At 70.3% G+C, this 55593-nt stretch carries 58 protein-coding genes (2 of these 58 running past the window's edge); 26 read left to right on the top strand and 32 right to left on the bottom strand.

Going from position 1 to position 55593, the window contains the following annotated elements; genetic code table 11:
- Positions 1–169 carry the 5' portion of a hypothetical protein gene (locus CK500_RS02985; RefSeq protein WP_095635777.1) on the bottom strand. It extends 95 nt beyond the left edge of the window, so only the first 169 of its 264 coding nucleotides appear in the window; it begins with the start codon at positions 167–169; the stop codon falls past the left edge of the window.
- 144 nt (positions 170–313) lie between these two features.
- Here CK500_RS02985 and CK500_RS02990 point away from each other — a divergent pair, with 144 nt between their 5' ends.
- A complete protein-coding gene (locus tag CK500_RS02990) occupies positions 314–661 on the top strand; it encodes a 2Fe-2S iron-sulfur cluster-binding protein (RefSeq protein WP_095635778.1) in 348 nt (115 codons plus the stop codon).
- Positions 662–1242: 581 nt separating this feature from the next.
- Here CK500_RS02990 and CK500_RS03000 read toward each other — a convergent pair.
- The 4 genes from CK500_RS03000 to CK500_RS03015 all read right to left on the bottom strand — a co-directional run bounded on the left by CK500_RS03000 (position 1243) and on the right by CK500_RS03015 (position 6481).
- Positions 1243–2298, bottom strand: coding sequence for an ABC transporter permease (locus tag CK500_RS03000; RefSeq protein ID WP_095635779.1), 1056 nt, complete (start codon positions 2296–2298; stop codon positions 1243–1245).
- Positions 2291–4204 (bottom strand): ABC transporter permease family protein, encoded by a 1914-nt coding sequence (locus CK500_RS03005; protein ID WP_095635780.1) that lies wholly within the window; start codon positions 4202–4204, stop codon positions 2291–2293. Before CK500_RS03005 ends, CK500_RS03000 begins: the two co-directional genes overlap by 8 nt.
- Complete coding sequence (locus tag CK500_RS03010) at positions 4201–5253, bottom strand: ABC transporter ATP-binding protein (protein WP_095635781.1); 1053 nt, start codon at positions 5251–5253, stop codon at positions 4201–4203. The genes CK500_RS03005 and CK500_RS03010 overlap by 4 nt, the downstream gene beginning before the upstream one ends.
- A 151-nt stretch (positions 5254–5404) precedes the next feature.
- Entirely contained in the window at positions 5405–6481 is a 1077-nt protein-coding gene (locus tag CK500_RS03015; protein WP_095635782.1) for a succinylglutamate desuccinylase/aspartoacylase family protein, read from the bottom strand.
- A gap of 78 nt (positions 6482–6559) precedes the next feature.
- On the opposite strand from CK500_RS03015, the gene CK500_RS03020 reads away from it, so the two are divergent.
- Both CK500_RS03020 and CK500_RS03025 read left to right on the top strand, forming a co-directional pair.
- Positions 6560–7498 (top strand): hypothetical protein, encoded by a 939-nt coding sequence (locus tag CK500_RS03020; protein ID WP_095635783.1) that lies wholly within the window; start codon positions 6560–6562, stop codon positions 7496–7498.
- Positions 7499–7934: 436 nt separating this feature from the next.
- Entirely contained in the window at positions 7935–8387 is a 453-nt protein-coding gene (locus CK500_RS03025; RefSeq protein WP_095636233.1) for an SRPBCC family protein, read from the top strand.
- A gap of 25 nt (positions 8388–8412) precedes the next feature.
- Here the strand turns inward: CK500_RS03025 and CK500_RS03030 are convergent, their stop codons facing one another.
- Complete coding sequence (locus CK500_RS03030) at positions 8413–8895, bottom strand: VOC family protein (RefSeq protein ID WP_095635784.1); 483 nt, start codon at positions 8893–8895, stop codon at positions 8413–8415.
- 121 nt (positions 8896–9016) lie between these two features.
- On the bottom strand, positions 9017–9466 hold the full coding sequence (locus tag CK500_RS03035) for a DoxX family membrane protein (protein WP_095635785.1): 450 nt from the start codon (positions 9464–9466) through the stop codon (positions 9017–9019).
- Between the two features lie 69 nt (positions 9467–9535).
- Between CK500_RS03035 and CK500_RS03040 the strand changes: the two genes are divergently transcribed.
- A complete protein-coding gene (locus CK500_RS03040) occupies positions 9536–9961 on the top strand; it encodes a winged helix-turn-helix transcriptional regulator (RefSeq protein WP_095635786.1) in 426 nt (141 codons plus the stop codon).
- A 4-nt stretch (positions 9962–9965) separates the two neighbouring features.
- On the opposite strand, the gene CK500_RS03045 is transcribed toward CK500_RS03040, so the two are convergent.
- Positions 9966–10178 carry a hypothetical protein gene (locus tag CK500_RS03045; protein WP_095635787.1) on the bottom strand — a complete coding sequence of 71 codons (213 nt, stop codon included), beginning with the start codon at positions 10176–10178 and terminating at the stop codon, positions 9966–9968.
- A gap of 119 nt (positions 10179–10297) precedes the next feature.
- Between CK500_RS03045 and CK500_RS03050 the strand changes: the two genes are divergently transcribed.
- Complete coding sequence (locus CK500_RS03050) at positions 10298–10759, top strand: hypothetical protein (RefSeq protein WP_095636234.1); 462 nt, start codon at positions 10298–10300, stop codon at positions 10757–10759.
- 17 nt (positions 10760–10776) lie between these two features.
- Here CK500_RS03050 and CK500_RS03055 read toward each other — a convergent pair whose 3' ends face one another.
- Complete coding sequence (locus CK500_RS03055) at positions 10777–11055, bottom strand: acylphosphatase (RefSeq protein ID WP_095635788.1); 279 nt, start codon at positions 11053–11055, stop codon at positions 10777–10779.
- 115 nt (positions 11056–11170) lie between these two features.
- On the opposite strand from CK500_RS03055, the gene CK500_RS03060 reads away from it, so the two are divergent.
- The 5 genes from CK500_RS03060 (at position 11171) to CK500_RS03080 (ending at position 18062) form a co-directional block, all read left to right on the top strand.
- Positions 11171–12670 (top strand): phosphohexomutase domain-containing protein, encoded by a 1500-nt coding sequence (locus CK500_RS03060; protein WP_095635789.1) that lies wholly within the window; start codon positions 11171–11173, stop codon positions 12668–12670.
- 197 nt (positions 12671–12867) lie between these two features.
- Positions 12868–13941 (top strand): BMP family lipoprotein, encoded by a 1074-nt coding sequence (locus CK500_RS03065; protein WP_095635790.1) that lies wholly within the window; start codon positions 12868–12870, stop codon positions 13939–13941.
- A gap of 125 nt (positions 13942–14066) precedes the next feature.
- Positions 14067–15674: an ABC transporter ATP-binding protein gene (locus tag CK500_RS03070; protein ID WP_095635791.1), complete on the top strand. Its 1608-nt coding sequence runs from the start codon at positions 14067–14069 to the stop codon at positions 15672–15674.
- The gene (locus tag CK500_RS03075) at positions 15671–17017 is read left to right on the top strand and encodes an ABC transporter permease (protein WP_095635792.1); all 1347 of its coding nucleotides are present in this window, start codon (positions 15671–15673) and stop codon (positions 17015–17017) included. The genes CK500_RS03070 and CK500_RS03075 overlap by 4 nt, the downstream gene beginning before the upstream one ends.
- Complete coding sequence (locus CK500_RS03080) at positions 17010–18062, top strand: ABC transporter permease (protein WP_095635793.1); 1053 nt, start codon at positions 17010–17012, stop codon at positions 18060–18062. Before CK500_RS03075 ends, CK500_RS03080 begins: the two co-directional genes overlap by 8 nt.
- Positions 18063–18093: 31 nt before the next feature.
- On the opposite strand, the gene CK500_RS03085 is transcribed toward CK500_RS03080, so the two are convergent.
- Positions 18094–18411: a hypothetical protein gene (locus CK500_RS03085; protein WP_095635794.1), complete on the bottom strand. Its 318-nt coding sequence runs from the start codon at positions 18409–18411 to the stop codon at positions 18094–18096.
- A 152-nt stretch (positions 18412–18563) separates the two neighbouring features.
- On the opposite strand from CK500_RS03085, the gene CK500_RS03090 reads away from it, so the two are divergent.
- Both CK500_RS03090 and CK500_RS03095 read left to right on the top strand, forming a co-directional pair.
- On the top strand, positions 18564–19934 hold the full coding sequence (locus CK500_RS03090; protein WP_095635795.1) for a geranylgeranyl reductase family protein: 1371 nt from the start codon (positions 18564–18566) through the stop codon (positions 19932–19934).
- Positions 19935–20028: 94 nt separating this feature from the next.
- The gene (locus CK500_RS03095) at positions 20029–20217 is read left to right on the top strand and encodes a hypothetical protein (protein WP_095635796.1); all 189 of its coding nucleotides are present in this window, start codon (positions 20029–20031) and stop codon (positions 20215–20217) included.
- 65 nt (positions 20218–20282) lie between these two features.
- Here the strand turns inward: CK500_RS03095 and CK500_RS03100 are convergent, their stop codons facing one another.
- The 5 genes from CK500_RS03100 to CK500_RS03115 all read right to left on the bottom strand — a co-directional run bounded on the left by CK500_RS03100 (position 20283) and on the right by CK500_RS03115 (position 24416).
- Positions 20283–21560 carry an amidohydrolase gene (locus CK500_RS03100; protein WP_095635797.1) on the bottom strand — a complete coding sequence of 426 codons (1278 nt, stop codon included), beginning with the start codon at positions 21558–21560 and terminating at the stop codon, positions 20283–20285.
- A gap of 86 nt (positions 21561–21646) precedes the next feature.
- Positions 21647–21931: a DUF6360 family protein gene (locus CK500_RS03105; protein ID WP_095636235.1), complete on the bottom strand. Its 285-nt coding sequence runs from the start codon at positions 21929–21931 to the stop codon at positions 21647–21649.
- 82 nt (positions 21932–22013) lie between these two features.
- Positions 22014–22436, bottom strand: a complete 423-nt coding sequence (locus tag CK500_RS03110) for a universal stress protein (protein WP_095635798.1) — start codon at positions 22434–22436, stop codon at positions 22014–22016.
- A gap of 41 nt (positions 22437–22477) precedes the next feature.
- Positions 22478–22618: a hypothetical protein gene (locus tag CK500_RS17155; RefSeq protein WP_158224022.1), complete on the bottom strand. Its 141-nt coding sequence runs from the start codon at positions 22616–22618 to the stop codon at positions 22478–22480.
- Positions 22611–24416: a nitrite/sulfite reductase gene (locus CK500_RS03115; protein ID WP_095635799.1), complete on the bottom strand. Its 1806-nt coding sequence runs from the start codon at positions 24414–24416 to the stop codon at positions 22611–22613. The genes CK500_RS17155 and CK500_RS03115 overlap by 8 nt, the downstream gene beginning before the upstream one ends.
- 756 nt (positions 24417–25172) lie before the next feature.
- Here CK500_RS03115 and nasA (CK500_RS03120) point away from each other — a divergent pair.
- From nasA (CK500_RS03120) to CK500_RS03130, 3 genes are all read left to right on the top strand, one after another.
- A complete protein-coding gene (gene nasA, locus CK500_RS03120) occupies positions 25173–27287 on the top strand; it encodes an assimilatory nitrate reductase NasA (RefSeq protein ID WP_095636236.1) in 2115 nt (704 codons plus the stop codon).
- A gap of 219 nt (positions 27288–27506) precedes the next feature.
- Entirely contained in the window at positions 27507–29681 is a 2175-nt protein-coding gene (gene nasA, locus CK500_RS03125; protein WP_095635800.1) for an assimilatory nitrate reductase NasA, read from the top strand.
- A gap of 548 nt (positions 29682–30229) precedes the next feature.
- Complete coding sequence (locus tag CK500_RS03130; RefSeq protein ID WP_095635801.1) at positions 30230–31579, top strand: MFS transporter; 1350 nt, start codon at positions 30230–30232, stop codon at positions 31577–31579.
- A 27-nt stretch (positions 31580–31606) separates the two neighbouring features.
- On the opposite strand, the gene CK500_RS03135 is transcribed toward CK500_RS03130, so the two are convergent.
- Positions 31607–31939 carry an uS10/mL48 family ribosomal protein gene (locus CK500_RS03135; protein ID WP_095635802.1) on the bottom strand — a complete coding sequence of 111 codons (333 nt, stop codon included), beginning with the start codon at positions 31937–31939 and terminating at the stop codon, positions 31607–31609.
- Positions 31940–32142: 203 nt separating this feature from the next.
- Between CK500_RS03135 and CK500_RS03140 the strand changes: the two genes are divergently transcribed.
- Together CK500_RS03140 and CK500_RS03145 are read left to right on the top strand one after the other, a co-directional pair.
- Complete coding sequence (locus CK500_RS03140) at positions 32143–32589, top strand: bis(5'-nucleosyl)-tetraphosphatase (protein ID WP_095635803.1); 447 nt, start codon at positions 32143–32145, stop codon at positions 32587–32589.
- 54 nt (positions 32590–32643) lie between these two features.
- Positions 32644–33663 carry a DUF5787 family protein gene (locus CK500_RS03145; protein ID WP_095635804.1) on the top strand — a complete coding sequence of 340 codons (1020 nt, stop codon included), beginning with the start codon at positions 32644–32646 and terminating at the stop codon, positions 33661–33663.
- Positions 33664–33669: 6 nt separating this feature from the next.
- On the opposite strand, the gene CK500_RS03150 is transcribed toward CK500_RS03145, so the two are convergent.
- Positions 33670–36747: an FAD-binding and (Fe-S)-binding domain-containing protein gene (locus CK500_RS03150; protein WP_095635805.1), complete on the bottom strand. Its 3078-nt coding sequence runs from the start codon at positions 36745–36747 to the stop codon at positions 33670–33672.
- Between the two features lie 173 nt (positions 36748–36920).
- Between CK500_RS03150 and CK500_RS03155 the strand changes: the two genes are divergently transcribed.
- The 3 genes from CK500_RS03155 to CK500_RS03165 all read left to right on the top strand — a co-directional run bounded on the left by CK500_RS03155 (position 36921) and on the right by CK500_RS03165 (position 40167).
- Positions 36921–37514 (top strand): LUD domain-containing protein, encoded by a 594-nt coding sequence (locus CK500_RS03155; protein ID WP_095635806.1) that lies wholly within the window; start codon positions 36921–36923, stop codon positions 37512–37514.
- Positions 37507–39741 (top strand): LUD domain-containing protein, encoded by a 2235-nt coding sequence (locus CK500_RS03160; RefSeq protein WP_095635807.1) that lies wholly within the window; start codon positions 37507–37509, stop codon positions 39739–39741. The genes CK500_RS03155 and CK500_RS03160 overlap by 8 nt, the downstream gene beginning before the upstream one ends.
- 123 nt (positions 39742–39864) lie before the next feature.
- A complete protein-coding gene (locus tag CK500_RS03165) occupies positions 39865–40167 on the top strand; it encodes a PRC-barrel domain-containing protein (protein ID WP_095635808.1) in 303 nt (100 codons plus the stop codon).
- Between the two features lie 28 nt (positions 40168–40195).
- On the opposite strand, the gene CK500_RS03170 is transcribed toward CK500_RS03165, so the two are convergent.
- From CK500_RS03170 to CK500_RS03220, 11 genes are all read right to left on the bottom strand, one after another.
- Entirely contained in the window at positions 40196–40519 is a 324-nt protein-coding gene (locus CK500_RS03170) for a DUF5789 family protein (RefSeq protein WP_095635809.1), read from the bottom strand.
- 104 nt (positions 40520–40623) lie between these two features.
- Positions 40624–41040, bottom strand: a complete 417-nt coding sequence (locus CK500_RS03175; RefSeq protein WP_095635810.1) for an MPN domain-containing protein — start codon at positions 41038–41040, stop codon at positions 40624–40626.
- Positions 41041–41062: 22 nt separating this feature from the next.
- The gene (locus CK500_RS03180; protein WP_095636237.1) at positions 41063–41755 is read right to left on the bottom strand and encodes a hypothetical protein; all 693 of its coding nucleotides are present in this window, start codon (positions 41753–41755) and stop codon (positions 41063–41065) included.
- Positions 41756–41846: 91 nt separating this feature from the next.
- Entirely contained in the window at positions 41847–42443 is a 597-nt protein-coding gene (locus tag CK500_RS03185; RefSeq protein ID WP_095635811.1) for an amphi-Trp domain-containing protein, read from the bottom strand.
- A 57-nt stretch (positions 42444–42500) separates the two neighbouring features.
- Positions 42501–42953, bottom strand: a complete 453-nt coding sequence (locus CK500_RS03190; protein ID WP_015910125.1) for a DUF5804 family protein — start codon at positions 42951–42953, stop codon at positions 42501–42503.
- 73 nt (positions 42954–43026) lie between these two features.
- Positions 43027–43770 (bottom strand): HU family DNA-binding protein, encoded by a 744-nt coding sequence (locus tag CK500_RS17850; protein WP_233138693.1) that lies wholly within the window; start codon positions 43768–43770, stop codon positions 43027–43029.
- 112 nt (positions 43771–43882) lie between these two features.
- Positions 43883–45085: a methionine adenosyltransferase gene (locus tag CK500_RS03200; protein WP_095635812.1), complete on the bottom strand. Its 1203-nt coding sequence runs from the start codon at positions 45083–45085 to the stop codon at positions 43883–43885.
- Between the two features lie 93 nt (positions 45086–45178).
- Entirely contained in the window at positions 45179–46300 is a 1122-nt protein-coding gene (locus CK500_RS03205) for a pyridoxal phosphate-dependent aminotransferase (protein ID WP_095635813.1), read from the bottom strand.
- A 25-nt stretch (positions 46301–46325) separates the two neighbouring features.
- On the bottom strand, positions 46326–47492 hold the full coding sequence (locus CK500_RS03210) for a transcriptional regulator TbsP domain-containing protein (RefSeq protein ID WP_233138705.1): 1167 nt from the start codon (positions 47490–47492) through the stop codon (positions 46326–46328).
- Between the two features lie 45 nt (positions 47493–47537).
- Positions 47538–48278 carry a methyltransferase domain-containing protein gene (locus CK500_RS03215; RefSeq protein WP_095635814.1) on the bottom strand — a complete coding sequence of 247 codons (741 nt, stop codon included), beginning with the start codon at positions 48276–48278 and terminating at the stop codon, positions 47538–47540.
- Positions 48279–48288: 10 nt separating this feature from the next.
- A complete protein-coding gene (locus CK500_RS03220) occupies positions 48289–48699 on the bottom strand; it encodes a nascent polypeptide-associated complex protein (protein ID WP_095635815.1) in 411 nt (136 codons plus the stop codon).
- A gap of 149 nt (positions 48700–48848) precedes the next feature.
- On the opposite strand from CK500_RS03220, the gene CK500_RS03225 reads away from it, so the two are divergent.
- Positions 48849–49622 carry a creatininase family protein gene (locus CK500_RS03225; protein WP_095635816.1) on the top strand — a complete coding sequence of 258 codons (774 nt, stop codon included), beginning with the start codon at positions 48849–48851 and terminating at the stop codon, positions 49620–49622.
- A 21-nt stretch (positions 49623–49643) separates the two neighbouring features.
- Here CK500_RS03225 and CK500_RS03230 read toward each other — a convergent pair whose 3' ends face one another.
- On the bottom strand, positions 49644–50351 hold the full coding sequence (locus CK500_RS03230) for a 6-hydroxymethylpterin diphosphokinase MptE-like protein (protein ID WP_095635817.1): 708 nt from the start codon (positions 50349–50351) through the stop codon (positions 49644–49646).
- 174 nt (positions 50352–50525) lie between these two features.
- A complete protein-coding gene (gene folP, locus CK500_RS03235) occupies positions 50526–51752 on the bottom strand; it encodes a dihydropteroate synthase (protein WP_095635818.1) in 1227 nt (408 codons plus the stop codon).
- A gap of 173 nt (positions 51753–51925) precedes the next feature.
- Between folP and CK500_RS03240 the strand changes: the two genes are divergently transcribed.
- Positions 51926–52156: a hypothetical protein gene (locus tag CK500_RS03240; protein ID WP_095635819.1), complete on the top strand. Its 231-nt coding sequence runs from the start codon at positions 51926–51928 to the stop codon at positions 52154–52156.
- 6 nt (positions 52157–52162) lie between these two features.
- Here the strand turns inward: CK500_RS03240 and CK500_RS03245 are convergent, their stop codons facing one another.
- Positions 52163–52762, bottom strand: coding sequence for a DUF192 domain-containing protein (locus CK500_RS03245; RefSeq protein ID WP_095635820.1), 600 nt, complete (start codon positions 52760–52762; stop codon positions 52163–52165).
- A 96-nt stretch (positions 52763–52858) separates the two neighbouring features.
- Between CK500_RS03245 and CK500_RS03250 the strand changes: the two genes are divergently transcribed.
- From CK500_RS03250 to CK500_RS03265, 4 genes are all read left to right on the top strand, one after another.
- Positions 52859–53443: a hypothetical protein gene (locus CK500_RS03250; RefSeq protein WP_095635821.1), complete on the top strand. Its 585-nt coding sequence runs from the start codon at positions 52859–52861 to the stop codon at positions 53441–53443.
- The gene (locus CK500_RS03255) at positions 53440–54282 is read left to right on the top strand and encodes an RNA methyltransferase (RefSeq protein ID WP_095635822.1); all 843 of its coding nucleotides are present in this window, start codon (positions 53440–53442) and stop codon (positions 54280–54282) included. Before CK500_RS03250 ends, CK500_RS03255 begins: the two co-directional genes overlap by 4 nt.
- 107 nt (positions 54283–54389) lie before the next feature.
- Positions 54390–55031, top strand: a complete 642-nt coding sequence (locus tag CK500_RS03260) for an AzlC family ABC transporter permease (protein WP_233138850.1) — start codon at positions 54390–54392, stop codon at positions 55029–55031.
- Positions 55028–55381: an AzlD domain-containing protein gene (locus CK500_RS03265; protein ID WP_095635824.1), complete on the top strand. Its 354-nt coding sequence runs from the start codon at positions 55028–55030 to the stop codon at positions 55379–55381. The genes CK500_RS03260 and CK500_RS03265 overlap by 4 nt, the downstream gene beginning before the upstream one ends.
- 106 nt (positions 55382–55487) lie before the next feature.
- Here CK500_RS03265 and CK500_RS03270 read toward each other — a convergent pair whose 3' ends face one another.
- Positions 55488–55593, bottom strand: partial view of a hypothetical protein gene (locus CK500_RS03270; RefSeq protein WP_095635825.1) — the 3' end only. The gene runs 197 nt beyond the window's last position; the window shows 106 of its 303 coding nt (coding positions 198–303); its start codon lies beyond the right edge, outside the window — the gene reads right to left on this strand; it ends in the stop codon at positions 55488–55490.

The following is a 55593-nucleotide window of genomic DNA, read 5'->3' on the forward strand; positions in this document are numbered from 1 at the left end:
GCCACGCCCACTCGCTGCCTCGGTCCTTCGCGTCCTTATAAATCCACCTGCCGAGCGTCGCCCAGAGGACGATCAGCGCCGCCAGCAGGAACAGTTCGTCGCGGGCGACGGTGACGCCCGGAAGCGGTTGGTACGTCAGGAGCTGCGCGAGGGAGGGCGCGGGGAACATCGCGTGAGCCGATCGACACGCCGTTTGTAAAAACCCATATGTACCAGTCGCCCGTCCGCCGTCCGACCAATCGCGTATCCGTCCCCGCGACGGCGACGCGATCGAGGGGAACCCTTTTTGACGGGTCGGCGGGTACACCGCGCCATGACCGAGTACACCGTCGAGTTCGTCGGCACCGACGAGACGATCGAGGTGGCCGACACGGAGACGATCCTCCAGCCCTGCATCGAGGCAGGGATCGCGCAGGAGTACTCCTGCCGCGTCGGGATGTGTCTCGCCTGCTCCGCGGAGATCGTCGAGGGCGAGGTGACCCAGCCGGCGGCCCGCGGACTCACCGACGAGGAGGCCGAGGAGTACGCGCTCACCTGCATGGCGCGACCGCAGTCCGACCTGAAGCTCGACCGCGGGAAGTACCCGCCGAGCATCGAGGACGACGCGGCGACCGAGGCGGGCGATTCGGATTCGGACGGGATCGCGGCCGACGACGACTGATACGCGGGAGGCGAGTGGCCCGTTTCTCATACGCGAACTGTGGCTCGTCGCGGATCGGTTGATCGCTTATAAGTGGTTGACCGCGGATCGACGGCAACCACCGCCAAAGCCCCAGCCGTTCGCTTATAAATCACTGACTGCGGATCGATGGCGAACTCCTCCAAAGCCCTAGCCGCTCGCTTATAAGTTGTCGACCGCGGATCGACGACGAACTCCTCCAAAGCCCCAGCCGCTCGCTTATAAGTTGTCGACCGCGGATCGACGACGAACTCCTCCAAAGCCCCAGCCGTGCTCGGCTCCCACAGCTCGCTGCGCTCCTCAGTCGCTCGTTTCACTCACTCCTTGCGGTGCTTGCGTCGCTGGGGTTCGCCGAGCACGGCTGCCCCTTTGAATCCCACCCGTCCCGCACCGCCCCGCGCCTCACGCCTCCCCAGCCTCGTCGGTCGCCCTCCGCGTTGCTCCGGGCGACCGACTCCCTCGCACGCGCTCCTCGCGGCCGCCGATGGCGGCCGCTCGGAGGCGCGCGCCCACCGCCTCGTTCGTTTATAAGCAATCGCCGTTCGTTTATAAGTGATCGTCGCTCACGTCTCGAACCCGTTCTCCGCGACGATCGTCCGGACGCCGGCGTACGCGACCGCGGCGAGGCCGACGTACGCGACCACGAGGGCCGTCGTCGTCGCGTCGGCGCTGTCGATCGCGAGCCGCGCGACCGCGTTCGCGGGGCCGCCCGCCATCGCCGTGGCGCCGCCGAAGAGGACCAAGACGCCGATCGAGTAGAGGAACTGCGCCGCGCGCCGGTCGGGCGCGAGCGCCGAGATGGCGAGCGCCAGCGCGACGACAAGCGCGGTGAGCGCGGTCATCAGCACGAGGATCGACGGGACGTTCGCCACCGGCGTCCCGTTCGCGCGGAGCAGGAGCAGCCACAGCAGCGCCTGTCCGGGCGCGATCGCGACCGCCGCCAGCGCCTTCCCGTCGACGATCTCGCCGAGCGTGACGGGCGCGACGCGGAGCAGCTCGAAGGTCCCCTCGTCGAGCTCCTCGGTGATCGAGTCGACCACGAGCGACCCCGAGATGAAGACGGGGAGGAAGACGAGGACGGGGATCAACACGGTGTACGTGAACGTGAAGTACGGGCTGGTGCCGGTCCTGTCGGGCAGCGGCAGCGGGGATTCGCTCAGGTAGGCGGCCCGGTCCGCGCGCTCCTGACGCTCGTACGTCCGGAGCAGATCGCGGAGCTGAACGACGATCACGGTGGTCTCCACCGTCGCGTCCGGCGCGGTGACCACCACCGAGATCCCCCCGTCGTCGTTGCGGTTCGCGACCACCACCGCGTCGGCGGCGTTGCGGTCGAAGGCGAGCCGCGCCTCGCCGGCGTCCTCGTAGCGCGTCACCGAGGCCCCGTCGACCTCGCTCGCGGCGCGTTCGAGGTCGCTCACGGCGTCGCCCGCGCCAGCGACCTCCACCTCCGCGCCGCCGAGCGAGCCGGGGTCGTACATCGAGACGAGCCCGACGACGAGGAACGACGAGAACGCGGCGATGAACAGCTGGATCCCGATCGCGAGCAGGATCGTCTTCTCCGCGCGCAGCCCCGACAGCTCCCGGCCGGCGATCGTCAGGCGGCTGTCCCGGCTACGCATAGAGACGCACCACCCCGAAGTTGTACGCGGCGTGGATCAGCGTCGCTAGCGCCAGCGTCAGGACGTAGTACGTCCGGTTCCGGCTCGCGCCCACCGCGGCGAGCGTCGTCGCGAACCCGTGGAGGAGGAGGGGCGCGAAGAACAGCACCGCGACGGCGAGCGGTGAGAGCCCCTCCGCCCCGGCCACGCTCCCGAACGCGGCGCGGCCCACGTACAGCTCCGTGAGCCCGACCGCCTGCACGACTGCGGTGGCCTTCTCCGCGAGGAAGAAGCCGACCGCGGAGGCGACGCCGACCGCGACGGCGACCCGGTCTGTCCGGGCGAAGGCGTCGCGCTCGAACCCCGCGTAGAGGTGGACGCTCTTGGCGACCTCCTCGATGAACGCGATGGTCACGAGGAGGACCGGAATTGACACCGTGACCGGCAGCGCGAACAGCAGCGCGACGGCGAGCAGCTCCGCGACGAACACGAAGGGGATGGTGCAGGCCGTGAGGACGGCGACCGGGGCGAGCGCGCGGAGCCCGGACCGTGAACGGAGCGACCCGGTGCCCGCCTCCCCGACCGACCGGAGCCGCACCGCCAGCGCGTCGAGGAACTTCCGCCCGACAGGCTTCTGGGCGAACATGTCCTCCTCGCGGTAGACCCCGAGCCCGAGCCCGAACAGGAGCGCCGCCCCGACGGTCATCGGCCCGGTCGAGAAGAGGATCTCGCCGAGCCCGACCGCCTCCCCTTGCAGGTCGAAGACGACCAGCGTGAGCGGCGAGACGAGCGCCACGGGCGTGACGTTCGTGAAGATCGCCGGCACGAACGCGTACGTCGTGAGCAGGACGCTCACGCCGACCGTGACGAAGGTGAGCTCCTTGAACGACCGCGCGAACATCGCGCCGACGAAGGTGGCCCCGAGGAACGCCATCGCCACCGGGAGCACGGCCACGACCGAGAGCGCGCCGCCCCCGACCGCGGCCGCGATGAGCGCCGTGACGAGCGCCGCGACCGCGACGTACGGGAGGGTCTTCCCCGCGACGATGTCGACCGGGGACAGCGGCGTGACGAGCAGCGGCTCCCCGCGCCGGTTCGTCCGCTCGTCGAGGACCGACGAGCCGTACGCCTGGATGAGGAAGTTCATCGGCACGAGGAAGACGAAGGCCAAGAGGAGCGAGACGAACGGGAACGGAGGCGAGATCGCCCCCGGCGACCCGACCGTGTCGGCGCGGAACGCCCCGCCGCCGATCGAGGGGACCGCGAGCCCGCCGTCGCCGCCCTCCGCTGTGCCGTCTCCGCCGGTCTCGCCGGTCCCGTCGCTCCCGTCGGCGGAGTCGCCATCGCTCCCGTCGCCGTCGCCGCTCCCGTCCCCGCCCTCTCCGGAGCCGGCGTCGCTTCCGCCGTCGCCTCCCCCGAGGGTCGACCCCTCGTCGAGGCCGCTGGTCCGCCCGACGTACTGGAGGGCGACGGTGATCGGGAACGCGGCGGTCCGGTTCTCCTCGGCGGCCATCAGGCGCTCGTTGTGCGCCTCGACCGCCTCTCGGAACTCGGCCGCCGCGGCCTCCCCCTTCGGGGTGTCGCTGGCGCGGACCGTGACCGTCTCGACCGTCCCGCTCCGCGTGCCGTCGAACACGACGAGGTCGGCCGTGTCGCCGAGGACCGCGTCGTCGACGGGGACGCCCGTCAGCGCCGGCGCCTCCTCGACCGCGTCTGTGTAGGGTGAGTCACCGTCGACGGCGACGCGGTACACGTCGCGGTCGACGTCGAGCCCGACGACGCCGGCCGCGAGCCCCCCGCCGAGGACGCCGCCGGCGACGAGCAGGAGCGCGAGCGCCGCGAGCAGGGTCCGGCGGTCGACGCCGCCGCCCGCGCGGGCCGCCTCCCAGCGGGCGACCCGGAGGATCCGTTGGAGTCGGTCGATCACTCGGCCCCCTCCGGCGGCTCGGCCGGTCGCGTCTCGTCGCTCGCTCGCTCCCCGTCCCCGTCGTTGCCCCCGTCAGCAGCCTCCACGCCGCCGCCACCGGTGTACCGCCCGGGCATCGGCCGGCCGACGATGTCGAGAAACACGTCCTCCAGGCTCGGCTCTCGGGTGCGGATGTCGACGACCTCGCCGCCCGCCGCCGCCGCGGCCTCACGGACCGCCTCGACCGCGTCCATCGTCGGGACGGTGGTGCGGAAGCGGTCGCCGACCTCCTCGATCGCGGCGTCGAGGGCGTCGGGGCTGTCGAGATCGTCACGGTCGCCGAGAATCTCGACCAGCGCGTCGGTCCGAGCCGGGGAGACGTCGGTGAACACGCGGTAGGTCGTCTCGCCGTGTCGCTCGCGAATCCCGTCGACGCTTCCGCGGGCGACGATCCGCCCCTCGTTCATCACCGCGACGCGGTCGCAGACAGACTCGACGTGATAGAGGTTGTGAGCGGAGAAGACGACGGTCTTCCCGGTCTCGCGCAGCTCGTGGGTGAACTCCAGCACGGAGTTCGTCGTCACCGGGTCGAGCCCCGAGGCCGGCTCGTCGTACACGAGCACGTCGGGGTCGTTGACGAGCGACCGGGCGATGGCGACCTTGCGTTTCATCCCCTTCGACATGTCGCCGAGCCGGCGCTCGCGGTGGTCCAGTTCGAGCCGGTCGAGCGCCGCTTCGATCCGCTCGTTCGCGGCCTCGCGGGGCACGTCGTATAAGTCGGCGAAGAAGCGCAGGTACGACAGCGGCGTCATCTCCTCGTAGAGCGGCGACTCCTCCGGGAGGAAGCCGAGCTGCCGGCGCATCTCCGGGTCGTCAGAGGCGAAGCCGGCGACCTCGACCTCGCCGTCGGTGGGGTCGACGAGCCCGGCGAGCACCTTCAGCGTCGTCGTCTTCCCGGCGCCGTTCGGTCCGACGATGCCGAACACCTCGCCCTCTTCGACGGAGAAGGTGCTGTCGACGACGGCCGCGAAGTCGCCGTACGTCTTCCGCAGCCCCTCCACTTCGATCATGCGCTCGGGTCCGCCGTCGGGCGGGTTAAACCCACGCCCGCGGCTATCACCCGCGAGAACGCGGGGAAGGCGCGGAACGGTGGAAGATGCGTGGAGCGACGGGAGGTGCGCGGAACGGTGGGAGATGAACGGAACGGAGCGGTACGGCCCCTCAGTCGTCGCTCCAGGCGTCGCCGTGCGAGCGGTATCCGTCGAACTCGCCGACCTCGATCTCGCGTTCGATCTCGGCGCGCGTCTCGGCGTCGATCTGGACGATGTGACAGAGGGGGTGGCCCGGCGCGGCGACCGGGTTCTCCAGCGACCCGAGGATCAGCCCGTCGAAGGGCGCCTCGACCGCGTGTTCCTCCGTCTTGAAGTGGTTCGTGATCGTACAGATCGTCTCGCCCTCGTAGACCAACGGGTACGGGCCCCACTCCATCTCGACGAGCCCGCCGGTGTCGGCGCGGAGCCACCGCTTCGTACTGTCTGCGGCGGTCGACTGATACCACCCCGGCCAGTGGACGGCCTCGCCGGGCGTGATCTCGTACTCGGCGAGGACGCTCTCGACGCCCTGTAACGCCTTCTCGATGAGCACCGGTTGGAACCGGTGGGCGCGCCCCATCTCGACCGTGACTGTCGGGATCCCGTCCGCGGTCGCAGTCGACCGGAGCGACCCCTCGTCGCCGGTCCCGTACAGCACCACGTTCGTCGCGAACGCCCGCGCGAGCCGCCGGACGCCGGGATTGTCGAGGTCGGCCCGGGCGTGGTAGATCGTCGTCCGGTTCTGCGTCGACGTGTGGAAGTCGAGCCCCAGGTCGCACTGCGCGACGAACCGCCGGTAGATCCGGTTGGCCATCCGCTCGGTGGTGTTCGAGCGCTCCTTTCCGGGGAACGACCGGTTCATGTCTTGGTCGTAGATGGGCGTGTCGCGGCGCTGCGCCTCGTAGGCCGGAACGTTACACACGTGGAGACAGACCAAGGTCCCGTGGAGGTCGCCGGGCGAGTAGCGGTCGGCGACCTCCTGGACCACCTTGACCCCGTTGAGCTCGTCGCCGTGAATGCCGGCGCTCAAGAAGAGGTTCGGGCCGCCGCCCTCCCCGTTGACGATCGTCACCGGCATCTCGATCGGGTCGCCGAGGTACGTCTCGCCGACCTCGTACCGGATCCGCCGCTTCTCGCCGGGCTCGACCTCGGCGTCGTACCGGAACGGCTCCGGTTCGGATCGCGCTTTCGGGTGCGGATCGCTCATACGTCGCCGTCGCGCGTCGGGACCAAAACCGTTCGGCCGCCGGTAGCCTTACGGCGTCCCTTCGAGAACACTCTCCGCATGAGCGACCGACGGGGGAGTACTGAGGGGCGCGACGACGCGCCGGACGGGGCCGGCGGCGCCGCGGCGTCCGATCACCCGGGCGAGCGGGCCGAGGACGCCGCCACCGAGGGTCCGGCCGGAACTGTCGGGAACGCTCCCATCGATCCCGCGGTCGCTGCGACGACCCGCGAGGAGCTGCGCACCACGTTCGACTACCAGGTCGAGCGGCTCCGCGAGATCGACAACAAGGCGATCGAGATCCTGAAGGCGAACCTGCTGCTCATCGGGATCGTCGTCACCGGCGGCTCCATCGTCGTCCAGACGACGGTGGACCTGGCCGCCTTCTTGAACCCCTTCACCGTGGTCGGTGGGCTCCTCCTGCTCGCGTCGACCGGGCTGGCCGCGGTCACCTACACCGCGTCGGACCTCCGCGGCGGGCTGGACCTCAAGGCCGTCGACGCCGTGGTCACCGCCGAACGGAACGGGGGGTCGGACTCTTCCGACGCCCCGGAGTTCGACGAGCGGCTCCTCCGGAGCTACGCCGAGTGGATCGATTACAACGCCCGGGTCACCGCCGTCAACGACCTGCTGGCGACGGTGACGGTCCTGCTGATCTTCGTCGCCTTCGTCTACGTGATCGCGGGGGTCGTCGTGGGGGCGGCGGGGCTCACGCCGGTCGAGTCGTGGACCTCGTTCCTCGTTCTCACGGCCTTCTCGGTCGCGTTCACGTGGGTCTCCGCCCACATGGACCACCTCGGTCCCGAGACCACCCATCCGGCGGCGTCGTTCGCCGGGATCCCGCTCTCGAAGGGCGGAGACAGGCGGCAGGCGTGGTCGTCGCTGCGCGCCATGCTCGGTCGGGCCCCCACCGAGGAGGAGGAACTCGGAATCGCGCCGACCGAGACGGGTCTCGACGCGGATGGAGCGAGCCGCGACGACGCGGACTCGGAGCGGTAGTGAGAACCGGGGGGCGGACGGTGCGGGGACCGATCGACGGTCCCGAGAAAACGCGATACCGGTCGGTACGCGAGCCGGGAAAGCAGAGAGAAACCCGCGCTTACTCGCCGGGCGTTACTCCTCTTCTTCCTCTTCTTCGACGGGGCCTCGTCCTCGTTCCCAGACGGCTTTCGCCGATGTGCCGTTCGGTGCCGTGTGCGAGACGTCTTTCATGGTGTCGCGGTCGTTTGCCATCTTGGCGCAGGATAGCGAGGATCCCCGTATTAACCCTTCGTGGAAAGAGATAATGAGACCTGATACCATTTAAGGAATTAATATGTGTCGGCTTAACTGCGACGAGACCGTTGGACGGATCGTGACTTTCCCGCCTCGTCTCGGATGCGAATCGGACGGACGTTTCGATCTCGGCGCGTGCGACGAGGGGTCGCCGTCGACGGTGGTTCGCGAGGGCGCGACGCTCGCCGTGGGCCGCGACGTCGCGGTCGCCCCGGCGGTCGCCGCCGAGCGCCTCCGGGACACCCGCGCGTGGCCCGACTGGGGACCGGCGATAGACGCGGTGGAGAGCGACGACCGGTACGTGACTCGCGGGACGACGGGACGCGTTCGCGTCGCCGGCGGGTGGGTCCCGTTCCGCGTGACCGCGTGCAACGATCGCCGCTGGGACTGGCAGGTCGCCGGGATCCCGGCGACCGGTCACCGCGTCGACCGCTACGCCGGCGAGCCCGACCGCAGCCGCGTCGTCGTCGAGGTGCCGCTGGTCGCGGCGTGGTACGTCCCCGTCTGTCGGCGAGCGCTCGACCGGTTCGCGGCGCTGGTCGAGGAGCGGGGGAGCGAGGAGTCAGGCGAGGGGTCGGGCGGGCGCGCAGCCGGCACCGATGTCGACGGCTGACGGGGCGGTTCCGCCGCGACGCCGCTCAGCTCTCGTACCCCTCCGCGAACGGGTCGATCTCCTCGCTGCCGGGCTCCTCCTCGTCGCGGGTGAACCCCGGTCCCGCCGTCGCCAGCTCGAAGACGAGCCCGTCGGGGTCGCTGAAGTAGATGCTCTTGAAGTACGTGCGGTCCTTCACCTCGGAGACGCGCACGTCCTTCTCGCGAAGGTGCTCTTGCCACTCGCGGAGCGTCTCCTCGTCTTCGACGCCGAACGCGAAGTGGTGGCTCGCGCCCGGCCCCGGCGCCCCCTGCGAGTTTGGGTACTCGAAGTAGGTGACGTTGGTCCCCGGCTCGCCCGTCGGCGTGGGCGAGAAGTAGTAGTGGGGCGTCCCCGGGTCGTCGTAGTTCTGCGTCCGCTTGACCGTGTGCCACCCGAGCACGTCCTCGTAGAACGCGACGGTCTCGTCCATGTCGGTGCAGATGTTCGTCACGTGGTGCAGCCCGGTGGTGGGTGGCGCGTCAGTCATTGTCTGTGAGATTGGTTGTCGGGCGGAAAGTTAGTGGTACGGGTCCTCGGGGCGTCGACGTTCGAGACGACGAGTCGGTCCGAGTCGAGGATACGAGTCGAGGGTCGTCAGTCGCGCCGGCTCAGAACAGCCCGAGGCCGGCCGCGTAGGGCCACGCGGTGCCGCCGACGGCCAGCAGCGCGAGCGCGGCGCCGGCGCCGTAGACGTTCTTGAGGAAGCTCGTCATCTCGCTCTGCTTCTCCTCCGGGTCGTCGACCGACCAGAAGTCGTGCATCGTCACGGCCGAGACGAGCAGGAAGGCGGCGAGGGCGCCGGCGGCGAGGACGGGGAACGCGCCGGCGGCGACGCCGAGCCCGCCGAGCACTAAGACGAGCCCGGAGGCGATCACGGAGAAGCGCGGCGCCGGGAGCCCCTTGAACTCGGCGTAGCCGGCCATGGTCTCGAGGTCCATGAAGTGGTTCAGTCCCATGAACGCGAGCGTGGCGCCGAACAGCAGGCGACCGAGCAGGAAGAGTTCGCCCGCGAACGGGGCGTCGAACTGAAGCGGTATCGTTGCGATTTCAGCTAACATCGTGTAACCACATGTACGGACGTAACCTATTTATCGCTTCCCGGACAATAGGGTAAGCAGGTAACACCCATGTCATCGCAGGATCTCGCCGGGTCGCCCCCGGCGGAAACGGCCGACGCGGAGTCCGGCACGGACGCGTCCACCGCCTCCGACGCCGCTTCGACCACAGACGCCTCCTCGGCCCCCGAGACGCCGTGTCCCGTCGTCGACTCGATCGAACAGATCGGCTCGAAGTGGCGCCTCGTCGTCCTCCACGAGCTGTTGAGCGGCGAGTCGCGGTTCAACGAGCTGAAACGCGAGACCGACGCCAACGCCCGAACCCTCTCGCGCGTGCTCGACGACCTCCAGGAGACTGGCTTCGTCGACCGACGGCTGGAGGAGGACTCGCCGGTGGCGACCTACTACAGCCTGACGGCCAAAGGCGAGTCGCTCGCGCCCGTCTTCGAAGAGATCGACGACTGGGCCCACGAGTGGCTCGCCGAGTGTAACGCGTAGGCGGTCACTCCCCGTCCGGGAGCGCCCGTCTGAACGCCGGCCAGAACGGAACGAGAAGCGCTCCCGAGACGACCGCGAGCGCCGGCACCGCCCACTCGATCGGCAGCCACACGCTCACGAGCACGGCCGTGAGACCGAAGGCGGCGACGAGGTAGACGGCCACCAGCACCTCGACGGAGCGAAATCGGTGGGAGACGGGAGAGGGGATGGGAACCATGACTGAGAGGGCGATGCGTTTCGGATCGGGACCCTCGAGGATACGTTTTGTGCCTCCGGCGGGTCGACGAATCCGATCCCACCGAAACCGACACGGCCCTCCGACCCCTACGGATCCCCGTGTACGCCGGACTGAAGAACACCCCCTGTTGCCTGTGTGGCCGCGACGACACTCACACACGGATCGCGGTGCCGCCGCGGGCGCTCACCCTCATGAAGAACGGCGGCCCGATCTCGTGGCGCGACGTGGTGGGCACGGTGACGCTCCGCTTCTGCGCGGACGACTGGGAGCTCGTGAGCGACCTCGCGATCGAGATGGACGTGCACCCGCTCTCGCGGTGTAACGCGGCGCACGTCTCCTTGGACCTCCGCGAGGACCACGAGGCGCTGCTGTCGGCGGTGAAGGGCGAGACTGACCAGACGGAGCTGGAGGCGCGGCTCGAACGCGAGGCGGAGTCGACGCTCGACGCCGTCGACGACCCCTACACCGAGGAGCGCGACGTGGTCGAAGCGATCGTGGTGTTGCGGGCGCTGGAGGAACTGGGCGTGCGGGACCCGCCGGGCGATCCGGTCGCTCCCTGACCCCGCCGCGACCCCGGCTACCACCTGACCTCGAACCCGTCGAGCCCCTCCGGCGCCTCGTAGGTGGCGTCGACGTCGTCGACGTCGGCCGCCTTGCTCCCCGTCTCGCACCACGCGACCATCTCACGGACCGCCTCTTCCGGCCCCTCGAAGACGGCCTCGACGCGCCCGTCGTCGAGGTTGCGCACCCAGCCGTCGACGCCCGCCTCCCGAGCGGTGTCGCGCGTCGTCGCGCGGTAGTAGACGCCCTGCACGCGCCCCGAGACGTACACGTGTGCTCGCGTTCGGTCGGTCATCGGTGAGGGGTGCGGCCGCCGTCCTGTTAAGCGTCGCGGGGGATCGAGCCGCGACCGACCGTCCCGGCGACCCGCAACCGACGACTTCTAACGACCGCCGACCGACACCTGCGGTATGGACTTGTTCGGAACCGCGGGGATCCGCGGCAGCGCCGAGGGACGGGTCACGCCGGAGCTCGCGCTGTCCGTCGGGCGAGCCGTCGCGGCGGAGGTACGGTCGGCCGAGGAGGGAGCCGAGGGCGGGGCGGCGCCGACCGCCGAGGTCGTCCTCGCCCGCGACGGGCGCGTGACCGGCCCGGCGATCGCGGCCGCGATGGAGTCGGGGCTCGCCTCCGGCGGCGTCAGGGTGCTCCGCGCCGGGCGGCTCCCGACGCCGGCGCTCGCGCACGCCTCGCAGGGCCGGTACGGCGTGATGCTGACGGCCTCGCACAACCCGCCGGCCGACAACGGGATCAAGCTGTTCCGGGACGGGAGCGAGTTCGACCGGGAGGCCGAGCTGGCGGTCGAGGAGCGCGTCGCGGGCGAGGAGCGCCCCGCGGCGTGGGACGAGTGGACCGAGACGGAGCGCGTCGACACCCTCGGCGGCTACCTCGACGCGGTCCGCGCGTACGCGGAGGGGTTCGGCGACGACCTCGACGGCCTCCGGGTCGCGGTCGACTGTGGGAACGGGATGTCCGCGCCCGCGACGCCGACCGTCCTGCGGGAGCTGGGCGCCGAGGTCGTCACGCTCAACGGGAACGTCGACGGCCACTTCCCCGGCCGCGGGAGCAAGCCGACGCCCGAGACCCTCCGCGACCTCCGGGCGTTCGTCGCCGACGCCAACGAGGGCGTGGAGGAGCCGGGACGCCTCGACGCCGGCGGCGGGGCCGACGAGGGCGCCGGCGACGCCGAGGGGTTCGCCTTCGGGATCGGTCACGACGGCGACTCGGACCGCATCGTGATCGTCGACGCCGACGGCGACGTGGTCCACGAGGACACCGTCCTCGCGCTGCTCGCCGAGCGCTACACCCGCGAGAGCGACGCCGCCGACCCGGTGGTCGTGACGACGCCGAACGCCTCCGGCCGGATCGACGAGCGCGTCCGCGAGGCCGGCGGCCGGGTCGAGCGCGTCCGCCTCGGCGCGCTCCACGAGGGGATCGCGGCGGTGCGCGCGGAGGCGGCGGACGGCGACGACGGAATCGATTCCGACACCAGCGTCGTCTTCGCCGCGGAACCGTGGAAGCACATCCACGTCCGCTTCGGCGAGTGGATTGACGGGGTGGCGTCGGCCGCTGTGATCGCCCGGCTCGTCGCCGAGTCGGGCCTCGACGCGCTCCGCGAGCCGATCACGGAGCGCCCGTACCGCAAGGTCAGCGTCGACTGCCCGGACGCGGCCAAGCCCGGCGTGATGGACCGGCTGGGAACGACCCTGCCCGACGCCTTCCCGGACGCGACCGTCGACACCGACCACGGGGTCCGGCTGGAGTTCCCGGACGCCTCGTGGACGCTCGTCCGCCCCTCCGGGACGGAGCCGTACGTGCGGGTGTACGCCGAGAGCGACGAGGTCGACGAGCTGATCGCGGGCGTCGAGGCCGTCGTCGAGGACGCGGTGGCCGCGGTCGGCGGCGACGAGTAGCCCTCCGCTCAGCGGTGCGCGAAATCGGATCGCCCGCGATCCGCCTGATCGTTCCTGATACACCACGAACATGGGTACGATCTCCGGGCTATCGCGGCGAATAGGCGACGCGCTTTCCGCGGGATCGCGCGAACGTGCAACACTCAGGCGGGGAGAGCGACGAATTTATGCCGCGTAGCCGCCCCGTTGTAGGTGACATGGCATCCGACTTCGATCGGCGGCGGTTCCTCAAGGCGGCGAGCGCGGCGGGCCTCGTGGGCCTCGCCGGCTGTAGCGGCGGATCGAGCGACGACGGCGACGACGTGCCCGCGACGGTCGGCATCGTCTACTCCGACGGGGGCCTCGGCGACAACTCCTTCAACGACGCGGCACAGCAGGGGCTCCTCGACGCGGAAGAGGAGTTCGGCATCGCGTACGACGAGTCGCAGCCGTCCGACACGGGCGAGTTCGGTCAGTACCAGCAGCGGTACGCGAGCTCGACGGACCCGGACTACGACTTGGTCTCCTGTATCGGGTTCAACCAGACGGACGCGCTCGCGGAGAACGCGCCGGATTTCCCGGACGAGGACTTCATGCTCGTCGACTCCGTGGTCGAGGAGCCGAACGTGGCGAGCTACCTGTTCCGCGAGCACGAGGGGTCGTTCCTGATGGGCGTGCTCGCCGCGCGGCTGACCGAGATGGAGTTCTCGGCGGGCGCGGGGTCGACGGCCTCCGACTCGACGAACCTCGGGTTCGTCGGCGGCGTCGACAGCCCGGTCATCCGCCGGTTCCAGGCCGGCTTCGAGGCCGGCGTCGACTACGCCTCCGACGACGTCGACGTCATCACGAGCTACGTCGGCAGCTACGCCGACCCCTCGGGCGGTCAGGAGGCCGCGCTGTCGATGTACCAGAGCGGCGCCGACGTCGTGTACCACGCCTCGGGCGCCACGGGCGTCGGCGTCTTCCAGGCGGCACAGGAGGAGGGCCGGTTCGCGCTCGGCGTCGACCTCGACCAGTCGATCACCGAGCCCGAGTTCTCCGACGTGATCCTGGCGTCGATGGTGAAGCGCGTCGACACCGCCGTCTACGAGTCGATCTCGAACGTCATCGACGGCGAGCACCAGGGCGGCGAGACGGTCGCGCTCGGTCTGGAGTCGAACGGCGTCGAGTGCGTCTACGGCGACGAGATCGGCGGCGAGGTCCCGGACGAGGTCGTGACCGCGGTCTCCGACGCCCGCGACGCGATCATCGCCGGCGACATCGACGTGCCGGAGACCACCGACGGGAACTGAGCCGGCGCTCGGAGCCGCACCGCCGCGGTTCTCCGTGCTCTCGTCGTCCGGATTCGCCCGCCGATCGCCCGCGCCTCGCGGCAAAATCCGCGCTCTTTTAGGCTCCGACGCGGAGTTACGGGTGAATGAACCCGGCGGTCCACATGGACGGCATCACGAAGCGATTCCCCGGGGTCGTCGCGAACGACGACGTGGATCTCGCGGTGGAGCGGGGGAGCGTCCACGCCCTGCTCGGCGAGAACGGGGCCGGCAAGACCACGCTGATGAACGTGTTGTACGGTCTCTACGAGCCGACCGAGGGAACCGTGTTCCTCGACGGCGAGCCGCAGTCGTTCCGCTCGCCGCGGGACGCGATCGACGCGGGCGTCGGCATGATCCACCAGCACTTCATGCTCGTCGACCCGATGACGGTGTGGGAGAACGTCGTCCTTGGTAACGAGCCGAAGACGTGGGGCGGCCTCCGCGTCGACAGGGAGGCCGCCCGCGAGGCGGTCGTCGACCTGAGCGAGCGCTACGGCTTCGACGTGGACCCCGACGCGCGGATCGAGGACGTCTCGGTGGGCGTCCAACAGCGCGTCGAAATCCTGAAGGCGCTGTACCGCGGCGCCGACGTGCTCATCCTCGACGAGCCGACTGCGGTGTTGACGCCCCAGGAGGTCGAGGACCTCTACGGCGTCTTCGAGGAGCTCACCGATCAGGGAAAGACGATCATCTTCATCTCGCACAAGCTCGGCGAGGCGCTGTCGGCCGCCGACGAGATCACGGTCCTCCGCGACGGCGTCAACGTCGGCACGGTCGCGTCCGAGGACGTGACCCGCGAGGAGCTCGCGGAGATGATGGTCGGCCGCGAGGTACTGATGGAGCCGGCGACGACGCCGCAGGAGCCGGGCGAGCGCGTGCTGGAGGCGACGGACGTGCGCGCAGAGGACGACCGCGGCGTCGAGGCGGTGTCGGGGATCTCCTTCGAGGTCCGCGCGGGCGAGGTGTTCGGCATCGCGGGCGTCGACGGTAACGGCCAGTCGCAGCTCGTGGAGGCGATCACCGGGATGCGAGAGCCGACCGACGGGTCGATAACCTACCTCGGGGAGCCGATGGCCGGCGAGAGCCGCCGGGAGCACATCGACCGCGGGATGGCGTTCATCCCCGAGGACCGACAGGAACGGGGACTGGTGATGTCGTACGACCTGACCGAGAACGGCATCCTCGGGAGCCAGCACGACCCGCCGTTCGCCGAGGGCGGCCGGCTCGACTGGCGCGCCTCCCGCGACCACGCCGAGTCCGTGATCGAGCAGTACGACGTGCGACCGCCGAACGCCGACGCCGAGGCGGAGTCGCTCTCCGGCGGCAACCAACAGAAGTTCATCGTGGGACGGGAGTTCGAGCGCGACCCGGAGCTGGTCGTGGCGATGCATCCGACCCGGGGGGTCGACATCGGGTCCACGGAGTTCCTCCACGACCGCCTCCTCGAGCTGCGCGCCGAGGGGAAGGCGGTCCTCCTGGTCTCCTCGAAGCTGGACGAGGTACAGGGGCTCTCCGACCGGCTCGCCGTGATCCACGACGGGGAGTTCACCGGCGTCGTCGACCCCGCCACGGTGACCGAAGAGGAGATCGGGCTGCTGATGGCCGGCGAGACGCTCGACGGCGACTCCGTCGAGGGGGCCGCGGTCCACGACGCCGTGGGGGAAGCGGAGGCCGCCGGAACAGATGACGGCGACGCGGGGGTGGACGCGTGAGCCGATCCGACGCCGGGTCCGACGACGCGGGCGAGTCCGATCGGCTCCCCTCGATCGCCCGCCGCGTCGTCGCGCCGTTCGTCGACCGGACGGTCGCTGAGCGCCTCGTGATAAGCGTCGCTGCGATCCTGCTCTCGATCGTCGTCGGGTTCGCCATCGTGCTCGTCTCCGGCCGCGTCGCGCAGTGTGGCACCGCGGCGTGGACGATGCCGCTCACCGGGATCGGCTTCTGTTACGACCCGGTCGAGGTGTACCTCGTCCTGTTCAACGGCGCGCTGGGGTACCCCTTCGCGGTCGGCGAGCCGGGGCTGTTCAATCCCAACTGGACCCCGTTCAACCTCTCGCTCGGGCTGACGCTCTCGGAGACGACGCTTCTGATCTTCACCGGGCTCTCCGTCGCGGTCGCGTTCCGCGCCGGGCTGTTCAACATCGGGACGCAGGGGCAGCTCGTGGTCGGGGCGCTGGCGACCGCGCTGACAGTGCTCGCCGCGGCGCCGTTCCTCCCGGAGGGCCCCGTCGCGGGCGTGGCGCTGATCGTCGTCGGCACCCTCGCCGGCGCGGTCGGCGGCGGGTTCTGGGGCGCGATCCCCGGCGCGCTGAAGGCGTACGCCGACGCCAACGAGGTGATCACGACGATCATGCTCAACTTCATCGCGGCGAACATCGCGTACGTCCTCGTGCTGGAAGTGTTCCGCGCCGAGGGGTCGTCGGTCGTCGCCACCGAGTACGTCCCCGAGCACGCCCGGTTCCTCCCGTGGTTCTTCCCGGAGTCGAGCGACTTCGCGCTGCTGGCGCTGCTCGTCGGGTTCGGCTTCATCGGCGGGCTCTACTACCTCGTCGAGCACACCTCGTTCGGCTACGACCTGCGCACCAGCGGGGTGCAGGCGGCCGCCGCCGAGTACGGCGGCGTGAACGCGAAGGCGACGACCGTGCGGGCGATGACGCTCTCGGGCGCGATCGGGGGCGTCGGCGGCGCGGTGTGGGTGCTGATGTCCGAGGGCCGGTGGCTCGAGTCCGTCCCAGCGCTCGGCTTCGACGGGATCACCGTCTCCATCCTCGCCGGGAACAACCCACTCGGCGTGTTGCCGGCGGCGTTCCTCTTCGGACTGCTGAAGGGCGGCGCCTTGGAGATCGGCTTCCGGACCGACGTGCCGACGGAGCTCGTCGGCGTGTTGCGCGGGCTGATCATCCTGTTCGTGGCCATGCCGGAGTTCTTCCGGATGGCCGGCCGGTACGCCGGCCTCGGCTCTCGGGGTCCGAGGGGTCCCGACGCCGGCGGGTCCGGAGAGACGGAGCCGGCGGACGACGCGGCCGCGGTCGAAGGGGGTGAGGCCGATGCGTAATCCCCTCGCCGACGTCTCGATACCGGTCCTCGACGACCTGGTCGAGTCCGACTACGTGCGGTCGCTGATCGTGGGCACGGTCGGCGTGCTCGGCGCGCTACTGGTGTTGGGGACGCTGTTCCCCGACTCCGTCGCGGGCGACCTCTCGGGGATCGTCTTTTCGACGAGCACCGCGGCGTCGACGGCGCGGCTCGCCGCCCCGATCGTGCTCGCCGGCCTCGGCGGCATCTTCGCCGAGAAGTCCGGCGTCATCAACATCGGCCTGGAGGGGCTGTTGATCATCTCGGCGTTCGCCTCCGTCTACGTCGCCTCGGTCGTCGGGATCGGGAACGCGGTGCTCGGCGTGCCCGCCATCTGGGTCGGCTTCCTCGCCGGGATCGCGGCGTCGACGGCGCTCGCGGCCGTGTTCGGGATCGTCTGTATCGAGTTCAAGGCGGACCAGATCATCGCCGGGCTCGCGGTCTGGCTCATCGCCCTCGGGCTCGCGCCGTTCATGTCGACGGTGTTCTTCGGCGGGGTCAACACGCCGAACCTCGGGGCGCGCGTGAGCTGGCGGTACTCCGCGGTGATGGTCGTGGTCGCGACGCTCGCGTCGTGGTGGGCCCTGAACCGGACCGCGTTCGGGAAGCACCTGCGGGCGGCCGGCGAGAACCCGAAGGCCCTCGACACCGTGGGCGTCTCCGTCTCGAAGGTGCGCCACGCCGGCGTGCTCCTCTCGGGCGTGCTCTCCGGCGTCGGCGGGTCCGCGCTCGCGCTCTCGATCGGCCAGTTCGTCGGCTCCGGCGAGACGATGGTGCAGGGCAAGGGGTTCATCGCCATCGTGGCGTACCTGTTCGGCAACTACAACCCGCTCGGGACGCTGGGGGCCGGCGTGCTGTTCGCCGGGCTCGACGCGATCCAGATCCGGCTCCAGCAGCTCGGCTACGCGATCCCCGACACGCTGGTCCAGACGATCCCGTACGTGGTCGTCATCCTGGTGCTCGCGCTGGTCGGTCGCACGCGGCTCCCGGAGGCGGCGGGCGAGCACTACGAGACCGAGGACTGAGCCGACCGATCCGAGCGGTCGATCCGGACGGTCACTCGGCGTGCTCGCGGATCACGCTCGCCGCCTCCCCGACCGGTCGATCCGACAGCTCGGCGAACGAGACGTCGACCGCGTCCACGTCGACCCCTTCGAGCCGGGCGATCTCGGCGACGTGGTCGGGCGAGTCGACGGCGGCAATCGTCTCCTCGACCGACTCGGGCGACCGCCCGTACCAGGAGGCCAGCTCGCCCGCGCCGATCCCCTTGTCGTAGGCGACGGCGAGCATCAGCGCGGCCACGGTCTCTCCCCGGCGAACCTCAGAGAGCCACTCTCGGAGGCGGTCCGTGTCGACGTGGTCGAGCCCCGTCATACGGGGTCTCACGGCCTCGACCGAATTAAAACGGGCCCCGAACGGGGGCCGATGGGGCGTCGCCGATCGGCGGTCCGGGTCGCACGTGTCGGTCCGAAAGCGACCGAATCGGGAACAAAGAGTTTTGCCACAGGGGCGACCACGCACGTGGTATGAGCATCGACGAGTACGACGTCGTCGTGGCGGGCGCCGGGACCGCCGGCTGTTACGCGGCCGCGACGATCGCGAACGAGGGGCTCGACGTCGTCATCGTCGAGCGGAAGGACGCGGAGGAGGCCGGCCACATCGCCTGCGGGGACGCGCTGAAGGGCGCCGACGCCTTCCCGGAGGCCATCCCGAAAGACCGGCTGGAGCCGGCGTTCACGAACACGGGCGTCGACCACGGTCGCTTCGAGATCCCGCAGGAGGACACGGTCCTCGAAATTCCCGTTCCGGGCGAGCTCGCCGTCATCGACCGGTGGGAGTACGGGCGACAGATCATCTCGGGCGCCGAGGACGCCGGGGTCGACTTCCACTACGACACCGTGATCAACGACGTGATCCAGACCGACGGCGGTCGGGTCACGGGACTGCGCGCGAAGCGCAAGGGCGACCCGGTCACCTACGAGGCGGACATCGTCATCGACGGCGCCGGGGCGCTGTCGCTGTTACAGGACAAGGCGGACTTCGAGGGGACGACGTTCGACACCAACGTCCGGTACTCGCAGTTCTGCTCGGCGTACCGCGAGATCGTCGAGGTGCCGGAGCCGGTCGAGTGGGACGACGCCCTCGTGTTCAAGGCGACCGACCGCGCCGCGGGCTACCTCTGGTACTTCCCGCGGACGAGCACGGAGATCAACGTCGGGCTCGGGTTCCAGATGAACGAGGAGCCGATGCAGCTCGTCGAGGCGCTGAAACGCGACCTCCGGAACCGCGACGAGTTCGCGGGCGCCGAGGTCAAAGACAAGCTCGGGGCCGCGCTCCCCACCCGTCGCCCGTACGACTCGGCGGTCGCGCCGGGGTACATGGCGGTCGGCGACGCCGCGGGCCACGTCAACCCGACCACCGGCGGCGGCATCGCCGGCGCGGCGTACGCTGGCAAGTACGCGGGCGAGCAGGCGGTGAAGGCGGTCTCCGACGGCGACGTGAGCGAGGAGAACCTCTGGCGGTACAACACCCGCGTCATGGACCACTTCGGCGGGCGATACGCCGGCCTCGACGTGTACAACGTGCTCTCGACCGCGGTCGACGTCGACGACCTGATGGGGCTGCTCTCGGCGCTCCCGGGCGAGAAGCTCGCGGAGGCGCTGTACGAGGGGTCGACCTCGATGTCCTTCGGGCTGAAGGTGAAGGCCGCGATCAAGAGCTTCGGGTACTGGGGGACGATCCGGAACTTCTACCAGACGAAGACGCTCGCGGACGAGCTGCTCGGCCACTACGAGTCGTATCCGACCAGCCCCGCCGCGATGGCGAACTGGACCAGCGAGCGCGACGCGATCATGGACCGGATCTACGAGACGACCGGCGCCGACGCGAAGTACTGAGTCGCGCCTCTCGCCCGACTGACGAGTCGGACGCCTCTCGCCCGGCCGATCCGGCGAACGCTTTTGTCTCGCGGCTCCGTTGGTCGAAGGACCGATGGGACTGTTCACCGAACTCGGCCGGCAGGTGGAGACGTTCAAGCAGACCGCGAAGAACGCGGCCGAAAACGCCGAGACGTTCCGGTGCCCTGCCTGTGACGAGCGGTTCGACGACCCGCACGATCACTGCCCCGAGTGCGGCGAGGAGATGACGGAGTCGACGGAAGGGACGGAAGCGACGGAGTAGCCCCCTCCCCCCGCGCCGGTCATCGGGCCGCCTGTCGCGGCTCCGCGTCGCTCCCGCGCTCCGTCTCAGGGCCGCGTCTCGGCGACCCGGCGAATCGCGCCCGCGAGCACGTCGATCCCGACCGCGATGTCGCCCTCGACCACGTCGAACGTGCTCGTGTGGTGGCCGCCGGGGTGGTCGGTGCCGACGCCGACGTAGCAGGCGAGGCCGCCGCGCTTCTGGACCGACTGCATCAGGTACGTCGCGTCCTCGGACCCGCCCAAGTCGGCGCTGTCGACGATCTCCGTGACCCCCTCCACTCCGCTTGCGACCTCGCCGACGATCCCGGCGAGCGCGTCGTCGCTCGTCGCGCTGGGCGCCTCTCCCTTCGTGGAGACCGCGACCTCGCAGTCGTGCATCCCGGCGGCCGACTCTAAGACTCGGTCGGCGTGATCGGACATGTACTCGGCGAGCTCAGTCGTCGCGCCGCGGAGTTCGCCCTCGATGAGCGACTCCTCGGGGATGACGTTCGTCGCGGTCCCCCCGCCGACGATCCCGGCGTTCACCCGGGTCGGGCCGTCGGCGTGCCGGGGGATCGCGTAGAGGTTCTGGACCGCCGCGGCCATCGCCTGCACCGCGTTCCGGCCCTGCTCGGGACGCGCGCCCGCGTGGGCCGGCTCGCCGGTGAACTCCGCGAGGAAGTGGCGCACGGCGAGGAACCCGTCGACGCCGCAGACGACCTCGCCGGAGGGGTGATCTAAGCCGACGTGGACCGCATAGAGGTAGTCCACGTCGTCGAGGTGTCCCGACTCCGCCATCGGCTTGCCGCCCGCGACCTGCTCTTCGCCCGGCTGGAAGAACACCTTGAGCGTGCCGGAGAAGTCGGAGTCGAGCACCGCGTCGAGGGTCCCGAGCCCCATCGTCGCGTGCGCGTCGTGGCCGCACGCGTGCATGTACCCCTCGCGCTCCGACCGGAACCCCTCGGCGGCGGGGACGTGGTCGGCGTCCGCGGACTCGGTCACCGGGAGGGCGTCGATGTCGACGCGAAGCCCGATCACGGGACCGGGCCCGCGTTCGGCGACCGCGACGCAGCCGGTGTACCCTCCGGAGAGCCGGTCGACGATCTCGGGGTCCGCGCCCGCATCGAGTGCGCGCTGTTCCCATTCCGCGAGCTCCTCGTCGTCGGGGACGTTCATGCGGTCGTCGGTCGCCAGCGCGTCCGGGCCGACGTGTAGCTCCGTGAGGTCGCGCTCGCGGAGTTCCTCCACGATCCGGGCGGTGGTGTAGAACTCGCGCCACGCGGGCTCGGGGTGGCGGTGCAGGTCGCGGCGGAACGCGCGGTACGCGTCGTCGAGAGCGCTCATACCGGTGGGAGGCCGCGATCGGGCTTAAACGATCGCGTGACGGTGCGACTCGCTCGTTTCGCGCTCCCCGCTCCGAGGTCGGCCTCTCAGTCGTCCTCGCCCTCCTCCACCCGGTCTGCGTACCGCGTCAGCGCGGCCGCGACCGTCCGGGCCTGCTCGGGCGTGAGGTCGACCCTGTCGGCGTGGTTCGGAAGGCGATCGATATCGAGGCCGTCGAGTTCGAACTGCAGTTCGACGCGGTCGGAATCGCCGTCCGATGCGGTGACGTTCAACACGCCTGAGCCCTCCTCGGTCCAGTCGTAGCCGACGGCCGCCCCGTCGACGAGGTCCAGCGTGGTGTACGCGGTCACCGACGTGATCCGCTCGTTCATGCCCGGCCGGACGGCGGGAAGCGACATGGGCCTTCCGGCCGGCGTGAGAAACGGCGGCCCCGAACTACTCGGGCGTCCGGAACTACTCGGGCGTTCGCACCGTGAACACGGGCACGTCGGCGGTCCGGACGACCTTCTCGGCGACGCTGCCGAGCAGGTACTTCTCGATCCCGCTGCGTCCCCGGGTCCCCATGACGATCATGTCGGTCTCGCTGTCGGCGTACTCGGTGATCTTCGCGTGGGGGTCACCATCTTCGATCCGCGTGACCACCTCTACGTCCTCGTCGCTCAGCCGCCGTTCGAACTCCTCTATCACCTCCTCGCCCTCGGCGCGGAGGGAGTTGACGTTCTTGCTGCCGCCGGCGCCGACGCCGGCGTACGTCGTGTTCACGACGTAGAGGACGTGGACCCGCGCGTCGAAGGCCTCCGCCTGACTCACCGCGTGGGGGAACGTCCGCTTCGATGCCTCGCTGCCGTCGGTCGGGAACAGAATTTCGTCGTACATCTATTGAACAGAAGTGGATTTACGGTCGCGTCGTCCCCGAGTTACCAGCCGAACAGCTCCGGCGCGACGTCAGCCGACGCGTGTTGGGCGCGGTCCCCTGCGGGGTCCTCGGTACCGGTCGTCGGCTCCTCGGTTGCGGTCGCGGCGTCGTCCGTCCTCGGACCGATCGCGTGATCAGTCATCCGACGAGGCCACCCCCGGATTCGCGGCCGTCGTGCCGTCCTCGGCGAACGGGTACCAGGACTGCTTCGCGTCGGTGAGCGTCGGGTCCGCGTAGTCGGTCTCCTCGGGCTCGCACAGCGCCGCGAGCGTCTCGTTGTCGGTCGCGTCCGCCCACTCGCGGAACGTCTGTCCCGGCTCGCGGCGCTCCGCGAACGCCTCGATCAGGTTGCGGATCGCGCCGGGGGCCTCGTCGGCGGGCACCCGCTGTTGGACGTAGTCGACGAACGAGGGCTCCTCGCCCATGCCGCCGCCGACGCCGATGTCGACCGCCTCGACCATCTCGCCGTCCTTCCGCGCCCGCATGCCGAGCAGGCCGATGTCCGCCGTGTTTGCCTGGCCGCAGTCGGCGGTACAGCCGGAGAAGTGGATCTTCAGCTGGTCGACGTCCGCCGGCAGGTCGACGTTCTCCCGGAACCAGCGGAGCATCGTCGCCATCCGGGTCTTGGTCTCGACGAGCGCGATCGAGCAGAACTCGGTGCCGGTACAGGCCATCGCGCCGCGGACGAACGGGTTCGGCTCGGGGCGGTGCTTCGCGAGCAGCGGCTCCGCGAGGAGGTCGTCGACGTCGTCGGGCTCGACGTCGACGATGATGGGGTTCTGCCGGCGGGTGAGCCGGACTTCGCCCGACCCGTACTCGTCGGCGAGGTCGGCGAGCTCGATCGCCTCCTCGGCCGGCAGCCGACCGACGGGGACGCTCAGGCCCACGTACCGCCGCCCGTCGCCCTGCTCGTGGACGCCGGTGAAGTCCTTCTTCCCGTCGTCGTCGGTCGCTCCGGCGTTGTACGTGTACTCGTTGCGGATGTCCTCGCCGGCGGTCCGTAGGTCGGCGTCGACGTACTCCTCCTCGAGCAGGTCGCGGATCCACTCGGTGCCGTGCTCGTCGACGAAGAAGCGCGAGCGGTTCTTCGCGCGGACCTGCCGGTCGCCGTGGTCGTGGTACAGCTCGACGAAGCCGCGGACGACCTCGTACGCCTCGTCCGGGGTCACGAACACGTCGAGCGGGCGAGCGACCCGCGGCTCGCGACCGCCGAGCCCGCCGCCGACGCGCACGTTGAAGCCGAGCGTCTCCTCGCCGTCGCCGGACTCCGTCCGGCTGCCCGTCGAGGTTCCCTCGACGCTGTCGATCTCCTTTTCGGCGGGTTCGAGGCCGATGTCGTTGATCGCGTCCTGCGCGCCGCCCTCGGGGGTCCCGGAGATGCTGATATTGAACTTCCGGGGCATGTTGCTGAGGGCGTCGTCGCCGCGGATCTCCTCCTGGAACCGTTCGAGCAGCGGGAGCGTGTCGATCACCTCGTCGGCGTCCTTGCCGGCGACCGGGCTGCCGGAGATGTTCCGCATCGTGTCGCCGCCGGACGACCGGGTGGTCACGCCGACCGACTCCAGTTTCTCCCAGATCTCCGGGATGTCCTCGAGCTTGATCCAGTGAAGCTGGATCGACTGCCGCGTCGTCAGGTCGATCCACCCGTCGCCGAACTCGGGGTTCGACACCGGCCCCGACGCGTAGTCGCGGGCGACCTCGGCGATCGCGCGGAGCTGCCCGGGCTCTAAGATCCCGTTGGCGTTCGTCAGCCGCATCATGAAGTACCCCTCCTGGCCCGAGCGCTGGTGGAACACCCCCCAGAACTTGAACCGGGTGAACCACTTCTCGCGCTCGTCTTCCGGGATCGACTCGAACCCGGTCTCTGCGAACTCCAAGAGCTTCTCCCGCACTTCGTCGCCGTACATCTCGGATTTCCAGTCCTCCTTTTTGTTGGCCATCAGCGATCGACCTCCTCGTTGGTCCGGAACCGTTTCGCATCTATATTGGCCGAATGGTGGGTCATCTCGGTTAGAAATTTATAGGACACCATAAAATAGTTCGGCTTTTATAAAATCACAAAATAAGGCTGATAACGGAGCGATCGAAAAGACGGCCGCCAGAGCGAGATATATTTCCATCTCTAAGGAGAGAAATTATATATGCGGTAGCGAAGGCAGACAGAAATTCACGAATGCAAATCCGGCCGCGGATCGACTCGGATCGAGGTTGCCTCGGCCCGGTTCGGAGGTGCGGATCGGGCGAACTTGTCGAGGTCGGTGTCGATCTCGCGGGCCGCGTTCGCGGCGAGGGTCGTTCGTCGGGGACGGGCGCCCTTCGAGGTGGGAAGCTGTCCGGGGTGGGAGCCCGTTCGAGAGGAGTGCCTCGATCTCGATCGAGGCGGGGATCGATCGGGATAGCCCCGCCTCGCGTGTGCTGGCGCCTGGCACCGCGTGTGCGTCCGACACTCGCTCGCACGAGCGTGTGCGTGTTTATTTAGAAATAAACCGAATAACTAGCCGTTCTTTTTTGAAACACCGCTAATTTATCCATACCAAAACAGTTATACTGGTAATCAGGTATGTAGTATTCAGAAAGCAACTGATGCCACACTACGTGTGCGGGCCACCTATTTCGGACCGGTCACGGATCGGAACCGCCGGCGGATCGGCCGCTTCGGCGCGGCGCGGAATCACCACAGCGGAGTCGCACCGCCGATGAGCGAGTGGACGCCGACGACGTGTATGCGGTGTGCGGTCGGCTGCGGGCACCTCCAGCAGGGGTACACCAACAACTACGGGCTCGACACCGTCCGCGGCGACGCGTCGCATCCGGTCAACCGCGGCCTCGCCTGTCACCGCGGGGTCAGCGAGACCGCGGACCCCGACGGGGACTGGCTGACGCGACCGCTTATCAGGGAGGACGGCACCCTCGTCCCCACCAGCTGGGAGACGGCGATCGGCACCGTCGTCGAGCACATCGAGGACGCGCTCGCCGAATCGCGTGACGGCGTCGCGGTGTTGGGGAGCGGGCAGCAGACGAACGAGGCGGCGTACGCGCTGGGGAAGCTGGCGCGCGGCGGCTTCGGCACCCGCTACTACGACGCCAACACCACCCTCTGTATGGCGTCGGCCGTCACCGCCTACTACCAGGCGTTCGGGAGCGACGCGCCGCCGCCGACGTACGAGGACATCCCCGACGCCCGGACCCACGTGATCTGGGGCGCGAACCCCGCGGTGGCGCATCCGGTGATGTACCGGTGGATCGCCGACAGCGCGAGCGACGACGACAGCGAGCTGATCGTCGTCGACCCCGTCGAGAGCGAGACCGTCGACGACGCCGACCTGCACGCGCAGGTCGACCCCGGAACCGACCTGGCGTTCGCCCGGGCGGTGTTGGCGCAGGTCGTCGCCGACGGCGGCGTCGACCGCGAGTTCGTCGCCGAGGCGACGACCGGGTTCGAGGCGACGGTCGACTCGCTGCCGCCGGTGCGGGAGGCGGCCGAGGCCGCCGGCGTCACGGTCGAGACGGTCGAGCGCGTCGCCGACGCCCTCACGGACCCGACGCTGGTGTACTGGGGGATGGGCGTCAACCAGAGCGTGCAGGGGACCGCGACATCGCGGGCGCTCATCGACCTCTGTCTCGCGACGGGGAACCTCCGGCCCGGGAGCGGCCCCTTCTCGCTGACCGGACAGGCGAACTCGATGGGGACCCGCGTCTGCTCGTCGAAGGGGACGTGGCCCGGCCAGCGCGAGTTCACCGATCCGGAACAGCGGCGGTTCATCGCGGACGCGTGGGGAATCCCCCGGGAGCGACTCCCGGACGACCCGGGGCCGGGACCGGTCGGCATCGTCGACGCCGTCGCGGACGGGCCGCCCGAGGTGTGCTGGACGGTGGCGACGAATCCGGTCGCGGGGATGCCGGACGCGAGCGAGGTCGAGAGCGCCCTCGAGGACACCTTCCTCGTCGCGCAGGACGCCTTCCGGACCGAGACCGTCGAGCTGGCGGACGTGGTGTTGCCGGCGGCGACGTGGGGCGAGTCCGAGGGGACCGCCACCAACATGGAACGGCGGGTCTCGCGGGTCCGCGCCGCCACGGAGACCTCCCCAAAGATCAAACAGGACCTCGACATCATCGTCGCGATCGGCGCCGCGATCGACGGGGAGCTGTTCCCGCGGCACGCGGTCTCGCCGGAGTCGGTGTTCGACGAGCTGCGCGAGCTGACGGCGGGGACGGCCGCGGACCTGTCGGGGATCTCGTACGACCGGCTGGAGGCGGAGCTCGCGGTCCGGTGGCCCGCCCCGTCGCCGGACGAGGAGGGCGGCTACCGCTACGTCGAGGAGGACGGTTGGGAGTTTCCCACGCCGTCGGGTCGCGCGCGCTTCTCGACCGGGACCCACGACGGCCTCGCCGAGCCGACCGACGACGAGTTCCCGCTGACGCTGACGACCGGTCGCCAGGCCGACGCGTACAACACCGGCGTCCGGAGCCGCGGCGCCGAGACCGACGCGCCCCCGACGGCGCGGATCCATCCGGAGACGACGCTGGAGTACATCGAGGCGTTCGACCGGGGGACGACGGTCGTCTCGTCGCGGCGGGGGTCGGCGACGATCGCGGTCAACCCGGACGACGGCGTGCCGAAGGGGGTGGTGTGGCTGCCGATCCACCACCCGGCCGTGAACGCCCTCACGCTCCCGGTCGTCGATCCCGAGTCCGACGAGCCGAACCTCAAGCAGTGCGCGGTCGACGTGCGGGCGCCGCAGCGGTCGAACCCGTTGGTCCACGAGGGGCAGCCCACCGTGGACGGCGAACCCGCCGCGACGGACGACTGATGGCCGACCCGTCGCCATTCAGCCGGCGTTCGGTCGCCCCGTCGGGCCGGGTTACCGGGCCGGCGCCGAGCGCCCGGCGACAGTATACTACACGGTTGTTCATGCGAAAAAAGAATTATCCCGGATGAGGGGAAACGGAGAGCCAGACCGATCCGAGAACAGCACACGAATGTCCGTTAACACCTACTCGATCGAGACGATCACGCAGCGTACCCGCCAATGACTGATCGTAAGCCGACGACCTGTATGCGATGCGCGGTCGGCTGCGGCTACCGACAGCGCGCCGGCGACGGCGGGGATCTCGTCGAGGTTCGCGGCGACGACGACCACCCGACGAACGGGGGCGAGACCTGCAGCCGCGGGGTCCGCGAGACGGTCGATCCGAGCGGCGAACGACTGACCCAGCCGCTGATCCGGCGCGGCGGGACGCTCCGGCCGACCGACTGGGACACCGTTCTCGGAACCGTTTCGGTGCGGATCATCGAGGCGCTCAGGAACGGCAACGACAACGTCGCGGTGTTGGGGAGCGGGCAGCAGACGAACGAGGCGGCGTACGCGCTGGGGAAGCTGGCGCGCGGCGGCTTCGGCACCCGCCACTACGACGCCAACACCACCCTCTGTATGGCCTCGGCGGTGCAGGCGTACATGCAGGCGTTCGGGAGCGACGCGCCGCCGCCGACCTACGAGGACGTTCCCGACGCCGAGACCCACGTGATCTGGGGCGCGAACCCGAAAATCGCCCATCCCGTGCTGTATCGCCGGATCGCCGACAGCGCGAGCGACGACGGCGGCGAGCTGATCGTCGTCGACCCCGTCGAGAGCGAGACGGCGGCCGACGCCGACCTGCACGTCCGCCCTGAGCCGGGGACCGATCTGGCGCTGGCGCGGGCCGTGCTCGCGCGGGCCGTCGACGACGACCTCGTCGATCGGGAGTTCGTCGAGCGACACACCGAGGGGTTCGAGGCCGTGGTCGGATCGCTGCCCGACGTCGACGTCGCGGCCGAGACCGCCGGCGTCTCCGTCGATCGGATCTCCGAGCTGGCCGCGGCGTTCGACGCTCGGACCCTCGTCTACTGGGGGATGGGCGTCAACCAGAGCGTGCAGGGGACCGGAGCCGCCCGCTCGCTGATCGACCTCTGTCTGGCCACCGGAAACCTCGGGCCCGGCAGCGGCCCCTTCTCGCTGACCGGACAGGCGAACTCGATGGGGAACCGCGTCTGCGCGTCGAAGTCGTCGTGGCCGGGGTACAGACCGTTCGGCGACACGGCGCACCGCAAGGCGATCGCGAACGCCTGGGACGTTCCCCTGAGCCGGCTCCCCGACTCGTCCGGCCCGGGGTTCGTGCGGATCATCGACGAGCTGGCGCGCGACAACGTCGACGTCTGCTGGACGGTGGCGACGAACCCGGCCGCGGGGATGCCCGACGCCAACCACGTCGAGAGCGCGCTCGAGGACGCGTTCCTGATCGTCCAGGACGCGTTCCGCTCCGACACCGTCGAGCTGGCGGACGTGGTGTTGCCGGCGGCGACGTGGGGCGAGTCCGAGGGGACGGTGATGAACATGGAACGCCGGGTCTCGCGGGTCACGGCCGCCCGAGAGCCGCCGGACGGCGTTCGACAGGACGTAGACATCATCGGCGCCGTCGCCGACCGCATCGTCCCCGAGCTGTTCGAGTCGACGCGCCTCGATCCGGAGGCGCTGTTCGACGAGGTCGCCGCCCTGACGCGCGGCACGACGGCCGACCTCTCCGGGATCTCCTACGGGCGGCTCTCCGAGGACCTGGCCGTCCGGTGGCCGGCCTCGGACGAGACCGCCGAAGGCGGGTACCGGTACTACGCCGGGGGCTCCGAGGACGACGGCGACGCGGGGGGCGTCGGCGCCGCGGCCGCCGGCGTCCCCGACGGCGACGGCCCGTGGTCGTTCCCGACCGACTCGGGCCGAGCGCGGTTCTCGAACGCGTCCCACGGGGGGATCCCGGAGCCGATCGACGAGGCGTACCCCCTCACGCTCACCACCGGTCGGCGTCCGGACGCGTACAACACCGGGGTCCGGACCCGGCCCGACGGCGACGACGAGAGCGCGACGGCCGCGCGGATGCACCCCGAGACGATCGCCGACAACCTTCGGGCGTTCGACCGGGGCGAGACGGTGATCGAGTCCCGTCGCTCCGCGGTGACCGTCCGGGTCGCCCCCGACGCGGACGTGCCGCCGGGGCTCGTCTGGCTCCCGGTCCACAACCCGGCGACGAACCGGCTCACGCTGTCCGCCGCGGACCCCGACTCGGCCGAGCCGAACCTCAAGCAGTGCGCGGTCGCGCTGCGGGCCCCCGACCGCATGGCCACCGAGATCGTCGGCGGTTCGGGCCAGCCGAACGGGACCGGCTCCCACCCCTGACCGGGCTCGCCCGCCGCCGATCGCGTTTTGCTACCCGTTCGCGTCGTCTCTTACCTCCATGCCTGGCGCCGTCCGTGACGAGCCGAGTCGAAACGCTCGTCTGACGACCGGGCCTCCCACCGTCGACCGGCGTGTCCGTGGGTCGTGTTCACATGCAATCGCGATTAAAGAACTAAAACAGATCAGCGAGCGGTCCGAGGTAGATTCGTTCTTCCGAGAATATGTGAATAACGTTCGGATTTTTTTAATTTCATTTTCGTCTAAGAGAATAATTCTCTATAAGCGCGCTTCTTGGGAATGGTACAGCACGCAGTCCTAAAAATAATTATTTGTCAACCGATCCGTTTATTAATATCTGGTATGTGTTGTTGTCTTGTACGAAATACCATGTTCACCCAATTCAATCCGCAATTGGTGTGCGATCCGGGTTCCGTTTCGGTCGAACTCTCGGCGCGCGGTGTCCTCCGGGGCGAGAGCTCGGTCGATCGGGCGATCGTGTCCGGCGAGCGTGCCGGTTCCTTGGACCGTTCGACCGGAGGTGACTCGCGGTGAAAGCGACCGACCTGCTGTACGGGAAGTACCGGAACCTCATCCTCGCGACGGCAATGTTCAACCTCGGGTTCGTGATCTGGTTCTCGTTCGCGCCGTTCACCGGCGGCATCGCCGAGGAGTTCGGCCTCTCGGTCCAACAGCTCGGGATCGTGGCGAGCGCGGCGGTGATCGCTGTCCCGCTCGGTCGGATCGTCATCGGACCGCTGACCGACCGGTTCGGGGCGAACGTCACGGGCGGCGTCACGCTCGTGACCGTCGGGACGTTCGCGATCGTCAGCGCGTTCTCCCAGACGTACGAGGTGTTCATCGGGTCGCGGATCGTCGCGTCGCTGTCGGGGATCACGTTCGTCATCGGGATCCAGCACGTCGCCGAGTGGTTCGAGGAGGAGAACCTCGGCACCGCCGAGGGGATCTTCGCCGGGATCGGCAACGCCGGGGCGGGACTGGGGGCGTACTTCACGCTCCCGCGGATCTTCGGGGAGGCCTACGCGGACCCGATCTTCGGCTCCGCGTTCCTCGCCACCTCGTCGAACTGGCGGGCGGCGTTCTTCTACACGGGCGTGCTCGCCGTGCTGCTCGGGACCGTCTACTACGTCTTCGGGGCGGCCGCGAAGAGCGAGGCGAAGCGGGAGGCGACGAAGGCGGGCGTGAGCTGGGACCAGTGGCGGTTCATCGCCACCCGCTACGGCGCCGTCGTCCTCTCCGTGGCGTACGTGATGACGTTCGGGCTCGAACTCGCGATGAACGGCTGGCTCGGGACCTACTACCGCGAGGCGTTCGGCCAGGGCGACGTGGTCATCGCGGCGACGTTCGCCGCCTCCTTCTCGGTCGCCGCCGGGCTCTTACGCCCCATCGGCGGGTACGTCAGCGACCGCGTCGCGCGCAACGAGACGGAGCTGCTCCCCTTCTTCGAGGGGCAGTACCGCAACCAGTGGACGTTCGCCACGCTGTCGTTCGTCGTGCTGTCGATGTTCGGCATGACGCTCGCCGGCCTGACCGGGAACATCTACGTCGCCGTCGGCGCCGGCTTCCTCGTGGGGGTCGGCTGCGCGTTCTCCGAGGGCGCGATCTTCGCGCAGGTGCCGGCGATGTTCCCCGACAACTCCGGGTCGGTCGCAGGGATCGTCGGCGGGATCGGCACGGTCGGGGGCGTCGTCTACCCGCTCGCCTTCTCCGCCGCGTTCCTCCCGAACCTCCACGTCGGCTACGCGATCGTCGGCGCGTCGATGATCCCAATCTTGGCGCTCACGGCGTGGGTGTTCCAGCCGAAGGTCGCGGAGCGCGCGAACGACGACGGGTGGTTCGTCTCCGGCGAGCGGATCGTCGCGACCGGCGACGACGACTGAGTCGCCGGCTTCGCGGGGGGTCGAAGCTCAGTCGCGACGGTGCCCGAGCGGCTTCTTCTGGTCGACCTCAACCTCGACGTGGATCGAATCGGGGAAGTCGCGGGCGACGACCTCGCGGGCGATGTCGTCCGAGCCGTGGATCTCCATCGAGCGCTTGTACACGTCGTAGCTCCACGGCGAGAACTCGTCGCCGGCGCGGAGCCGCTTGTAGAGGGGGACGCGGACGGTCTCCGCCGGCGTGGCGTGCGGGCCCTTACACTCGGCGCCCTTGCGTTCGAGCGTCGATTTGAGCTCCTGGACGGTCTCGGCGAGCACGTCGCGGTCGCCGGACGCGAAGGAGAGTTTCGTGACGAAGGTCATGGCTGGGGGTCGTCCGGGTATGGTCGCCCGAGGAGTAAAAACGCACCTACCGAGCGCGGGCGCTACATCCACCGCCGAGGGGGCTGTATAAAAACCACGACGCCGGAGTCTAACGCCGCGCAGATCGGTCGAAGAGGGCCGTAACGCCCGGTGCGTTCGCGACTCCGACACCCTCTTTAGGGGTGGTTGCTTACCTGACGCTAATGACGGTCGAAGCGACAAGCGCTGGAGCCATCCTCTTCCGCGACACCCGCGGCGAACGGGAGTACTTGCTCCTGAAGAGCCGGCCGGGGGACTGGGAGTTCCCCAAAGGCGGGGTCGAGGGGGACGAGGAGCTCCAGCAGACGGCGATACGGGAGGTCGGCGAGGAGGCCGGGATCGAGGATTTCCGGCTGATCGACGGCTTCCGCAAGGAGTACGACTACGTGTTCGAGGCGAACGGCGAGACCATCCACAAGACGGTCCACCTGTTCATCGCGCGCTCGTTCGAGGCGAGCGCCGAGATCTCGAACGAGCACCGCGACCTGCAGTGGCGCGACTACGACCAAGCGCTCAACACGATCACGCAGAACGGCCCCCGGGAGATCCTCGAGGACGCCCACGAGTACCTCGACGAGCGGAAAGACGAGGAGACGGGCGAGTACGTCTGACTCCGAGGCGACCGTGACGATTCGCTTTTCATCCGGGCGTCGACGACTCCGGCCGTGACTCCGGACGCCGAGTTCGGCTACGAGCTCCTGGTCTGTCGGTACGCCGAGCTCGCGTGGCACCCGAGCGACGACCCCCGTCCCGCGATCGTCTCCCGCCAGCTCGGCACCGAGGATCGCCGGTGGGACACGGTCGTGATCGAGGTCGACCCGGCGGCGTTCGCGGCCCGGCGCGCGTTCGGCGACCGGACCATCGACTCAGACCTCCTCCACGTCGTGCGCCACGCCCCCGCCGAGTGGGCGTGGTACCGCGACGCGCTCCCGCACCCCGGCTACCCGTGGCGCTACGTCCGGCAGGCGGTCCACCGGGCCGCGGGGCGGGACCTGATCGAGAAGCGCCGTCGGAACAACCGGATCCAGCTCCGTCGGAAGCGACCGTACCCGGACTGGGTCGAGCGGATCGTCGCGGTCGAGAACAAGCCCGACTTGGACCGCTCCGCGGCCGACCGGCTCGCCGACCAGCTCGTCCACGACGTGGAGACCGGCCTCGCGGACGAGGCGTGGCTCGCCACCGAGACGACCGGCGAGTGCGTCGAGCCGGCCCTGCTCCGCGAGATGCCCGTCGAGGCCGGCATCCTCGCGACCGACTTCTCCGCGGGGGTCCACGCCGACGCGGCCGACGTGGCGTGGCACCCGAGCGATCTGGGTCCCGCGGGCGGCGAGCGCCGCGACCCCGAGACTGAGACGCTCCGGCTGGAGATCGCCGAGCGCGCCTACGGGAAGGGGTGGCGCTCCTTCGCCGACACGATGCGGCCGGACTGCCGGCACTTCGAGCTCCGGCGGGAGGACCGCGCGCTCGTCCCGTACTGCGCGGCCAAGGAGAAGGTGCCGACCGGGAGGGAGTGTTCGGGCTCCTGTCCGGAGTTCTCGCCCGAGCCGCCCCAGTGGCGCACGAAGGGGTGGCCGATCGAGGGCGGTCCCGGGAAGGGGGTCGAGCTGGTCTTAGACCGGCGGCGGGAGCGGGAGCGCGACCGGGTCGCCGACGGCGGCGGCGACAGCGACGGCGACGACGAGTAGGTCCGCCTACGCCAGCGCCGCCGCCAGCTTCTCGACCGGGTGCGGCGGCTCGTCGGCGGCGCCGTCGCGCTCCTTCAGCTGGCTCCGGCAGGAGGCGCCGGGGGCGACGACCTCGTCGCCGTCGCTCTCGTCGACCTGCCCGAAGAGCGTCTCGCCGATCGCCTTGCTCATCGAGTAGTGTTCGGCCTCGTAGCCGAACGAGCCCGCCATCCCGCAACAGGAGGAGTCGAGCGGGTCGACGCCGTACCCCGCGCGCCGGAGCACGCCGACCGCGTGGTGGTCCTTCTTCGTCGCCTTCTGGTGGCAGTGGCCGTGGTAGGTGAGCGACTCCGTGGGCGCGTCGAGGTCGATCCCCTCGTCGAGCCGGTGGGCGTCGACGTACTCCATGACCCCGTACGTGTTCCCGGACACCGTCGCCACGTCGGCGTCGGGCACGTCGCTGGCGTCGCCGTCGAGCAGGTCGTGGTAGTCGCTCTGGAGCATCACGGCGTCGGTGGGCTCGACGACGACGACCTCCCAGCCGTCCCTCACGTCCGGCGCGAGCGTCTCGACGGCGTCCCTCGCCGCCGCGCGCGACTTCTCCAACATTCCCTTCGAGTGGGGCGGGCGCCCGCTCCCGTCCACGTCCGGAATCTTGACGTGGCAGTTCGCGGCCTCCAACACCCGCACCGCGGCCTTCCCGGCGCCGGGGTTCGTGTAGGTGGTGTACACGTCGGGGAAGAGGAGGACGTCGCGGTCGGCCTCGGCGCGGGGGACGCCGGCGCCGCCGCGGGCCTCGAACCAGTCGGTCAGGCTCTCCGAGCGGAACGTGGGGAGGTCCCGCTCCTTCGCGATCCCGAGGACCTTCTCCGCGAGGAGCCCGGCGCCGGGGAGCTTGTTCGGGAGGTTCGAGAGGGGCGCGAGCGCCGAGCCCAGCGGCGCCAGCCGCTCGAAGTTCCCGAGCAGCCGCGTCCGGAGGTCGATCCCGTGCTCCTCGTGGTGGGCGTGCTCGACCTCGGCCTTGAGCTTCGCCATGTCGACGCCGCTCGGACAGTCGACCTTACAGCCCTTACAGCCGACGCAGAGGTCCATCACCTCGGTGACGAACTCGTCGTCGGTCGGGTCGTCCGGGAGCTCGCCGTTCATCGCCCCGCGGAGCATGTTCGCCCGGCCGCGGGTCGCCTGGATCTCCTCCTCGGAGGCGCGGTAGGTCGGGCACATCACGCCGCCGGTGGTCTCCTGCGGGCCGCGACACCCCCCGCAGCCGTGACAGAGCTCGACCATCCCCTGCATCCCGTTGTCGATCGCCCACTCCATCGCGGGGTCGAAGCCGGCGTCGTACTCGTACTCCGAGTCGAACCGGAGGTTCTCGCGCATGTCGAAGTCGCCGCAGACGTTCCCCGGGTTGAGGAGCCAGTCGGGGTCGAAGGCGGTCTTCAGCTCGCGGAACGACTCCCAGAGGTCGTCGCCGTACAGCTTCCGGTTCCACTGGGTCCGGGCGCGGCCGTCGCCGTGTTCGCCGGAGACCGACCCGCCGAGCCGGACCACGGCGTCGGTGACGCGGTCGGCGATGTCGACCATCGCGTCCACGTCGTCGACGTCCTTCGTGTTGATCAGCGGGCGGACGTGGAGCACGCCCGGCCCGGCGTGCGCGTAGAACGTCGCGAAGGTGTCGTTCTCCTCGAGGATCGACTGGAACTCGCGGGTGTACTCCGGGAGGTGCTCGGGCGGGATCGCGCAGTCCTCGATGAAGGAGATGTGCTTCTCGTCGGTGGTGCGCGACAGGAGGATCGGGAGCCCGGCCTTGCGCATCTTCCAGAACCGGTCGCGCTTCGCGGGATCGTGCGCCTCCATCGCGTCGACCGCGCGGCGGGGCTGGCTCGTCGTCTCGGCGGCGCCCTCCCGGGGGTCGGCCTCCGTCTCCGGGACGACCGCGTCCGCGTCGCCGCCCTCGCCCACCCGGTCCGCGACGAGGTCGGCGACCTTCCGTTTCCCCTCGGCGTCGCTGTCGGCGTAGAACTCGACGAGGAGAACGGAGTCGGTCCCCTCGGGCAGCATGCCGACGACCTCCTCGAACTCCGGCGTGTCGGCCGCGAGGCCCAAGAGCACGTCGTCCATCACCTCGACGGCGGCGGGGTCGTGTTCGAGGATCGGCGCCACGTCCTCCATCGCGTCCAGCAGATCGTCGTAGGTGAGCAGCGCGACCGCCTTTGTCTCCGGAATCTCGACGAGCGAGACGGTCGCCTCGGTCACCGTCGCGAGCGTCCCTTCGCTGCCGGCCATGAGCCGCCCGAGGTTGACCACGCCCTCCTGGCCGTACTCGCCGCGGTGCTCGGCGAGCAGCCGGTCGAGGTTGTAGCCGGAGACGTTCCGCTTCATCTCGGGGTAGCGCTCGTCGATCGCGTCCGCCTCGTCGTCGAGGATTCGGACGATCTCGGCGTGGATCCGCGGGAGGAGATCGTCCGCGTCGGGGTCGGCCGACTCGCGCAGGTCGTCGACGGCGACCTCGCCGAAGGTCGTCACCGTCCCGTCGGCGAGGACGACCTCGACCTCTTCCACGTAGTGGTCAGTCTTTCCGTACTTCAGCGAGTGCGACCCGGTGGAGTTGTTGCCGATCGCGCCGCCGATCGCGGACTTGTCGCGCCACGCCGGGTCGGGCGCGAACTTCAGCCCGTGGGGTTCGACCGCGGCGTTGAGGTCGCCGACGTACGCCCCCGCCTGCGCCCGGGCGGTCCCGGCGTCCGGGTCCGTCGACAGCACCTCGTCCATCGAGTCGGTGAGGTCGAGGACGACCGCCTCGTTGACGGTCTGGCCCGCGAGCGACGTGCCGCCCCCGCGGGGCAACACCGGGATCCCCTCCTCGTAGCAGTACTCGTGGACCGCCGCCACGTCCGCGGTCGACTCCGGCATCACGACCCCGATCGGCGTGACCTCGTACGCCGAGGCGTCGGTCGCGTACAGCCGCTTCGAGTAGTCGTCGAACCGCACGTCGCCGTCGACCCGGGACTCCAGCGCGTCCACCAGCTCCGGGCGCTCGGTGCCGCCCCCGGTGTAGTCGAAGTCTCCCCCCTCCCGCGGATCCGGGTCCGGCGTGTTGGTTGCCATGCGAGACCTTCACGGTCGAACTATGAAAAATCTCCTGACACCGCAGTGACCGCCGGAAGGCGACACCGGTCGAGAGGGCGTTCGCCGGCGGCGGCGAGAGATGAGAGAGACGACCTGTCCCGGCGCGCGAGAGCCGGCACAACACCCATATATATTCCGTTGAATGATGACGTATGTCAGTCGCCGACCGCTCGACGTTCAAGCGCCGTCTGGACGACCTCGGCGTGACCGTCACCGAGGGGGCCGCGAGCGAGTGCGCGGACCTGATCGACGAGGCCGCCGGCGACCCGGCGGTCGGCGTCGCGCTCGGTGACGGGGTAGCCGCCGACGGCGATGCGACGGACGCGACGGACGCGACCGTCGCGCTCCCCGACCGGATCGAGACCGATCCGACCACGGCCGAGCTCCGCGCGGCCCACACCGGCGTCACCGACGCGGAGCTCGGCGTCGCCGCGTACGGGAGCGTCGCCATCGAGGCCGACCGCGCCGGCACCGAACCGGTGAGCCTCTTCGTCGACCGCCACGTCGTCGTCCTCCGCGAGGTTGACCTCGTCCCGGACATGCCGGACGCGTTCGAGTGGCTCGGCCCGAGGGCGCGCGACGGCTCGGCCGACGTGGTGTTCGCCACCGGGCCGAGCGCGACCGCCGACATGGGCGGGCTCGTCCACGGAGCGCACGGCCCGAAGGAGGTCCACGTGGTACTGTTGCGGGAGGACAGCGAGGACGACGGGAAACCGGCGGACTCCGAGGTGACCGGCGATGAGTAGCGACGCCGCGAAGGCCGATCGCATCCGGGAGCTGATGGCGACCGAGGGCGACGCGGTCGCCGAGAACACCCGCGGGTTCAACGAGGGGCGCTACGAGTCGACCGGGCGGCTCGACGACTACGAGGCGCTGAAAGAGCAGGCCCGCGCGATCAAGGAGGACGCGATCGGCCGGCTCCCGGAGCTGATCGACGAGGTGACCGAGGCGGTCGAGGCCAACGGCGGGACCGTCTACGTCGCCGACGACGCGGCCGACGCGAACCGGTACATCACGGAGCTGACCGCCGAGGAGCGCGACGCAGACCGCCTCGTGAAATCGAAGTCGATGACCTCCGAGGAGCTCGAGGTGAACGAGGCGCTCGAAGCCGAGGGCGTCGAGGTGGTCGAGACCGACCTCGGCGAGTGGGTGCTCCAGCTCGCCGACGAGGCCCCCTCGCACATCGTCGCGCCGGCGATCCACAAGTCCCGCGAGGGCATCTCGGAGCTGTTCGCGGAGCGGTTCGACCTCGACGACCCGCCGGAGACCGCTGAGGAGCTCACCATGTTCGCCCGCGAGCGCCTCGGCGAGCTGGTCGAGGACGCCGACGTGGGGATGACGGGGGCGAACTTCATCGCCGCTGACTCCGGCACCATGCTGTTGGTCACCAGCGAGGGCAACGCCCGGAAGTCGGTGACCGCGACCGACACCCACGTCGCGGTCGCGGGCGTCGAGAAGCTGGTCCCGACCGTCGAGGACTTCTCGCCGTTCGTCGAGCTGATCGGGCGCTCGGGGACCGGCCAGGACGTGACCTCCTACATCTCGACGCTGACCCCGCCCGTCGACTCGCCGGTGCCGGACTTCCAGGACGACGGGGAGCCGCTCGCCGACGGCTCGGGCGACGACCGCGACTTCCACCTCGTGTTGATCGACAACGGGCGCATGGCGATGCGCGACGACGAGGAGCTGAAGGAGACGTTATACTGCATCCGGTGTTCCGCCTGCTCGAACGCGTGCGGCAACTTCCAGAGCGTCGGCGGCCACGCGTTCGGCGGCGAGACCTACTCCGGCGGCATCGCCACCGGCTGGGAGGCGGGCATCGAGGGGCTCGACGTGGCCGCCGAGTTCAACGACCTCTGTACCGGCTGCTCGCGCTGCGTCCCGGCGTGTCCCGTCGGGATCGACATCCCGTGGATCAACACGGTCGTCCGCGACCGGATCAACCGCGGCGAGGTCGACTCCCGCCAGACCGACTGGCTCTTCGAGGAGCTGGTCCCCGACGAGGAGCCCGCCGGGCTCGACCTGGGGACGCGGGTCGTCGGCAACTACGAGACGGTCGCGAAGCTGGGGAGCCTCACCGCGCCGATCGCGAACCGCCTCGCCGACGCCGGCCCCCTCCGCGCGCTCGCCGAGCGCGTGACCGGGATCGACCGCCGGCGCGACCTCCCGGAGTTCGCGAGCGAACCGCTCGTCGACTGGTTCGAGCGCCGGGGCGGCCCGGCGGTTCCGGCGGACGAGGCCGCCAGAGAGGCGGTCCTCTACCCCGACACCGCGACCAACTACGTCGACGTCGACCGCGGCAAGGCGGCGGTGCGCGCGCTGGAGGCGCTCGGCGTTCACGTCGAAGTCCCGGACCTCCCCGGAAGCGGGCGCCCGCCGCTCTCGCAGGGGATGGTCTCGACCGCGACGGCGGCGGCCGAGGACGCGTACGCCGGGCTCGCCCGCCACGTCGACGCCGGCCGCGACGTGGTCGTGATCGAGCCGAGCGACCTCGCGATGTTCCGGCGCGAGTACGAGCGGCTCCTCCCGGAGGCGTCGTTCGAGCGCCTCGCCGACGCGAGCTACGACGTGATGGAGTACTGCTTCGGCCTGCTGGAGAACGGCGGCGACCCGGCCGCGCTCCGAGCGCCGGCGGAGGGGACGGGACCGGTGGCCTCGGGGAAGCGGGTCGCCTACCACCCGCACTGTCAGGCGCGGACGATCGGCGTCGGCGAGCACGCGACCGCGGTGATGGAGCGGCTCGGCTACGACGTGCGCGTCTCCGAGACGGAGTGTTGCGGGATGGCCGGCTCGTTCGGCTACAAGACGGACTACTACGAGCTGAGCATGGACGTGGGCGAGCCCCTCCGCGAGCAGTTCGGGGACAGCGACCGGACCGTCGTCGCGTCCGGCACGTCCTGCGGCGAGCAGCTGGACGCCCTTCTCGAGTCGTCGCCGATGCATCCGGTGGAGCTGATCGCGCCGCGGGAGTAAGCCGGATCGGCGCCCGAGAGGGGACCGCCCTGGCGCCCGCGACGCGGCCGCCCCGCCCGCCCCGTCTGACGGGCGTCGTTCGACAACGAACGCTTAATAGGCGCGCTCGTGACCGTATCGCATATGAACGCTGCTCCGGAGGAGATTACGTCTCTCGTCGGTCGCGAGGTGTACTCGAACAACGGCGTCTTCGTCGGCGAGATCGAGGACGTGCGCCTCGATCTGGACGCGCAGGCGGTGACCGGGCTCGCGCTCGCGGAACTCAATCACGAGCTGTTCGCCGGGCGCGTTGACGGGAACACGGGCGTCATCGTCCCGTACCGCTGGGTCCGCGCCGTCGGCGACGTGGTGCTGATCAACGACGTGATCGAACGGCTCGACACCGGGAGCGACGAGTCCGAGGCCGAGGCCGAACTGGAGGTCTGACTCCGCGCGCGTCTCCGGTCCCCGCCCGTCAGAAGGGGAGCGCGTCCCGCAGGCTCGTCAGGAACCCGCCGCCCTCCCGCCGCTTGCGGTCGAACACCGGGTACAGCGCGTCGAGGAACTCCGTCTCGTTCTCGAACCGGGTCTCCGGCACCTGATCGAGCGCCTCGCCGAGCGTGACCGTCCGCCCCTTGGCGTCGTACGGGATCTCGTCGTCGCCGAGGGCGTCGCGGATCTTCTCGGCCGTCGCCGGGAACGACACGTCAGCCTCCTCGATCCGTTCGTCGAGCACGGCGATGCCGAACTCGATCGCGTCCGGCTCAGAGGATCCGCCGCCGGGTGGGCGTGCTGCCATCGCGGGTCGGTACTCGCTCGGGACGTTTTAAACCCATGTTCGTCGACCGCGTCGGCCGGGGAGGGGGCGTCGGCGAGGCCTCCCGATCGGCACCGCGGACGCCGTCACTCCGGGAGCGACTCCTCCGGCGGCGCCGCGTCGAGGACCGCCAGTTCGATCCCGTCGCCGGCGCGGTCGAACGCGGCGACCGCGTCGTCGTCGTACGGCGGGACCGCCACGAGCACGACCGCCGCGAGGTCGTCCGTCTTCGACACGCCGAGGAAGCCGTCGGGGTGCGAGACGAACCGCGCGCCGCCCCGGCCGGCCGGCGTCCCGAGGTCGACGCCGAACACCGCGTTCACCGACCCGCCGACGCCGGCGGGCGTGAAGTGGGTCAACACCGGCGTCTCCGGGTCGAGGCCGGTCTCCTCGTCGAACTCACCTGCGCGCGTCGCCGAGAGCCGGAGGCTCGTCTCGTCGGGATCGTTCTCGGCGCCCTGTTCGAGTAGCACCGTCAACAGGTCGCGCGTGACGTGGATCACGGGCACGCGGGTTCCGACACGGTCAGATCCCGAGCGCCGACCGCAGGGTCTTCGCGTACAGCCCGGGCGCCTTGCGGCGCGACCCGGAGAGCGCGTCCTCCACGGCGAGCGCGGCTCGCTCGTCCACGCCGACGCCGTGGCCCACGCGGACTCGCTCCGGGTTCAGCCCGGAGAGCGCCTCCGTCGGCGGCGTCAACCGGAGCATCGGGTGGACGCCGAGCCGCTCGCGGTCGCCCCGGAAGTACGAGGCGGAGCCGAGCGACTCCGGGACGATCAGCGTCTCGCCGTCGAAGAAGCCGACCTCCTGCCACGGCGGGACCGTCGAATCCCGGATCCGGAACGCATCGAAGCCCGAGTCCGCCAGCCGCGAGCCGAACCGCTCGACCGGCGCATCGAGCTCGTCCGCGACGCCGGTCATCCAGTCGGCGACGTAGACGGGGGCGTCGTGTCGGGCCGCGATAGCCGCGCTGTCGCGCTTGTGGCGGTCGAGGCCGATCGCGACGCCCGCGACCGTGCCGAGCTCGTCGAGCAGGTCGTCGACGCCGGGCGCGTCGACCGGGTCGAACACCCAGACGTCGTCCGTCTCGCTCTCCTCGTTCGGGACCGCGACCGCGTGGCTCGCGCGCTCCATCCCCTCGTCCGGGTACGCGATCCAGCCCACGCCGCTGCCGAAGCGATCGATCTCGTGGAGCGCCGCGTCGCCGTCGCCTTTCATTCCCATGGTACGTATTCGGCCCGGACCCATTTCAACCCGTCTCCGGCGGACCCCGGAACCGTCTCCGAGACCGACCGGTGGCGGGTTCCGTTTATGCTCCGGAGGCGTCCTCGAACTCCCCGGTGACCGCCGCGCCCGCCGAGTTCGCCATCACGCTCCGGAGTCCCTTGAGGGCGTTGTGTTTGCGCGTGTACCCCTCGCCGCCGGTCGCGATGATGTTCCCGTTGCGATGGCGAAGGCGCCAGCGCCACTCCCCGTCTCTGCCCCGATAGACCTCGAACCGGGCCAGCGACTGCGTTCCGTCGGCCGCCTCCGCGAGCGCGGGATTCCCGTCCGCCTCGTCTGTGTCTTCCGTCTCGTCCGCTCTTTCCGTCCTTCGCGCCTCGCCCGCTTTTTCCGCCCTGCGCGCCTCGTCCGTCTCGTCGGCAGTCTCCTCGTCGGACGACACCGCGGACGCGTCGCTCGACGCGGACCACTCTAGCTCCAGTTCCAGGCTCGTCTCGTCGTCTTCGGTTTCGAGTTCGATCTCGAGCGTGAACTCGTCCGGCGTCTCGACGGTCACGGCGTCGTCGCCGTCGCCTATCCGAACGGCTCCCGCGCGAACCCCGTCGGCGACACCGCTCAGTATCGACGCGATCTCCTCGCGGTCGCCCGTCACTTCCCGTTCGTACTCGTCGCGTTCGGTCACAGCGACTGTCGACCGGGGAGGCGGATAACGTTTCGGCGACGGCGGAGCGCTCCCGACCTACCCCGAGAACTCCGACTCGCTCACCCGGACGATCACCGTCTCGTCGACGTCGCGGAGGTCGTACTCCGGCGTCTCGCCCTGCGTCCGGCGGACGTAGAGCGGTTCGACCGGGCGCCCGTCGACGAGGCCGAACACCTTCAGCCGCTGGTCGGTCTCTTCGGGGGGGACCGCGCCGTCCCGCACCTCGCGGGCGAGGTCGCGCGAGAGCCACTCGTCCGGGGAGACGGAGGGCTCGCGGACGAGCGCCTCGTCGACGAAGCGCACGAGGTACCAGTTGAGATCGTTCAACAGCGACACCGCCGCGCCGAGGCTCACGGTGTCGACGGCGACGCTGTTCTCGAAGGGCTCTTCGATCTCGTAGGTGGCGAGCGCGTCCCGGGCCGTCTCGCGGGACAGCAGTTCGTAGGTGAGGTTCACATCCGGATCGCCGAGGAGACACACCCGCGTCACACGCGAAGGGTCTCGGCGGGCGGTGAAATCGGTTGCGGTCGTGAGGGTGTCCCGAGGAACGCCCTACCAGCGATCAGTTGACCGCCTTGGAGAGTTCGGCGCCGGCCTTGAACTTGACCACGTTCTTCGCCGCGATCTTGATCTCCTTTCCGGTCTGCGGATTCCGCCCCGTCCGAGCGGAGCGCTTCGAGATGCTGAGCGAGCCGAACCCCTCGCCCAGCGACACCCTGTCACCCTTCTTCAGCGCCTTCGTCGTCGCGTTGATGAACGCGTCGAGCGCCCGCTTCGCGTCGGCCTCCGACAGCCCTCGCTCCGAGTCGCGTCGCGTTTCCCTCGCGACGTACGCCGCGTCGATCGTCACGTCGGCGTCCAGGCACTCGGCGCTGGCCTCGTCACCCCTCCCGGGGTTGAGATCGAGGGCGGCCGCGAACGCCGGACACCAGTCGAACATCACCGGCGAGCCGTCCGAACGCCCGTTTTTGGGGCGTGGACGCCCGTTTCCGGACCGCGGATTGCGTCCCGTTCGGGCGGCGCGCTTCGAGATGCTGAACGAGCCGAACCCGACCAGCACGACGCTTTCGCCCCTCGTCAGGGCCTTCGTCGCCGCGCCGATACACACGTCCAGTACCGCCCCTGCGTCCGACTTTCCGAGCCCGGACTCGCTCGCCATCGCCTCGATCAGCTCCGCCTTGTTCATCGCCGCCGCTTGGCCGGTCGTCGTCGCCAGAGCCAGTCCGAGGGCGGTCGAGAGGAGCGCGCCCCTTCGCAGCACGGTTCGACGCGAAAGCCCGCTTTGTGACGCCCCGTTCGTACCCATACCAGTGTATCGGGCCCTGAAGAGATAACCGTATTGTAAATTCAGATATTTATATCAGACGCGTCTGATATTCACACCGAGATCGGCGGCGAACCCCGCCGAAGCGGCCCGTTTAGAACGTCGACACGTCGCCGTCGATGACGCTGCGGGTCACGTCGGTGACGTCCGCCAGCTCCTCGTCGACGATGGCGACGACCTCTTCCTCGATGTCGTCGATGGCGAGCCCCTCCTCGGTGACGAGCTGCGCGTCGGCCACGTGGGGCTCGTCGATCGGGCGCCCGATCTGCGAGAGCAGCCGGACCTGCAGGTCGCGGATCCCGTCGACCTCCTCGGTGACGGACTCGGCGATCCGGGTCGACAGGAGGTTGTATATTTTCCCGATGTGGTTGACGGGGTTCTTCCCGGAGGTCGCCTCCATCGACATGGGGCGATTCGGGGTGATGAGCCCGTTCGCGCGGTTGCCGCGCCCCACGGAGCCGTCGTCCCCCTGCTCGGCGGAGGTGCCGGTGACGGTGAGGTAGACGGAGCCCTCGTCGTAGTCGTCGGCGGTGTTGACGTCGACGTGGACCTCTCGGTCGGTGCGGGCCTCGGCCAGCTCGGTGACGAACTCGCGCACGTCGCCGACGGCGGCGTCGTACTCCTCGAGGCCGTCGAGGTACCGGTCGACCATCGCCGCCGCGACGGTGATGTCGATCCGGTCGCCCTCGCGTTTGCCCATGATCTTCACGTCCGGGCCGAGCTCGGGGTGGTCGTCGTGGTAGGTCGTGTTGAGCTCGCGCTCGGCCTCGTAGACGATCTGCTCGGTCTCCGTCAGGGGCGCGTGGCCGACGCCGAAGGAGGTGTCGTTGGCCATCGGGACCTGCTGGGTCTCCTCGCCGAAGACGCCCCGGAGGTCGCCGGAGCCCTCGCCGAGCTTCGCGTCGACGATCACGTCGGTGCCGTACTCAAGCTCCGGGATCGCCTCGGCGAGGTAGTCGCGGGCGGCCGCGAGCGCGGTCGAGTCGACGGGGAGCTGCTCGCCCTCGTACTCCTTCGTGGCGCGGCCGACGATGAGCACGTAAATCGGCTCGACGACCTCGCCGCCGCCGTACGCGGGCGCGGCGCGGCCGGCGACCAGCTGCGTCTCGTCGGTGTTGTAGTGGAGCACCTTCCCGACGCGGTCCAAGTAGAGCTGCGAGAGCGCCCGCGACACCGACTCCGCGATACCGTCGCAGATCGAGTCGGGGTGTCCGATACCCTTCCGCTCGACGATCTCGACCTCCTGGTCCTCGACCGCTCGGCGATCGAGGCGACTGACCTGAATGTTCCGGTCCATTACGCCTCGGTACTCCGCCGGCGGCAGTATAACTTGCGGAAACCTCCTGCGACCGGGTAATGCTCCCCGGTTATCGTTTGGCAGAAATTGACACTACTTCGCCGCCTCGTAGGCCTCGGCCATCACGTCGAGCGCCTCTCGGAGTTCGCTCTCGTCGGTCGCGTACGAGATCCGAGCGTGGCCGCGCCCGCCCTCGCCGAACGCCTCGCCGGGCACGACGACGACGCCGCGGTCCAGGCACTCGTCGACGAACCCCTCGGGCACCCGCGGCATCGCGTAGAAGGCCCCCTGCGGCGTCGGGCAGTCGATCCCGATGTCGTCGAACCCCTCCAAGAGGAGGTCGCGCCGGCGCTCGAAGGAGGCGGTCATCTCGTCGACGACCCCGCGGTCGCCCCGCAGCGCGGCCTCGGCGGCGTACTGGGCGGGCGCCGACGCGCAGGCCTGCGCGTACTGGTGGACCCGCAGCATGCGGTCGACGCGCTCTTCGGAGCCGTACACCCAGCCGAGCCGCCAGCCCGTCATCGAGAACAGCTTCGAGGCGGAGTTGACCACGACGACGCTGTCGGTCTCGGCGAACTCCATCGGCGAGTGGTGGTCCCCGTCGAAGACGGTGTACTCGTACACCTCGTCCGAGACGCAGAGCACGTCGTGCTCGTCGGCGATCCGCGCGAACTCGCGCACGTCCGCCTCGGTGGAGACCGCGCCGGTGGGATTGCCGGGGGAGTTCACCACGAACGCCGCGGTGTCGTCGGTGATCGCCGCCTCGATCGCGGCCGGGTCGATCGTGAGGTCGTCCCGCAGCGGGACCGGGACCGGCTCCGCGCCCGTCAGCTTCGTCAGCGCGTCGTAGGAGACGAACCCGGGGTCGGGGATCAACACCTCGTCGCCCGCGTCGACGTGCGCCTCTAGGGCGACGTGGAGCGCCTCGCTGCCCCCCGCGGTGGCGATCACGTTGCCGGGGTCGAGGTCGACCCCCTGGTCAGTCCGGTGCTTCTCGGCGATCGCCTCGCGCAGCGACCGGGTCCCCTTGTTCTCGGTGTAGGCGTCCGCCTTCCCGGCCTCGATGGCGTCGACCGCCGCCCGCCGCGCGTGGTCCGGCGTCGGGAAGTCGGGCTGTCCGAGCCCGAGGTTGATCGCGTCGTCGCCGGCCGCCTCGAACACCTCGCGGATCCCGCTGATGGAGATCCGCTCGACTCTGTCGGAGAAGTTCGGCATGTCCGTTCGGGGGCGCCGCCGGGAGTTAGTTCTTGTCACGTCGCGTCCGCTCCCACACCGGTCGCCGCCCGTCGCGTCCGGTGGGATCCCGGACCCGTCCGTCCTCGTCGACCGGGAGCGAAAACCGTCCGCGGAGCACGCTGAGGACCTCTTCCGGCGTGGCGCGGAGCAGCGCGTCGTCGACCGCGCGGAGCCGGAGCTGCGGCCGGCCGTTCCCGGCCGGCACCTTGATCGCCTCGATCAGCCCGCGCCGCACGAGCGCGCGCCGGTCCGCGGTGAGCTCCTGGCCCGCGGCGATGCCGACGCCTTCGTCGCCCTCGTCGCCGATCCACCGCCTGAGGTCCCACAGCAGGTGGTCGTGTCGCGCCGCCAGCGCGACGAGGAGCGTCCGATCGGTGACCTCGCCGGTCCGCCCGACCGCGCCGTACGGGAGCGCGTCGAGCGCCGCCGCCAGGTCGTCGGCGAACCGATCGTCGAGCGTCTCGCGAGCGCCGGCGACCAGCCGGCTCCGCGCCGGCATCCCGACGCTCGCGGGGGTCGCCGCCGCGAACCGTTCGCCCACCGCCCGGGCGGCGGACCCCACTCGCTCCGGCGCCGCTTCGCCGACGAGCGTCCGGTTCCCCGCCGGGCCGGCGACCGCGTCGACGCGGTCTTGGGACGCGAACAGGGTCCGTCCGGGGTCGACCTCGCCGGCGGTCGCCTCGAGCTCCCTGCCCGTTTCGTGCCCGCCGTCCGCCCCGAGCCCGCCGTCCGCCCCGAGCCCGCCGCCCGTCCGAAGCTCGATCGCTCCCGCCGCGGCCGCCTCGGCGACCGCGGTGCCGAGGACGAGCGCTCGACCGAGCGCGTCGACGACGCCCGGCCGGCAGGCCACCCGCCACGGTGCGTCGTCCTCGGTCCGGTCTCGCGCGGCGAGTATCGGGGGAAGCAGCGCGAGCGGGACGCCGACGGCGACGACCGCGGACCGACCGGCGAGCGCCGACTCGACCGCGTCCGCGAGCGCCTCGTCGGCTTCGGCGAGCGCGACGGCGACTTCGGAGGGGTCGTCGCTAAGGGCGTCTTTGCGGTCGTCGCCGGGGTCGCCGGGGTCGCCGGGGTCGTCACCAGAGCCGTTGCTATGGCCGCCGCCGTCGGTGATTGCGCGGTCGCCGCCGTCGGAGAGGGCGTCGCCGTCGCCGGCCGTCGGTGGGACCATACGCTCCGTGGCGGCGGAATCGGAAAGAACGTTGCGGCGGTCCGGCTACGGCGCCCGGCCGAACACCAGGTACCCGGTGTGGCCGACGCCCGCGGTGGAGGGGCGGGAGCCGCGGTCGGAGAAGTCCATCTCCCGCTGGATCGTCTCGAGGGTCTCGACGCCCTCGAAGCCGGCCTCGCGCGCGGCGAGGGCGGCCTCGCGGGTCCCCTCGACGAACGGCGAGTAGACGGCGAGGTGCCCGCCGGACGCGAGCAGGTCGTCCGCGCGCTCGACGACCGCCGGGGCGTCGCCCGTGTCGAGCGTCAACACGTCGAAGGACTCCTCGTCGGCGAGCGCGTCCAGCTCCTCGGTGAGGTCGCCGGTGTGGACCTCGACGCGGTCCGCCACGCCGGCGGTCGCCATGTTCCCGCGGGCGACCTCGGCGAAGTCGGGGTCGACCTCGTAGGTGGTCACGTCGGCGCCGGCGCGGCCGAGGTACGCCGCGAGGATCCCGGTCCCCGTGCCGGCGTCGAGCACGCGGTCGCCGCCGGACGCGCCGGTGTGGCCCATCACGAGCCCCACATCGCGGGGTATCATCGGGGCGCCGGTGCGTTCGAGGTGGTTGAACAGGTCGGGGCCGCGGAGCTCGCGGACATCGAAGACGGTGCCGAGGTGCGTCTCGACGGTGTCGCCGCCCTCAACGTCCTCGGGGACCTCCAGCACGCCGAGGTCGGTGCCGAACTCCTCGCCCGGCTCCAGCAGGTACTCCCGGTCCTCGTGGACCAGCAGGTACGCGGCGTCCGTCACGCCGGATCAGTCACTCCAGCTCCGCGATGGCGGCCGCGAGGTCGCCGTCGGCGTCCTCCAAGGCCTCGCGGGCCCGCGACTGCGGCACCTCGGCGCGCTCCGCGACGAGCGCCACGTCCTCGTCGGGGATGCCGGCGTCGTCCGCGTCGTCCTCGATCGCCGCCGCGCCCGAGTCGCCCTCGACCGCCGAGGCGCTCCCGCCGGCGCCGGCGTCGGCGACCGCGTCGGGAGAGCCCACGATCTGGTAGGTCTCCTGGCCCTGGGCGTCCATCTTGGTCACCTGGGCGCCGTCGAAGACGAGGTCGTCGCCGTCGGCCGTCTCGATGACGACCCGCTCGGCGTCGAGCTCCTCGACGTCGATCCCCATCTGTTTCATCATCTGTTTCATCTTTCGCGGGTTCATGCCGCCGCCTCCGAACATACGCCGGAATTCGGCGGGACGACACAAAAAGGGTGGCGACACGAAACGGCGGGGTCGCTCGGGATTTCTCACTCGGGGTCGGATCCGGTGCTCCCGGCGAACGCGACCGAGAAAGCGGGTTTCATACGTCCCCGAACCGGAGGTCGGGTATGTATCTCGCCGACCACACGTGGCCGGAGATCGGGGCGGCGCTATCGGACGAGTCCGTCGCGCTCGTCCCCCTCGGCTCCACCGAACAGCACGGTCCCCACCTGCCGTTAGCGACCGACCACCTGATCGCCGAGGCGCTCGCGACCGCGGCCGCCGAGGAGACGGACGCCGTCCGGACGCCCACGGTCACCGTCGGCGTCAGCCCGCACCACCGGCAGTTCCCGGGGACGATGTGGGTCGATCCGCCGGAGTTCCGCGACTACGTCGAGTCGTTCACCCGGAACCTCGCGTACCACGGGATCGACCGGGTCGTGTTCGTGAACGCGCACGGCGGCAACGTCCAGCACCTCCGGGAGGTCGGGCGCCGGCTCCACGAGGACGAGACGGCGTACGCGATCGAGTGGATGTGGGACGAGTCGATCCCGGAGCTCGTCGACGACCTCTTCGAGCACAACGGCCCCCACGCGGGCCCGAAGGAGACCGCGATGATCACCCACATCGCCCCGGAGCTCGTCCGTGAGGACCGGCTGGAGGACGCCCGCGACGACGGGCTCGTCCACCTCGACGAGTCGGACGCGGTGGTCCACGGCGCCCGGACCTACTACGACTCCATCGACAACTCCGCGAACGGGGCGTTCGGCGACCCGACCGACGTGACCGAGGAGAAGGCCGAGCGGCTGTTCGAGGCCGCGAGCGACCAGCTCGTCCAGCTGGTCGAGTGGCTCGACGCCCGCGACCGCGCGGAGCTGCTGCCGAAGGGCCGCGTGGAGTAGGTCGCGGCCCGCCGCCGCCGGTCACTCCTCGCACTCGCCGAGAACCGGATCGAGCGCGCCGTCGAGTTCCTCGCGGCGCCCGTCGAGCACGCCGAACCGCTCGTCGCGCCGGCGCTCCAGCCACCGCAACAGCCGCGCGGCCCAGTCGAGCTTCCGCGCCTTCATCGGCTCTACGTCCGGATCGTCGAAGTCCCAGCCGGGAAAGACGAGGCGCCCGGCGCCGACGTGGTCCGCGAGGAAGGCGGCGCGGTCGCCGTCGGTGAACCCGCCGAGGTTCCGGACCGGACCGACCGGCGCCGCCTGGGTCGTCGCGAGCGTCGCCCCGTCCGCGAACCGGGGGAGCCACTCGCGGACCGCGAGAAGGTTGTCGCCGTGCGCGTGGGCCGCGACCGGGACGCCCTCGCGCGTGAGCGCCGCCGCGGTCTCGGGGTTCTTGTCCAGGTCGGTCACCATGCAGTCGACGGCGACGCCCCGGTCTCGGAGGACGTCGGCGGCGGTGGAGGCGGCGACGACGACGTCGGCGTCGCGGGCGACCTCGACGTCCTCGGAGAGACGGGGAGCGGCGCCCGCGACCGCCACGGTCTCGCCGCGCCAGTCGCCGAGCCGGTCGAGGGGGAACGGCGTCGCGAGCTCGGCCGCCACGTCGCGGGCCCGCTCGTCGGCCGCCCGGTCGAAGCCGAAGTCGGCGAGGATCGCCTCGTAGACGGGTTCGAAGGTCTCGAAGTTCATCTCGAACCTCCAGCTACCGAGCGATCGACGGTACGGCCCGACCGCGACGCCGAACGGCGCGGCCGCTGGCGGGCTGGAATATGGTATGGGCCGGAGTGGCACAGAGTACCCCTACCCGCGTGCCCCTCCGGCGTCCACTGAACCGGTTGTCTACACGACGGCATAAACTTTCTCTTACCTCGGGGTGTCGGCGATCGGCTCCAGCGCGTCGCCGAGAGCGCCTGAAACGTCCGAGACCGCCGATCGAACCGCGGACAGTCCGGCCGGCGTTCCGACGAGGAGTCCGGACCCGCCGTCGCCGGCGCGGTCGGGCGCTCCGCCGTCGGTGGCGGAGGGCCGGGAGGCGGCCTCGGGGGCGTCGGAGCCGGCGAGCGCGAACGCCGCGGCGACGCCGGGCTCCGCGGTCGCCGCCCGGAGCGCGCCGACGGCCTCGTCGGTGAGTCCGCGGAGCTCGTAGGTGCGGGCGACGGCGTCGCCGGCGACGGACCGGTCGGCGGCGAGCCGGGCGAGGTGGCGCTCGGCCTCCCGGACGGTCGTCACGTCGAGCTCCTCGACCGTGGTGTCCCCCGCGTCGCGGCCCGAGCGGACCCGATCGCGGGCGAACTCGGCGCCGACCAGCGCCGCGTCGCGCGTCTCGGCCACGTCGTGGGTGCGGACCACGTGAGCGCCCCGTTCGACCGCCATCGAGGTGGCCGCGAGCGACACCGGAAGCGCCTCCTCGGTGGTCCGTCCCGCGATCGTCTTCAGGAAGCTCTTGCGGTTGATCGAGACGAGCAGCGGGCGGCCGTACCCGCGGAACTCCCGGAGCCGGCGGAACGTCTCGCGGTCGTCGGCGTGAGTCTTCTCGACCGACCAGCCGCCGAACGCCGGATCGAGGATCGTCTTGTCGGTGAACCCGTTCATCGAGAGCGCCTCGTAGATCTCGTCCACGTCCTCGATCGCCCCCGGCCGCTCCAAGTCGGACGGCGAGGCCATCTTCGAGACCGCGGCGTCGTGCTCGCGGCAGACCCGGGGCATCTCGGGGTCGGCGAACCCGCAGATGTCGTTGACCATGTCGAACCCCCGGGAGAGCGCCTCGTCGGCGACCTCGTGGTACCGGGTCTCGATCGACCAGACCGCGTCGCCCGAGGTCGACTCCAGCGTCTCGACCGCGGTGTCGAGTCGGTCGAGCTCCTGTTCCGCGGAGAGCACGTCCAAGTCCTTGTTGGCCGACTCGAGGCCGACGTCGACGATGTCCGCGCCCTCGCCGATCAGCTCCTCGTCCACGTACTCGGCCGCCTCGCCCGGGTCGTCGTACACGCTCGGGTCGTACGGCGACTCCGCGGAGACGTTGAGCACGCCCATGATACGGGGCGGGTGGTCGTCGCCGATCCCGAGCCCCGCGGCGTCCACATTTCGCATACGATTACCACGGGCGCGAGCGACATAAACTGGGTGAGTCCCCGACGTACTCGCCGGCGGATCGGCGCTCGACGGGCTCGGCGACACGCGTGAGGCGTGACGGATGTGGTAGTGTGAGACGTGACGGCAGGCTTCGCGCACGCGTTAACCCCGTCCGGCACCAAAAGGTGAAAATGACGACGAAAACTGAAGATCGGTTGCTCGGACTCGCGGTGGCGGCCATCCTCGCGACGCTCGGCGGCGAACTGCTCGGGAGTCAGCTCATCATCACGGCCGGCGTTGTCGCGTTCGTCCTCGCGCTCGCCGCGCTGTTCGGGGTTATGAGCGTCGTCCTCGCCGTGAGCGTCGCTCGAACGTCGGATCTGAATGCTCCCGATCCGACGGCCATCGAGAGCGCTCGATAAGCGCGGTCACAGGTCGAACGAAAGCGAGTCCCCGACTCCGACCCCGTTTCTGTCCGTCCACTCGTAGGGCACTTCGAGCACGTACTGGCCCGATCCGGGATACCGCTGCTCGCTCCCGTCCTCGTTCGGTCCGGGCTCCGGGGCGTTGTGGATCCGGGTGATCGTCCGGTCGGCGTCGACGTAGACGATGTCGATCCCGAATTCCATGTCTGGCATGATGAACGTCAGCGACTCTTGCGGGGAGTCGTAGACGAAGAGCATTCCGGCGTTCTCCGGGAGCGTCGGGGCGGCGCTGAGGCCGAGGACCCGCTTGTCTCGCGTGTCCGCGACCGCGGCCCGCACCGCGCCCACGTCGTCGCCCTCGGCGGTCCGAACCGCGACCGTGGTCGCGTCGTAGTCGGCGTATTCGCCGGCCGGCCAGTCGGTCGGGAGTTCGTCGGTGGCGGTGTCACGGTCGTCGGTGCCGGCATCGCCGCCGCCGTCGCCTCCCCCGTCCCCGGCGCTTTCGCCGCCGCCGTCGTCGGCCGTCGGAGCGCGCTCGCCGCAGCCCGCAAGCCCGCCGACCGACGCGGCGCCGACCGCAGCGAGGAGTCGTCGCCGTCGCATTGGCGCGACTACGCACTACGCCCGTATATGCCTCGCGAACGGGGCGCTCGTCCCCGGAAGGACGCGCTTTTATCCGCGACACGCGTAGCGTCGCACATGGCGAAAGTGAGCGTCGGCCTCCGCGGATGGCGGTTCGACGAGGAGGAGATCTTCACCGACGACGAGGAGCTGAAGCCCCTCGACGAGATTCCCGAGGAACCCCGGGAGCGTCTCGTCCGGCTCGTCGGCCTCGTCGAGGAGCCTTGCGACGTCTGTTACCTCGACTACGGCGAGAGCGAGATCCACCGGTGTAACCAGGCGGAGATCGTCTACGGCGAGCCCAACGGCGAGGTGCTGCTCTGCCCCGAACACGAGCGGGACCTGCTCTACTGGTTCCGCGAGGAGGGCGGCAGCGACCACGCGGGCTCGCTGGAGTTCGGCGACCGCTTCCACGAGTGGGTCGCCGCGGGCAACGAGGCCCCCGAGGGGTACGGGTCGGTCGAGCACGTCGAGGAGGACCCCGACGGGCTCCCGGACCTGCCGGACCAGCAGGACATTCAGGAGCGCGTCGAGCAGGACTTCGACGGCGACCGGATCGACATCCTCGAGCTCGCCGGCGAGAGCGACGACGGGGGAGACGAACTGAACGAGGACGACCTCGAGGACGTCGACCTCTCGACCGACTACCCGTCGAACCGATGAGCGGCGGAGCAGACGAGGCTGGCGACGACGCCGTGGATGCTGACGACGACGCCGACGCCGACCCGCGGACCGCCCGCGAGCCGGTCGTCGTCGTCGTCGAGCCGGAGACGCCCGGCAACGTCGGCACCATCGCCCGGGCGATGAAGAACTTCGGGCTGACGGACCTCAAGCTGGTCGATCCGCCGGAGCTGAAGGAGGACGGCGAGGCGTACGGCTTCGCGGGCCACGCCCGCGAGGACGTGCTCCCGAACGCCGACGAGGTCACCTTCGACGAGGTCGTCGCGAACTACCACACGGTCGGCACCACCGCGATCACCGGCGAGGACGACCGGAGCCACGAGCGGTTCCCGTTCAAGACGCCCGTCGAGCTCCGAGAGTCGCTGAAGACGGTCGACGCGCCGACCGCCATCGTCTTCGGCCGCGAGGGGCGCGGGCTCAACAACGAGGAGCTCTCGCGGCTCGACGAGGTCTGCTCGATCCCGGCCGACGACGACTACCCCGTGTTGAACCTCGGGCAGGCCGCCACGGTCCTCCTGTACGAGCTCCGGGAGCTCACCGTCGAGGAGACGCAGCTGCCCGACACCGAGGTCACGCGCGCCCCCGAGGGCGACCTCGAGCGGTTCCACGAGTTCTTCGGCGAGTTCCTGAAGGCCACCGGCCAGCGCGAGCACGTCCGCGAGAAGAACGCGCTGCTGATGCGCCGGCTGCTCGGCCGCGCGCATCCGACCGAGCGGGAGATCCACTCGCTGCTTGGCACCTTCCGGAAGGCCAACGCGAAGCTGGAACACGCAGATCACCTCGCGACGAAGTACGACGAGCCCGTCTACCCGCGAGAGTGACCGTGGACGGAGACCTCTTCGACGGCGACTCTTCGGACTCCGACGACGCCCCCGACACCGCCGACCCCTCCGACTCCACCGGCGACGTCTGGGCCGGGGTTCGAGACGTGTCGCCGCTGCTGCTCGGGATCGCCCCGTTCGCGCTGGTCGCGGGGATCGCCGCGGTCGACGCCGGGCTCGGGCTGGCCGAGGCGGTCGGGATGTCCCTGATCGTGTTCGCGGGCGCCTCGCAGCTCGCAGCGATCGACCTGATCGGGTCGGGCGCGCCGATCGCGGTCGTGGTCGGCACCGCGGTCGTGATCAACCTCCGCGTCGTGATGTACTCCGCCTCCATCGCGCCGCACTTCGCGGACTACGGTCGCCGGCTCCGCGCCGGACTCGCGTACGTGCTCACCGACCAGGCGTACGCGGTCGCGCTCGCGGAGTTCGAGTCGAACCCGGAGCGGAGCCGGTGGCGGTACTACCTCGGCGCGGGCGTCGCGCTCTGGGTCGTCTGGCAGATCGGAACGGTGGTCGGCGTCGTGGTCGGCGCCGGCGTCCCCGACGCGTGGGGGCTGACCTTCGCGGTCCCGCTGGTGTTCCTCGCGCTGCTCGTTCCCACGCTGAAGGACCGCCCGACCACCGCCGCGGGCGTCGGCGGCGGCGTCGTCTCGGTCGTCGCGGCCGGGGTCCCCCTGAACCTCGGGCTGATCGTCGGGGCCGTCTCCGGAATCGCGGTCGGCCTGCTGACGGAGGTGTTCGCCGAGTGACGGGGGCCCCGCTCGTGGGCGGCTCGCTCGACGTCTGGATCGCGATCGTTCTCATCGGGATCGCGACGTACGCCTTCCGGCTCTCCTTCATCCACCTGTTCGGCCGGATCGACGAGGTGCCCGCCCGGATCAAACGCCCCCTCCGCTACGTCCCGCCGGCCGTGCTCGCGGCGCTCGTGCTCCCCGATCTGGTGACGATCCGGCCCTCGGTCGCCGCGACGCTCGCCGACGAGCGATTGATCGCGGGCGCCGTCGCCGGCGCGATCGCGTGGCGCACGGAGGACGTGACGGCGACCATCGCGGGCGGGATGGTCACGCTGTGGCTGTTCCGGTTCGTCGTGTTCGCCTGAGCGCGACGACATCTCGGCTTTTCGGCTCCGCTGAAGCGCGATCATTCAGCTATATTTCTGCCTGAGATGGATGGACGCTGAAGAGTGCGTATTGAACGTAGCTCCCCTACCGTGGGCCAAGGATTACCTCGGGAGCGAAGATAGTGAGGCTGATTAGACCGAGCAACAGGAGAATCGCGGTGAGACGCAGTCCGCCCGCCATCCGTTGTCGT

The organism is Halorubrum salipaludis, from assembly GCF_002286985.1.
GTDB lineage: Archaea > Halobacteriota > Halobacteria > Halobacteriales > Haloferacaceae > Halorubrum > Halorubrum salipaludis.

Coding starts and splice junctions, on each gene's coding strand:
- folP (WP_095635818.1), bottom strand. CDS start 51,752: ATGCGAAATGTGGACGCCGCGGGGCTCGGGATCGGCGACGACCACCCG.
- CK500_RS03135 (WP_095635802.1), bottom strand. CDS start 31,939: ATGACCTTCGTCACGAAACTCTCCTTCGCGTCCGGCGACCGCGACGTG.
- CK500_RS03070 (WP_095635791.1), top strand. CDS start 14,067: ATGAACCCGGCGGTCCACATGGACGGCATCACGAAGCGATTCCCCGGG.
- CK500_RS03020 (WP_095635783.1), top strand. CDS start 6,560: ATGAGCGACCGACGGGGGAGTACTGAGGGGCGCGACGACGCGCCGGAC.
- CK500_RS03240 (WP_095635819.1), top strand. CDS start 51,926: ATGACGACGAAAACTGAAGATCGGTTGCTCGGACTCGCGGTGGCGGCC.
- CK500_RS03015 (WP_095635782.1), bottom strand. CDS start 6,481: ATGAGCGATCCGCACCCGAAAGCGCGATCCGAACCGGAGCCGTTCCGG.
- CK500_RS03150 (WP_095635805.1), bottom strand. CDS start 36,747: ATGGCAACCAACACGCCGGACCCGGATCCGCGGGAGGGGGGAGACTTC.
- CK500_RS03085 (WP_095635794.1), bottom strand. CDS start 18,411: ATGACGGGGCTCGACCACGTCGACACGGACCGCCTCCGAGAGTGGCTC.
- CK500_RS03205 (WP_095635813.1), bottom strand. CDS start 46,300: ATGCCGAACTTCTCCGACAGAGTCGAGCGGATCTCCATCAGCGGGATC.
- nasA (WP_095636236.1), top strand. CDS start 25,173: ATGAGCGAGTGGACGCCGACGACGTGTATGCGGTGTGCGGTCGGCTGC.
- CK500_RS03055 (WP_095635788.1), bottom strand. CDS start 11,055: ATGACCGACCGAACGCGAGCACACGTGTACGTCTCGGGGCGCGTGCAG.
- CK500_RS03115 (WP_095635799.1), bottom strand. CDS start 24,416: ATGGCCAACAAAAAGGAGGACTGGAAATCCGAGATGTACGGCGACGAA.
- CK500_RS17850 (WP_233138693.1), bottom strand. CDS start 43,770: ATGGGTACGAACGGGGCGTCACAAAGCGGGCTTTCGCGTCGAACCGTG.
- CK500_RS03090 (WP_095635795.1), top strand. CDS start 18,564: ATGAGCATCGACGAGTACGACGTCGTCGTGGCGGGCGCCGGGACCGCC.
- CK500_RS03080 (WP_095635793.1), top strand. CDS start 17,010: ATGCGTAATCCCCTCGCCGACGTCTCGATACCGGTCCTCGACGACCTG.
- CK500_RS03060 (WP_095635789.1), top strand. CDS start 11,171: ATGGACTTGTTCGGAACCGCGGGGATCCGCGGCAGCGCCGAGGGACGG.
- CK500_RS03095 (WP_095635796.1), top strand. CDS start 20,029: ATGGGACTGTTCACCGAACTCGGCCGGCAGGTGGAGACGTTCAAGCAG.
- CK500_RS03035 (WP_095635785.1), bottom strand. CDS start 9,466: ATGTTAGCTGAAATCGCAACGATACCGCTTCAGTTCGACGCCCCGTTC.
- CK500_RS03100 (WP_095635797.1), bottom strand. CDS start 21,560: ATGAGCGCTCTCGACGACGCGTACCGCGCGTTCCGCCGCGACCTGCAC.
- CK500_RS03030 (WP_095635784.1), bottom strand. CDS start 8,895: ATGACTGACGCGCCACCCACCACCGGGCTGCACCACGTGACGAACATC.
- CK500_RS03155 (WP_095635806.1), top strand. CDS start 36,921: ATGTCAGTCGCCGACCGCTCGACGTTCAAGCGCCGTCTGGACGACCTC.
- CK500_RS03250 (WP_095635821.1), top strand. CDS start 52,859: ATGGCGAAAGTGAGCGTCGGCCTCCGCGGATGGCGGTTCGACGAGGAG.
- CK500_RS03170 (WP_095635809.1), bottom strand. CDS start 40,519: ATGGCAGCACGCCCACCCGGCGGCGGATCCTCTGAGCCGGACGCGATC.
- CK500_RS03210 (WP_233138705.1), bottom strand. CDS start 47,492: ATGGTCCCACCGACGGCCGGCGACGGCGACGCCCTCTCCGACGGCGGC.
- CK500_RS03065 (WP_095635790.1), top strand. CDS start 12,868: ATGGCATCCGACTTCGATCGGCGGCGGTTCCTCAAGGCGGCGAGCGCG.
- CK500_RS03010 (WP_095635781.1), bottom strand. CDS start 5,253: ATGATCGAAGTGGAGGGGCTGCGGAAGACGTACGGCGACTTCGCGGCC.
- CK500_RS03200 (WP_095635812.1), bottom strand. CDS start 45,085: ATGGACCGGAACATTCAGGTCAGTCGCCTCGATCGCCGAGCGGTCGAG.
- CK500_RS03105 (WP_095636235.1), bottom strand. CDS start 21,931: ATGAACGAGCGGATCACGTCGGTGACCGCGTACACCACGCTGGACCTC.
- CK500_RS03140 (WP_095635803.1), top strand. CDS start 32,143: ATGACGGTCGAAGCGACAAGCGCTGGAGCCATCCTCTTCCGCGACACC.
- CK500_RS03220 (WP_095635815.1), bottom strand. CDS start 48,699: ATGTTCGGAGGCGGCGGCATGAACCCGCGAAAGATGAAACAGATGATG.
- CK500_RS03040 (WP_095635786.1), top strand. CDS start 9,536: ATGTCATCGCAGGATCTCGCCGGGTCGCCCCCGGCGGAAACGGCCGAC.
- CK500_RS03110 (WP_095635798.1), bottom strand. CDS start 22,436: ATGTACGACGAAATTCTGTTCCCGACCGACGGCAGCGAGGCATCGAAG.
- CK500_RS03045 (WP_095635787.1), bottom strand. CDS start 10,178: ATGGTTCCCATCCCCTCTCCCGTCTCCCACCGATTTCGCTCCGTCGAG.
- CK500_RS17155 (WP_158224022.1), bottom strand. CDS start 22,618: ATGACTGATCACGCGATCGGTCCGAGGACGGACGACGCCGCGACCGCA.
- nasA (WP_095635800.1), top strand. CDS start 27,507: ATGACTGATCGTAAGCCGACGACCTGTATGCGATGCGCGGTCGGCTGC.
- CK500_RS03165 (WP_095635808.1), top strand. CDS start 39,865: ATGAACGCTGCTCCGGAGGAGATTACGTCTCTCGTCGGTCGCGAGGTG.
- CK500_RS02990 (WP_095635778.1), top strand. CDS start 314: ATGACCGAGTACACCGTCGAGTTCGTCGGCACCGACGAGACGATCGAG.
- CK500_RS03230 (WP_095635817.1), bottom strand. CDS start 50,351: ATGAACTTCGAGACCTTCGAACCCGTCTACGAGGCGATCCTCGCCGAC.
- CK500_RS03000 (WP_095635779.1), bottom strand. CDS start 2,298: ATGCGTAGCCGGGACAGCCGCCTGACGATCGCCGGCCGGGAGCTGTCG.
- CK500_RS03225 (WP_095635816.1), top strand. CDS start 48,849: ATGTATCTCGCCGACCACACGTGGCCGGAGATCGGGGCGGCGCTATCG.
- CK500_RS03160 (WP_095635807.1), top strand. CDS start 37,507: ATGAGTAGCGACGCCGCGAAGGCCGATCGCATCCGGGAGCTGATGGCG.
- CK500_RS03255 (WP_095635822.1), top strand. CDS start 53,440: ATGAGCGGCGGAGCAGACGAGGCTGGCGACGACGCCGTGGATGCTGAC.
- CK500_RS03180 (WP_095636237.1), bottom strand. CDS start 41,755: ATGAAAGGCGACGGCGACGCGGCGCTCCACGAGATCGATCGCTTCGGC.
- CK500_RS03245 (WP_095635820.1), bottom strand. CDS start 52,762: ATGCGACGGCGACGACTCCTCGCTGCGGTCGGCGCCGCGTCGGTCGGC.